At 64.4% G+C, this 57,671-nt stretch carries 47 protein-coding genes (2 of these 47 running past the window's edge); 12 read left to right on the forward strand and 35 right to left on the reverse strand.

Annotated features, from left to right (window positions below; genetic code table 11):
* A protein-coding gene (locus A9O65_RS02415; RefSeq protein WP_064701259.1) for an ATP-binding protein crosses the window boundary here: on the forward strand, positions 1-2,256 show its 3' portion. Its footprint begins 471 nt before the window's first position; 2,256 of the gene's 2,727 nt are visible here — the last part of the coding sequence; the start codon falls outside the window, past its left edge; it ends in the stop codon at positions 2,254-2,256.
* Here the strand turns inward: A9O65_RS02415 and acpS are convergent.
* The 11 genes from acpS to rpoE all read right to left on the reverse strand — a co-directional run bounded on the left by acpS (position 2,196) and on the right by rpoE (position 12,912).
* The gene (gene acpS, locus A9O65_RS02420; RefSeq protein WP_064698184.1) at positions 2,196-2,573 is read right to left on the reverse strand and encodes a holo-ACP synthase; all 378 of its coding nucleotides are present in this window, start codon (positions 2,571-2,573) and stop codon (positions 2,196-2,198) included. The genes A9O65_RS02415 and acpS overlap by 61 nt on opposite strands.
* Positions 2,570-3,370, reverse strand: coding sequence for a pyridoxine 5'-phosphate synthase (gene pdxJ, locus A9O65_RS02425; RefSeq protein ID WP_064698183.1), 801 nt, complete (start codon positions 3,368-3,370; stop codon positions 2,570-2,572). The genes acpS and pdxJ overlap by 4 nt, the downstream gene beginning before the upstream one ends.
* A gap of 118 nt (positions 3,371-3,488) precedes the next feature.
* Positions 3,489-4,190 carry a DNA repair protein RecO gene (gene recO, locus A9O65_RS02430; protein ID WP_064698182.1) on the reverse strand — a complete coding sequence of 234 codons (702 nt, stop codon included), beginning with the start codon at positions 4,188-4,190 and terminating at the stop codon, positions 3,489-3,491.
* Positions 4,191-4,312: 122 nt separating this feature from the next.
* Positions 4,313-5,212 (reverse strand): GTPase Era, encoded by a 900-nt coding sequence (gene era, locus A9O65_RS02435; RefSeq protein ID WP_064701260.1) that lies wholly within the window; start codon positions 5,210-5,212, stop codon positions 4,313-4,315.
* Entirely contained in the window at positions 5,209-5,898 is a 690-nt protein-coding gene (rnc, locus tag A9O65_RS02440; RefSeq protein WP_064701261.1) for a ribonuclease III, read from the reverse strand. The genes era and rnc overlap by 4 nt, the downstream gene beginning before the upstream one ends.
* Positions 5,899-5,941: 43 nt before the next feature.
* Positions 5,942-6,748, reverse strand: coding sequence for a signal peptidase I (lepB, locus tag A9O65_RS02445; protein ID WP_064698179.1), 807 nt, complete (start codon positions 6,746-6,748; stop codon positions 5,942-5,944).
* Between the two features lie 15 nt (positions 6,749-6,763).
* Positions 6,764-8,581, reverse strand: a complete 1,818-nt coding sequence (lepA, locus tag A9O65_RS02450) for a translation elongation factor 4 (RefSeq protein ID WP_064701262.1) — start codon at positions 8,579-8,581, stop codon at positions 6,764-6,766.
* Positions 8,582-8,757: 176 nt separating this feature from the next.
* Positions 8,758-10,194 (reverse strand): DegQ family serine endoprotease, encoded by a 1,437-nt coding sequence (locus A9O65_RS02455; RefSeq protein WP_064701263.1) that lies wholly within the window; start codon positions 10,192-10,194, stop codon positions 8,758-8,760.
* A 157-nt stretch (positions 10,195-10,351) separates the two neighbouring features.
* Positions 10,352-11,371 (reverse strand): MucB/RseB C-terminal domain-containing protein, encoded by a 1,020-nt coding sequence (locus A9O65_RS02460; protein ID WP_064701264.1) that lies wholly within the window; start codon positions 11,369-11,371, stop codon positions 10,352-10,354.
* The gene (locus A9O65_RS02465) at positions 11,371-12,114 is read right to left on the reverse strand and encodes a sigma-E factor negative regulatory protein (protein ID WP_064701265.1); all 744 of its coding nucleotides are present in this window, start codon (positions 12,112-12,114) and stop codon (positions 11,371-11,373) included. Before A9O65_RS02465 ends, A9O65_RS02460 begins: the two co-directional genes overlap by 1 nt.
* Before the next feature lie 189 nt (positions 12,115-12,303).
* Positions 12,304-12,912, reverse strand: a complete 609-nt coding sequence (rpoE, locus tag A9O65_RS02470) for an RNA polymerase sigma factor RpoE (protein ID WP_064698174.1) — start codon at positions 12,910-12,912, stop codon at positions 12,304-12,306.
* Positions 12,913-13,239: 327 nt separating this feature from the next.
* Between rpoE and A9O65_RS02475 the strand changes: the two genes are divergently transcribed.
* Positions 13,240-14,319: a 3-deoxy-7-phosphoheptulonate synthase gene (locus A9O65_RS02475; protein WP_064698173.1), complete on the forward strand. Its 1,080-nt coding sequence runs from the start codon at positions 13,240-13,242 to the stop codon at positions 14,317-14,319.
* Between the two features lie 55 nt (positions 14,320-14,374).
* On the opposite strand, the gene A9O65_RS02480 is transcribed toward A9O65_RS02475, so the two are convergent.
* The 3 genes from A9O65_RS02480 to rhlB all read right to left on the reverse strand — a co-directional run bounded on the left by A9O65_RS02480 (position 14,375) and on the right by rhlB (position 18,901).
* Positions 14,375-15,232, reverse strand: coding sequence for an Nmad3 family putative nucleotide modification protein (locus A9O65_RS02480; RefSeq protein ID WP_064701266.1), 858 nt, complete (start codon positions 15,230-15,232; stop codon positions 14,375-14,377).
* Between the two features lie 29 nt (positions 15,233-15,261).
* The gene (gene dinG, locus A9O65_RS02485) at positions 15,262-17,403 is read right to left on the reverse strand and encodes an ATP-dependent DNA helicase DinG (protein ID WP_064698171.1); all 2,142 of its coding nucleotides are present in this window, start codon (positions 17,401-17,403) and stop codon (positions 15,262-15,264) included.
* 223 nt (positions 17,404-17,626) lie between these two features.
* On the reverse strand, positions 17,627-18,901 hold the full coding sequence (rhlB, locus tag A9O65_RS02490; protein ID WP_064701267.1) for an ATP-dependent RNA helicase RhlB: 1,275 nt from the start codon (positions 18,899-18,901) through the stop codon (positions 17,627-17,629).
* 148 nt (positions 18,902-19,049) lie between these two features.
* On the opposite strand from rhlB, the gene A9O65_RS02495 reads away from it, so the two are divergent.
* The gene (locus tag A9O65_RS02495) at positions 19,050-19,286 is read left to right on the forward strand and encodes a hypothetical protein (protein ID WP_064698169.1); all 237 of its coding nucleotides are present in this window, start codon (positions 19,050-19,052) and stop codon (positions 19,284-19,286) included.
* Between the two features lie 2 nt (positions 19,287-19,288).
* Positions 19,289-20,122, forward strand: coding sequence for an exodeoxyribonuclease III (gene xthA, locus A9O65_RS02500; RefSeq protein ID WP_064698168.1), 834 nt, complete (start codon positions 19,289-19,291; stop codon positions 20,120-20,122).
* Positions 20,123-20,176: 54 nt separating this feature from the next.
* Here xthA and A9O65_RS02505 read toward each other — a convergent pair whose 3' ends face one another.
* From A9O65_RS02505 to A9O65_RS02540, 8 genes are all read right to left on the reverse strand, one after another.
* Positions 20,177-21,319, reverse strand: coding sequence for a tetratricopeptide repeat protein (locus A9O65_RS02505; RefSeq protein WP_064701268.1), 1,143 nt, complete (start codon positions 21,317-21,319; stop codon positions 20,177-20,179).
* Positions 21,320-21,323: 4 nt separating this feature from the next.
* A complete protein-coding gene (locus A9O65_RS02510) occupies positions 21,324-22,118 on the reverse strand; it encodes an energy transducer TonB (protein WP_064698166.1) in 795 nt (264 codons plus the stop codon).
* On the reverse strand, positions 22,118-22,522 hold the full coding sequence (locus tag A9O65_RS02515) for an ExbD/TolR family protein (RefSeq protein WP_064698165.1): 405 nt from the start codon (positions 22,520-22,522) through the stop codon (positions 22,118-22,120). Before A9O65_RS02515 ends, A9O65_RS02510 begins: the two co-directional genes overlap by 1 nt.
* The gene (locus A9O65_RS02520; RefSeq protein ID WP_064698164.1) at positions 22,515-23,051 is read right to left on the reverse strand and encodes a MotA/TolQ/ExbB proton channel family protein; all 537 of its coding nucleotides are present in this window, start codon (positions 23,049-23,051) and stop codon (positions 22,515-22,517) included. The genes A9O65_RS02515 and A9O65_RS02520 overlap by 8 nt, the downstream gene beginning before the upstream one ends.
* Positions 23,032-24,420, reverse strand: coding sequence for a MotA/TolQ/ExbB proton channel family protein (locus A9O65_RS02525; protein WP_064701269.1), 1,389 nt, complete (start codon positions 24,418-24,420; stop codon positions 23,032-23,034). Before A9O65_RS02525 ends, A9O65_RS02520 begins: the two co-directional genes overlap by 20 nt.
* Positions 24,417-25,184 (reverse strand): DUF3450 domain-containing protein, encoded by a 768-nt coding sequence (locus A9O65_RS02530; protein WP_064698162.1) that lies wholly within the window; start codon positions 25,182-25,184, stop codon positions 24,417-24,419. Before A9O65_RS02530 ends, A9O65_RS02525 begins: the two co-directional genes overlap by 4 nt.
* Before the next feature lie 159 nt (positions 25,185-25,343).
* Positions 25,344-26,270: an electron transfer flavoprotein subunit alpha/FixB family protein gene (locus A9O65_RS02535; RefSeq protein ID WP_064701270.1), complete on the reverse strand. Its 927-nt coding sequence runs from the start codon at positions 26,268-26,270 to the stop codon at positions 25,344-25,346.
* A complete protein-coding gene (locus tag A9O65_RS02540) occupies positions 26,267-27,019 on the reverse strand; it encodes an electron transfer flavoprotein subunit beta/FixA family protein (RefSeq protein WP_064701271.1) in 753 nt (250 codons plus the stop codon). The genes A9O65_RS02535 and A9O65_RS02540 overlap by 4 nt, the downstream gene beginning before the upstream one ends.
* A 384-nt stretch (positions 27,020-27,403) precedes the next feature.
* Here A9O65_RS02540 and A9O65_RS02545 point away from each other — a divergent pair, with 384 nt between their 5' ends.
* Entirely contained in the window at positions 27,404-29,074 is a 1,671-nt protein-coding gene (locus tag A9O65_RS02545; protein WP_064698159.1) for an electron transfer flavoprotein-ubiquinone oxidoreductase, read from the forward strand.
* 61 nt (positions 29,075-29,135) lie between these two features.
* On the opposite strand, the gene A9O65_RS02550 is transcribed toward A9O65_RS02545, so the two are convergent.
* Both A9O65_RS02550 and rlmKL read right to left on the reverse strand, forming a co-directional pair.
* Positions 29,136-29,507: a glutaredoxin family protein gene (locus A9O65_RS02550; RefSeq protein WP_244534399.1), complete on the reverse strand. Its 372-nt coding sequence runs from the start codon at positions 29,505-29,507 to the stop codon at positions 29,136-29,138.
* The gene (gene rlmKL, locus A9O65_RS02555; protein ID WP_064701272.1) at positions 29,504-31,705 is read right to left on the reverse strand and encodes a bifunctional 23S rRNA (guanine(2069)-N(7))-methyltransferase RlmK/23S rRNA (guanine(2445)-N(2))-methyltransferase RlmL; all 2,202 of its coding nucleotides are present in this window, start codon (positions 31,703-31,705) and stop codon (positions 29,504-29,506) included. The genes A9O65_RS02550 and rlmKL overlap by 4 nt, the downstream gene beginning before the upstream one ends.
* 259 nt (positions 31,706-31,964) lie before the next feature.
* Here rlmKL and rmf point away from each other — a divergent pair, with 259 nt between their 5' ends.
* On the forward strand, positions 31,965-32,171 hold the full coding sequence (gene rmf / locus A9O65_RS16865) for a ribosome modulation factor (protein WP_073292025.1): 207 nt from the start codon (positions 31,965-31,967) through the stop codon (positions 32,169-32,171).
* A gap of 68 nt (positions 32,172-32,239) precedes the next feature.
* Here the strand turns inward: rmf and A9O65_RS02560 are convergent, their stop codons facing one another.
* Positions 32,240-33,277, reverse strand: coding sequence for a quinone-dependent dihydroorotate dehydrogenase (locus A9O65_RS02560; protein ID WP_064701273.1), 1,038 nt, complete (start codon positions 33,275-33,277; stop codon positions 32,240-32,242).
* A 180-nt stretch (positions 33,278-33,457) separates the two neighbouring features.
* On the opposite strand from A9O65_RS02560, the gene mgtE reads away from it, so the two are divergent.
* Positions 33,458-34,810: a magnesium transporter gene (gene mgtE / locus A9O65_RS02565; RefSeq protein ID WP_064698156.1), complete on the forward strand. Its 1,353-nt coding sequence runs from the start codon at positions 33,458-33,460 to the stop codon at positions 34,808-34,810.
* An 82-nt stretch (positions 34,811-34,892) separates the two neighbouring features.
* On the opposite strand, the gene A9O65_RS02570 is transcribed toward mgtE, so the two are convergent.
* From A9O65_RS02570 to A9O65_RS02585, 4 genes are all read right to left on the reverse strand, one after another.
* Positions 34,893-39,734 carry an NAD-glutamate dehydrogenase gene (locus A9O65_RS02570; RefSeq protein WP_064698155.1) on the reverse strand — a complete coding sequence of 1,614 codons (4,842 nt, stop codon included), beginning with the start codon at positions 39,732-39,734 and terminating at the stop codon, positions 34,893-34,895.
* 193 nt (positions 39,735-39,927) lie between these two features.
* Positions 39,928-41,034 (reverse strand): tRNA (uridine(54)-C5)-methyltransferase TrmA, encoded by a 1,107-nt coding sequence (gene trmA / locus A9O65_RS02575; protein ID WP_064698154.1) that lies wholly within the window; start codon positions 41,032-41,034, stop codon positions 39,928-39,930.
* 82 nt (positions 41,035-41,116) lie between these two features.
* Positions 41,117-41,893 carry a glutamate racemase gene (murI, locus tag A9O65_RS02580; protein WP_064701274.1) on the reverse strand — a complete coding sequence of 259 codons (777 nt, stop codon included), beginning with the start codon at positions 41,891-41,893 and terminating at the stop codon, positions 41,117-41,119.
* A gap of 152 nt (positions 41,894-42,045) precedes the next feature.
* The gene (locus tag A9O65_RS02585) at positions 42,046-42,591 is read right to left on the reverse strand and encodes a hemerythrin domain-containing protein (RefSeq protein WP_064698620.1); all 546 of its coding nucleotides are present in this window, start codon (positions 42,589-42,591) and stop codon (positions 42,046-42,048) included.
* A gap of 179 nt (positions 42,592-42,770) precedes the next feature.
* Between A9O65_RS02585 and A9O65_RS02590 the strand changes: the two genes are divergently transcribed.
* A complete protein-coding gene (locus tag A9O65_RS02590; protein WP_064701275.1) occupies positions 42,771-44,111 on the forward strand; it encodes a replication-associated recombination protein A in 1,341 nt (446 codons plus the stop codon).
* A gap of 1 nt (position 44,112) precedes the next feature.
* Here the strand turns inward: A9O65_RS02590 and A9O65_RS02595 are convergent, their stop codons facing one another.
* Positions 44,113-45,495, reverse strand: coding sequence for an aminotransferase-like domain-containing protein (locus A9O65_RS02595; RefSeq protein WP_064701276.1), 1,383 nt, complete (start codon positions 45,493-45,495; stop codon positions 44,113-44,115).
* A 130-nt stretch (positions 45,496-45,625) separates the two neighbouring features.
* On the opposite strand from A9O65_RS02595, the gene A9O65_RS02600 reads away from it, so the two are divergent.
* Positions 45,626-46,783, forward strand: a complete 1,158-nt coding sequence (locus A9O65_RS02600; protein ID WP_064701277.1) for an MFS transporter — start codon at positions 45,626-45,628, stop codon at positions 46,781-46,783.
* An 87-nt stretch (positions 46,784-46,870) separates the two neighbouring features.
* Here A9O65_RS02600 and lolA read toward each other — a convergent pair whose 3' ends face one another.
* Both lolA and A9O65_RS02610 read right to left on the reverse strand, forming a co-directional pair.
* The gene (lolA, locus tag A9O65_RS02605; RefSeq protein ID WP_064698149.1) at positions 46,871-47,500 is read right to left on the reverse strand and encodes an outer membrane lipoprotein periplasmic chaperone LolA; all 630 of its coding nucleotides are present in this window, start codon (positions 47,498-47,500) and stop codon (positions 46,871-46,873) included.
* A gap of 111 nt (positions 47,501-47,611) precedes the next feature.
* Positions 47,612-50,815, reverse strand: a complete 3,204-nt coding sequence (locus tag A9O65_RS02610) for a DNA translocase FtsK (protein ID WP_064701337.1) — start codon at positions 50,813-50,815, stop codon at positions 47,612-47,614.
* Between the two features lie 151 nt (positions 50,816-50,966).
* Between A9O65_RS02610 and aat the strand changes: the two genes are divergently transcribed.
* The 3 genes from aat (at position 50,967) to infA (ending at position 52,821) form a co-directional block, all read left to right on the forward strand.
* A complete protein-coding gene (gene aat, locus A9O65_RS02615; RefSeq protein ID WP_064701278.1) occupies positions 50,967-51,746 on the forward strand; it encodes a leucyl/phenylalanyl-tRNA--protein transferase in 780 nt (259 codons plus the stop codon).
* On the forward strand, positions 51,736-52,473 hold the full coding sequence (locus tag A9O65_RS02620) for an arginyltransferase (RefSeq protein WP_064698147.1): 738 nt from the start codon (positions 51,736-51,738) through the stop codon (positions 52,471-52,473). The genes aat and A9O65_RS02620 overlap by 11 nt, the downstream gene beginning before the upstream one ends.
* A gap of 129 nt (positions 52,474-52,602) precedes the next feature.
* Entirely contained in the window at positions 52,603-52,821 is a 219-nt protein-coding gene (gene infA, locus A9O65_RS02625) for a translation initiation factor IF-1 (RefSeq protein ID WP_013332816.1), read from the forward strand.
* A 117-nt stretch (positions 52,822-52,938) separates the two neighbouring features.
* On the opposite strand, the gene clpA is transcribed toward infA, so the two are convergent.
* The 3 genes from clpA to A9O65_RS02640 form a co-directional block, all read right to left on the reverse strand.
* The gene (gene clpA / locus A9O65_RS02630; RefSeq protein WP_064698146.1) at positions 52,939-55,218 is read right to left on the reverse strand and encodes an ATP-dependent Clp protease ATP-binding subunit ClpA; all 2,280 of its coding nucleotides are present in this window, start codon (positions 55,216-55,218) and stop codon (positions 52,939-52,941) included.
* A 138-nt stretch (positions 55,219-55,356) separates the two neighbouring features.
* Positions 55,357-55,722, reverse strand: coding sequence for an ATP-dependent Clp protease adapter ClpS (clpS, locus tag A9O65_RS02635; protein WP_064698145.1), 366 nt, complete (start codon positions 55,720-55,722; stop codon positions 55,357-55,359).
* Between the two features lie 206 nt (positions 55,723-55,928).
* Positions 55,929-57,671: the 3' portion of an NADP-dependent isocitrate dehydrogenase gene (locus tag A9O65_RS02640; protein WP_064701338.1), read on the reverse strand. The gene runs 492 nt beyond the window's last position; only the last 1,743 of its 2,235 coding nucleotides appear in the window; its start codon lies off the right edge, out of view; its stop codon occupies positions 55,929-55,931.

Below are 57,671 nucleotides of genomic sequence, written 5' to 3' on the forward strand. Positions count from 1 at the left end.
GCCGGGCTGCTGCTGTTCCTGGTCGCCTACTCGACGGTCCGTCGTCTCAGCCAACCTCTCGAGGAAGCCAGCGAGAGCCTGTCGCGCCTGGCTGCCGGCATGACCCCTGAACCCCTTCCCTTGCCTGGCGAGGCGGAACTCGCCCAGCTCGTGCAACGCCTCAACACGCTTCGCGATCACCTGGCCTGCGCCCACGACGACCTGCAGACCCAGGTCGAGCAGGCGACCCAGGAGCTCCAGGAATCCATGGAAACCATCGAGGTCCAGAACATCGAACTCGATCTGGCTCACCGACGCGCCCTGGAGGCCAACCGCGCCAAGTCCGAATTCCTGGCCAACATGAGCCACGAGATCCGCACGCCGCTCAACGGCATCATCGGTTTCTGCCGGCTGCTGCACCGTTCGGAACTGAGCATGCGACAGCGAGAATGGCTGGACCATGTCCAGCGCGCCTGCGACAACCTCCTGATGCTGGTCAACGATGTCCTCGATTTCTCCAAGATCGAGGCCGGCCGGCTGGAACTGGAGCATCGCCCGCTGGACATGGTCGCCCTGGTCGATGAAGTCCTGGGCCTCCAGGCGCCACAAGCGCAGCAGAAGGATCTGCAACTGCTCGGACTGGTGTATGACGACGTGCCCATGGAGCTGGTCGGCGACCCCCTGCGAATCCGCCAGGTCATGACCAACCTGGTCCACAACGCCGTCAAGTTCACCGATCGCGGCGAGGTCATCGTGCGCGTCTCGGTGGAAGACACCGCCCAGAACCAGACCACGCTGCGCATCTCGGTCAGCGACACCGGGATCGGGCTGTCAAAGGCGTGCCAGCAGCAACTCTTCGACGCCTTCCGCCAGGGAACCGTCAGCCATCAACGCCACTTCGGCGGCACTGGGCTGGGTCTGGCCATCTGCCGCCAGCTCGTCGAGCAGATGGGCGGCGAGATCGAGGTCGACAGCGTCCCCGACCAGGGCTCGACCTTCTCCTTTACGTTGCCCTTGAGCAATAACGGCAACCTAGAGCGGCCTCGAGAGGTCGATCTGGACGGTGCCGGCGTGGTGATTCTGGAACCGCATGTCACGACACGCCACGCCCTGCGCCATCTCGTGTCGCGCTGGGGCGGCCATCCCCTCGAGATCGACGATGTCGAGGTCGGCAGCGCGGAACTGGCGTTGATCGGCCTGTCCGCCGAGGAACTGCACGACGACGCCTCGAGCGGCTGGCGGGCACGACTGGCACGGCTCGGCTACCCAGCGCTGCTGATGGTCAACGCCAGCCCTCCCGACCTTCCCGACGAGCCACCGCTGCCCCATGGCGGTGAGATCCTGAGCAAGCCACTGGCCCGCCATAACCTGGCCGAGGCCATCCGGCGCATTCGACAGTCGAGGCTATCTGCCCCCCGGAAGACGAGCGCCGCCGGCACGCCCCACGACGACGCATCGCGCCCCTGGCACATCCTCTGCGTGGACGATACCGAATCCAATCGGCTGCTGCTCAAGGAACTGGTCCAGAGCACCGGGATCGAGGTCAGCCTGGCCGCTAGCGGCGAGGAAGCCCTTACCCTGGCCCGGCATACCACCTTCGACATGATCCTGATGGACATTCGCCTGCAGGGCATGGACGGCGTGGAAACCACCCGGGCACTGCGGCGTCTCGGAGGGCACTGGCGCCACATCCCCGTGATAGCCGTCACCGCTCACGTTCAGGATAATCAGCGCCGGGACCTGCTGGACAGCGGCCTGGACGACATGCTGGAAAAGCCGATCGATACCGCTCAGTTGTCCCAGTTGCTGCGACATCACCTCGGCGCCGGCCTCGAGACGGAGAACCCCGAGCCGACCCTCGCGCCACGCACCATCCGCAACGAGGATACCGAACTGGCCGAGATCGACCTGGCACTTGGCACTCGCCTCGCCGGGGGGCGCGAGGGAGTGGCCCGTCAGCTGCTCGAACAGCTGATCGCGTCGCTCGAGGAAACCGAGGCGGACATTCGCGACGCGGCCGAGCGAGGCGATGACGAGGCCCTCCTCGATGCCATTCATGGCCTCAACGGAGCCTGCCGCTACTGCGGCGTGCCGCGCCTGGCCCTGCTGGTGGAGACGCTCGAGACTCGCCTCAGGTCGCGCGGCAGCGACGCTGTGGCACCGTTGCTGCCGGACCTTTATGCCGCCATGGCAAGCCTGCGTTCACAGGGCAGCCATCAGCTCTCCAATACCACGAAGGCCATCGCAAAGGCCGCTTCATCCGACAATGACACATGAAGACTGCGGACACCCGCCGCCCTGGCCAACTCATCGGCGCGCCCCGATAGCCGCAGCGCGGGGCGGCCGAGCGTATCGTTGACCACCTGGATCTCGGTCCAGCGCATGCCGTGACGCAAGCCCGTTCCCAGCGCCTTGACAAAGGCCTCCTTGGCGGCAAAACGCTTGGCCAGATAATTCGCCGACCGTCCCCGGTCGCGGAAGTCCACCCGCTCATCCTCGCCCAGCAACCGCTCGACGAAACGTTCCCCATGTCGCGCGATGGCGCGCTCGAAACGCGCCACCCGGGCGATATCGGTCCCGACTCCGATGATCATGCGCCGCAACAACTCTCGTCGCCGTGCTCGTGGTCATGCTCGTCCAGCGCGGCCAGCAGGCCCGCTTCCTGGCCGGCAATGGCAAGCCGCTTCATCTCCGCCACCGCTTCCTTGAGGCCGACGAAGAGCGCGCGCGCGATCACGGCATGGCCGATGTTGAGTTCGTGCAGACCGGGAATCGCCGCGATGGCCTCGACATTATGATAGTTCAGGCCATGGCCAGCATTGACGACCAGCCCGAGTTCAGCGGCCATCTCCGCCGCCGCCACCAGCCGGACATGCTCCTGCCGGGCCACCTCACCGGTCGCCTCGGCATAGGCGCCGGTGTGCAACTCTACCGTCGGCGCCCCCGCCCTCGCGGCCGCCTCGACCTGCTCCGGCACCGGATCGATGAACAGCGAAACGTCACAGCCGACCGCCGCCAACCGACGGCAGGCCTCACTCACGGCATCCAGGCTGCCGGCCACATCAAGGCCGCCTTCGGTGGTCACCTCTTCCCGCTTCTCGGGTACCAGACAGACATGCGCCGGACGGATTTCCTCGGCGAACGCCAGCATCTCCTCGGTAACGGCCATCTCCAGATTCATGCGCGTGTTGAGCACCTCCGCCAGCAGGCGCACATCGCGCTCCTGGATATGGCGCCGATCCTCCCGCAGGTGAACGGTGATGCCATCGGCACCGGCCTCCTCGGCCAGCAAGGCCGCCTGGACCGGATCGGGATAGCGCGTGCCACGAGCCTGACGCAAGGTGGCGACATGATCGATGTTGACGCCTAACAGGATGCGGGGAGGATGCATGAAACTCTCCTTGTAAATGGAAGACGGAAGACGGAAGACGGACACAGGATATGGGATTTTCCGCTTTCTGACAGGTACGCAGCGCCGTTCTTGCCTCGTCAAGTGGCGAAACCGCGTCTCACGATTCTCGACGAAGCCGGGCGGAGGCAAGCTGATGCATCAACTCCCGTGAACGCAGTGGCCGGCTACCCAGCAAGGGCGCCAGGGCGGCGCGCATTACCGCCTTGGCCGGCCCGGCCAGGCCGGGGGCACTCCAGTCTCCCGTCGCAAGCAGCTTGAGGGTACGTCCATCGATGCCTCGCTCACCGAGAACAAAAGCCCGCGAGTCAGTATCGAAGACGTAGCGTGTTTGCGGGTCAAGTTGCTGGCCATCGGGCCCCACAAAGCGAGGTTCGGCATCCAGGGCCTCGAGCAGGGCAAATTCCAGGCGTCGCAACGCCCCGGCCCGCCCCTCCGGATGCGGCAGGGCATCGAGGGCGGCGGCATAGAAGGCGAAGACATCGTCCACCGACAACTCGACCGGCAATAGGCGAGCCAGCAACTCGTTCGCATATAACCCGCAGAGCAGGCCCTCGCCGGCCAGCATGGCAGCCGTTCCCTGGCTTTCCATCAGCGCCAGGCGCTTGAGGTCTCCACTACCGCTCCAGGTGACATGCAGGGGTGCGAACGGCTGAAGCACGCCACGCAGCCGACTGCCCGGGCGCTGTACCCCTCGTGCCACGGCCCGTACGCGCCCATGGTGAAATGTCAGCAATTCCACCAGGGCGCTGGTTTCGCGATAGGGCCGCTTGTGAAGCAGGTAAGCCGGTTCAGGAGTCATGGGACGCCGTGCATGAGAAGCCACCCCGAGCCAGGCCCGAAGCTGAAGAAATGCGCACTGCTGGATACGAGACCCGCCGCATACGCGCTGCGCGCCTCGAAAATCGGACGCCCAAAACGGCGTCAGTCTAAATCATAGCCGAGGCTCTTCAAGGCTCGGTCATCATCGGACCAGCCCCGCTTGACCTTGACCCAGAGGTTGAGCATGACCTTGGTGCCGACCAAGCGTTCCAGCTCGAGCCGGGCATCGCGCCCGATCTGCTTGATGCGCTCACCACGATCACCGATCAGGATCTTCTTCTGGCCCTGCCGCTCCACCATGATCAGTGCGCTGATGTGCGTGACGCGTCCTTCTTCTCGAAATTCCTCGATCTCGACGGTCATCTGATAGGGAAGCTCATCGCCGAGCTGCCGCATGATCTTCTCACGCACCAGCTCCGCCGCCAAAAAGCGCAGGCTGCGATCGGTGACCTGGTCATCGGGGAAATAGTGCACGCTCTCGGGCAGGTGCCTGGCGACCTCGGCCTCGAGTTCGGCCACGTTGGTGCCGTGCTTGGCGGCAACGGGCACGATGGCGGCGAAATGGCGACGCCCACGCACCTCGTCGAGCCAGGGCAGCAATGTCGACTTGTCGTTGAGCCGATCGACCTTGTTCACGGCCAGGATCACCGGCGCCTCGACCGTGGCCAGTCGCTCCAGAACCACCTGATCCTCGGCGGTCCAGCGGGTGCGATCAATGATGAAGATCACGCAGTCCACGTCACGCAGGGCCTGAGTGGCCGCCTGGTTCATGAAACGGTTGATCGCCTTGTTGCGATCCTTCTCGAGCAGATGAATGCCCGGCGTGTCGACATAGATGAACTGGGTGTCACCCTCGGTCTTGATCCCCATCACCTGATGGCGCGTCGTCTGCGGGCGCCGCGAGGTGATCGAGATCTTCTGACCGAGGATATGATTCATCAATGTCGACTTGCCGACATTCGGCCGACCGACGATGGCCACGAAACCACAGGTCTGGGTCATGCTCGCGCTCCCTTTTTCTCGAGCTGCGTCAGGGCCTGTTCGGCGGCCTGCTGCTCGGCGTGTCGACGACTGGAGCCGATACCCAGGGTGTGCTCTTCGAGCATTTCCACATGGCATTCGACAGTGAAGGTCTGCGCATGGGCCTCGCCTTCCACGGAGATCACCTCATAACGCGGCAACGCGACCTGGCGGGATTGCAGGAACTCCTGCAGGCGAGTCTTGGGGTCCTTCTGGGTATCCTGGAGGTTGATGGTTTCCAGCCGCTCGGCAAACCAGGAGAGCACCCGGGTCCGCGCGGTATCCATGCCGGCATCCAGGTAAATGGCGCCGATCACCGCCTCCACGGCATCGGCCAGTATGGAATCGCGACGATGACCACCGCTTTTCATTTCGCCCGACCCCAGACGCAGGCACTCGCCGAAATCCATTTCCCGGGCCAGCTCGGCCAGGGTCTGCCCCTTGACCAGTCGGGCACGCAGACGCGACAACTGCCCTTCCCGCGCCTGAGGGAAACGCTGGAAGAGGTCCTCGGCGATGACGAAGTTGACGATGGAATCGCCGAGGAACTCCAGGCGTTCATTGTTGCGACCACCATAACTGCGGTGGGTCATGGCCAGCTCAAGCAGCTCGGGCTGAGAAAAGCGGTGCCCGATGCGGCGGCTGAAAATATCGAGGGAATTGCTCACGAAGCTCCTGCTATATCATGACAACGATGCCGTTCCCGGCATCTCAATGAATACCACGCACATCGGTAAAGCTCGGCAGACCACCATCCCAGTGCATCCACACGGCGAAGGCCTTGCCCACGACGTTCTCCTCCGGGACGAACCCCCAGTAGCGGCTGTCGTTGGAGTGGTCGCGGTTGTCGCCCATGGCGAAGTAATGGCCTTCCGGCACTACGAGCTCACGCACCTGCGGTCCCGGATCACGAGGATTATTGTAGATATCATGCGCCACCTCGCCCAGTTGCTCTTCCAGCAGCAACTCATCGGGCTCTCCGGGAGGGCCAGCTTCCAGCAGGCGCTTGGGCACCGGCTCGCCATTGACGTAGAGTTGCTTGTCCTCGTAGCGGATATGATCGCCCGGCAGGCCGATCACGCGCTTGATGAAGTTCACCGAGGGATCTTCCGGAAAGCGGAATACCATCACATCGCCACGCTCCGGCTCACCGAGATCGACGACCTTGGTATTGGTCACCGGTAGCCGCAGTCCATAGGCAAACTTGTTGACGAGGATGAAATCCCCGACCTCCAGGGTCGGGCGCATCGACCCCGAAGGTATCTGGAATGGCTCGACCAGAAAGCTGCGCAGCAGCAGAACCACCAGCAACACGGGAAAGAACGAGCGGGCATAATCTACCGGCCAGGGGTCCTTGAGCGCCTTCTCGCGCGCTGCCGGGTCGATGCCCTCGGTGGTGCCGGCCTCGGTGCTGGCGGTCAGTCGCGCGCGCCGCGCCGGACGCCACCAGATCAGGTCGAGCAGCCAGATCAGCCCGGTGATCGCCACCGCCACCACCAGCAGAAGTGCAAAATCCATTGTCTTCGTCCTTCCCTAGTCGTTCACCTTGAGCACGGCGAGGAAGGCATCCTGGGGTATCTCGACCCGGCCGACCTGCTTCATGCGTTTCTTGCCCGCCTTCTGCTTCTCGAGCAGTTTCTTCTTGCGCGTCGTGTCGCCGCCGTAACACTTGGCGGTCACATTCTTGCGCAGCGCCTTGACGGTGGAACGCGCCACGATCTGGCCACCGATCGCGGCCTGGATGGCGACATCGAACATCTGGCGGGGAATCAGTTCCTTCATCTTCTCGACCAGGGCCCGTCCTCGTGAGTGGGCATGGTCGCGATGAATGATCACCGCCAGGGCATCGACGCGGTCACCATTGATCAGCACGTCCAGACGCGACAGATTGGCGGCTTCGAAGCGCTCGAAGTTGTATTCGAGCGAGGCATATCCCTTGGAGATGGACTTCAGGCGATCGAAGAAGTCCATCACTACCTCGGACATGGGCAGCTCATAGGTCAACTGAATCTGGCTGCCCAGAAACAGCATGTCCAGTTGGGTGCCACGCCGTTGCTCGCATTCGGCGATGACATTGCCGACGAAGTCCTGCGGTACCAGGATGCTGGCACGCACGACGGGCTCGCGCATTTCCTCCACATCCGCCATGTCGGGCAGCTTGGAAGGGTTGGAGACATAGCGCGTCTCGCCATTCTTCATGGCGAGCTCGTAGACCACGGTCGGTGCCGTGGTCAGCAAGTCCAGGTCATACTCGCGCTCGAGTCGTTCCTGGATGATCTCCATGTGCAGGGTCCCGAGGAAACCAACCCGGAAACCGAAGCCCATGGCATCGGAGTTTTCCGGCTCGTAATCCAGGGAGGCGTCGTTGAGCGCCAGCTTCTCCAGGGCGTCGCGGAAGTCCTCGTAATCATCGGAGCTGACCGGGAACATACCGGCGTAGACCTGGGGCTTGACCTTCTGGAAGCCCGGCAGCCGCTTCACGTCCGGTGTCTTGGTATGGATGATGGTGTCGCCTACCGGGGCGCCATGGATGTCCTTGATGCCGGCGACCACGAAGCCCACTTCGCCGGCACGCAGCACATCGGTCTGGCGACGCTGCGGCGTGAAGATGCCGACCTCGGAAGCCTGCCAGTCACGCCCGGTCGAGCTGATGCGAATCTTGTCGCCCTTCTTCAGGGTGCCGTCGAAGATGCGCACCAGCGACACCACCCCCAGGTAGTTATCGAACCAGGAATCGATGATCAGCGCTTGCAGAGGCTTTTCGGGATCGCCCTTGGGCGGCGGAATGTCACGCACCAAGCGCTCCAGAAGCTCATTGATGCCCAGGCCGCTCTTGGCGGACACCTGGCAGGCATCGGTGGCGTCCAGGCCGATGATCTCCTCGATCTCCTCGCCCACCTTGGCCGGATCGGCCTGGGGCAGGTCCATCTTGTTGAGCACCGGCAGAACCTCGAGCCCCTGCTCGATGGCCGTGTAGCAGTTGGCCACCGACTGCGCCTCGACCCCCTGGGCAGCATCCACTACCAGCAGGGCGCCCTCGCAGGCATACAGCGAACGCGACACTTCATAGGAGAAATCGACGTGCCCGGGCGTATCGATGAAATTGAGCTGGTAGACGTTGCCATCCTGAGCGTGATAATCGAGCGTCACCGACTGCGCCTTGATGGTGATGCCCCGTTCACGCTCGAGATCCATCGAATCGAGAACCTGTTCCTTGAGCTCGCGTTCGGTGAGGCCGCCGCAGGTCTGGATCAGACGATCGGCCAGGGTCGACTTGCCGTGGTCGATGTGGGCAATGATCGAAAAGTTTCGTATCCCGTTGATTATCTTGCGATTATCAGTGTCTGTCATTCAATAAGGTCCGCTTCGTGTACGCGCTCCGTACAGGCTTGGCCAGTGCCGCCGTTCGAGCGAGCGCGGCGAGAAAGATGCGCGCATTGTAGCGGCATGCGCCTGACAGATACAGCGACCCGACGGCCTTGGCCGTCGGGTCGCTGTTCAGGATTGGTCATGGAGCGAAGGTTTCATCACTCCTGCGCCAGCCGCAGGGCCACGTAGTAGGAATGGCCGTTACGATACAGACGCACCGGTACCGAGCGATCCTCGGGCAGTTCACCGATCAGTTCCCGGAGCTGCTCCGGGCTCTCCACTGCATGTTCACCGATGCTGACCAGGATATCGCCGGCCCGAATTCCCGCCTCGGCGGCAATGCCCGTGGGATCGACCTCGACCACGCGCACGCCATGGTCGATAGCCTGGTCGTGCTGGCCACTCTCCAGCGGCCGGACGACGATCCCCAGGCGCGCCGGCGACGCATCCCCATCCTGTCCGCTGCCGTTCTGCTGGGCATCCGGCCAGTCACCGACGGACACGGTCACGGTCTGGTGTTCGCCATTGCGCAGCACTTCGAGATCGACATCCTCTCCTGGTGCCACGCGACCGATCAGGCGCGGCAGGGTGCTGGAGCGATCCACGGCCTGGCCATCCACTTCGAGGATGACATCGCCGGCCTTCAGCCCATCCCGCGCGGCCGGCCCCTCGGGATCGAGATCGGCGATCAGCGCGCCCTGGGGCTTATCCATGCCGAAGGAATCGGCCAGATCACGGGACACCGGCTGGATCATCACGCCGAGCCATCCCCGGCTCACCGAGCCGTCGTTACGCAGTTGATCCGCCACATCCATCGCCACATCGATCGGAATGGCGAAGGAAAGGCCCATGTAGCCACCGCTGCGGGTGAATATCTGCGAATTGATGCCGATCACCTCGCCATCCAGGTTGAACAGCGGCCCGCCGGAGTTGCCCGGGTTGATCGCTACGTCCGTCTGGATGAAGGGGACATAGACATCCCGCGGCAGCGTCCGGTTGATGGCACTGATGATCCCGGAGGTCACTGAATGATCCAGGCCGAAGGGCGAGCCGATGGCGGCAACCCACTGCCCCACTTTCAGATCCTCGGACTTGCCGAGGGTCAGTGTCGGCAGGTTGTCGGCATCGACCTTGAGCACGGCAACGTCGGTCTTGGTATCGGCGCCAACCAGTTCGGCCTTGAGTTCGCGGCTATCGTTGAGGCGCACGAGGATCTCATCGGCTCCCTTGACCACATGGGCATTGGTCATGATGTAGCCATCCTCGCTGATGATGAAGCCCGAGCCCAGCGAACGACGCTCTTCACTGTGGCCATGGGCCCCGGGCGGCATCGGCATCCCTTCGCCAAAACGCTCACCGAAGCGTTCACCGAAAAAGTGCCTGAAGATCTCTGGCAGTTCCTGACCGCCAAACTGGTCGAACGGCATGCTGCGGGTTTCCACCTCACGCGAGGTGGAGATGTTGACGACCGCCGGGGCAGCGTCTTCCACCAGGCCGGTGAAGTCCGGCAACTCCTGCGCCATGGCGGACTGGCTGGCGAGCACCGCCAGGCTGAGAAGCATCCACAGGGCTAGGTGTCGCGTCATGCGTGTCATGAAAGACTCCTGTGACAGGGTTGGGTTGGATGAGGATCTTGCATTCCTCTAAACCACAGTGGTGCGAAAAGGTTCAGAAGCCTGAGATATTCCCGGGGAACACGGATACATGGCTGTCAGCTCGGTCGACGACGCCTGCATCAGAAGACATGTCGGGTCACGGGGAAGAAGCGCTATCCGAGGAAGACGCAGCAGTGCTCTGCCCTCCGTGCCACTCGATGGACTCGGCCACTCGCTTCAGGACAGCAGGTGGCAGCTCGCCCATGACCACCACCTGGCGCGGGCGCCCACCCAGCTCGCTGTGCCGCACGGCTGCATGGGATACGCCAAGGCGATGCACGCCGGGCTTGAGCAGCTTCTGCCCGGACACGACCTCGACGAACAAGCTGAGAGTGGCAAGCCCATCGCCGTAGATCCGTTGCTCCACACCGGGGCGCGAACTCTCGGATGTCCCGGCAGCCTGCAACGCGAAACCGTCAGGCAACCAGCCAGGACGCCAGGCGCGCTCGTCCTGGTCGACGTCCCGTGACAGCCGTTCGATCCCCCCTTGATACAATCGGGGATTACGCAACTCGGTAATCTGGAAGGTTTCGACGGCACGACCGCGCTCGTCGAGCAGGACTTGCTTGAGCGGCAAGGCCGTGGTCGCATCCAGCCACAGGTGGCGCCCGTAACGCTGGTCATCCAGCGGCTCGATCTCGAGACGGACCGCGTGTCGACTGGCGATGCGCGACTCGCCGGCCAGGCGAAGACGATAGAAGTCCTCGAGATGCCTGGTCCTGGCACCGAGACGCTCCGGGCTCCCTTCGCCACCGAGACCACCGAGCCGAGCGGCGCCGCCGCGTCGCTCATGGACCGCCGGAGGGCCATCCAGAAAACGGGCCACCTCGCGCTCGACACCATCCTCGATGTCGTGGGACAGCGCCAGTGTCCGGACGCCATCGACACCGATGCGTACCGCACTGGCCTGAAAGGCATAACAATGACTCGCCCAGCGACTGCGGACGAACCAGGCCTCGGCCGAACTCGGCGTCTCTTGCTCGTCAAGGGCGACGCAATCGAGGGCCTCGCTGGCAGATGCTGTCGTCGACGCCTCCCGGGCCATCGCCGGTAAGGCAACACAACCTGCCAGCAGGACACAGGCAATGCGGCCCGAGCGTTTCCGCCGATGCCACATCAACGTTGCCCCAGCGGCTCGCTTCCGGTGGAACGCAGCAGCGGCATCCAGACATCGGCGCCATTGGCGGCGGCACCCTCGGCATGCCGGTTCAGGTAGGACTGCAGCAAGCGGGCCTGTTGTTGATCCATGCTCATCGACTGCCGCTGGCTCGGTGACATCATCATCGGATAGGCATCAGCGCCCACAGTCATCAGGCCGCTGTTGCCCGAAGACGACTGGAACATCGGCAAGTCGGCCAGCGAGGGGCCCTGACTCGCCCGCATCGCGCCACTGTTGGCGGACGATGCAGCCGGGGCAGCAACGTTGGTCGCCATGGCACCGCCGGAACCGGAAACACCGACAGAGGCCGGGGCATCGGCACTGGACGCCAGCGACGACGCCTCATCCCCCTGGAGCGGCGAGGCTCCGTTGTAGAACTGCACCCCGGTGATGACCATCAGCGATACCGCAGCGGCAACACCAGCGCTGCGCGCCAGCGGCAGGGAACGCCGCCCCTGGGACGCCGATTCGGCGAGCGGCAACGGCTCGTCCTCCAGGCGTGCCATCACGCCCACCGAAAGATCGATGCTCGTGTCGACGTCGCTCTCGCGACGCAGCATGCTGCGCATCAAATGGTAGCGGCGCCAGGTGTCCGCCGCATCGGGTTCATCGTCCAGCGATTTCAATACACGACGCAACTCGAGCTCATCGCCCTCGTTGTCCATCAGTGCAGAAAGCGATTCCCGTGCGTTCTGACTCATTTCTTCACACCCTCACACTCATCAAGGCTGGCCCGCCTTGCATCCATTGGAAGCCCGGTAGTCCGGCATGGCCTGCCATGCCGATCGCGCCGAGGAGCCACTACCTCACCGCAAGCAGGCCGGTCACCGCATATGACGTCACAACAGCGCGACAGTTCAGCCAATCGACAAAAACCATGCAAATTCGCCTCATTCGGTCATCGTCTCCTGATTGCGGGACGTGGTGACCAGTGGTCGAATATGTTGATCCACGGCCTCTCGCGCACGGAATATCCGCGAACGCACCGTCCCTACCGGACATTCCATGATATTGGCGATATCCTCATAGGAGAGGCCGTCGAGTTCACGCAGCGTGATCGCCGTGCGCAGATCCTCCGGCAGCCCCTCGATGGCCTCGAATACCGCCGCCTGGAGCTGGTCCCGGGCAATCGACGCCTCCGGCGTCTCGATATCGGCCAGCCGACCGCTGTGGTCGACGATCTCGGCATCCACGATATCCATGTCGCTGCCCGGCGGGCGTCGTCCCTTGGATACCAGGTGATTCTTGGCGGTATTGATGGCGATCCGATACATCCAGGTGTAGAAGGCGCTCTCGGCCCGAAATTTCCCCAGCGCTCGGTAAGCCTTGATGAAAGCCTCCTGCGCCACGTCCTGGACTTCGGCGTGATCATGCACATAACGGCCGATCAATCCGATGATCTTGTGCTGATACTTCTTGACCAGCAGATCGAACGCCCGGGTATCCCCCTTCTGGGCACGCTCGACGAGTTGCTGATCGGTCTCCCGAGTCGTGCCCATTCAAGGCCTCCCCGGGATGGGAGAATGACGAAACGCCGGCTGGCGGCATCGCAATGAAACGGGTGTCGCTGTCATAAATGTCAACCTGAAGCCCTGGCCGCTAGGCACAATGTCATGGTGCGCCCGTGAAAGTCGTGCTCAAGTGTTCCTGTTTCTCGAGCATCCATCAAGCCGGCGGCTCCGGACCGCCCTGCCGGCGCTGTGACAATCGACACGCTTCACGGTTCCCAGATGATTGAATTTGCTCGACTCGCGGGCGATAGTAGGCGCCATTCGACATGGGAAGCCCATTTCCCTCATCAGCGCTGACACGACACAGGTAGCAACATGTCCGAACAACAGGTCAACAACCTCAACGTCCTCGGCGAGGACGTGCTCATCACGCCCGTGGAGCTCAAGCAGCATATCCCCTTGAGCGAGCAGGCGGAACGCACGGTGATCGAAGGGCGCGAAACCATCCAGAACATCCTCGAAGGCCGCGATCCCCGACTGCTGATGGTGGTCGGCCCCTGCTCGATCCACGATGTGGATGCCGCCATGGACTATGCGCGTCGTCTGCGCAAGCTGGCCGACGAGGTGAAGGACACGCTGTATATCGTGATGCGCGTCTACTTCGAGAAGCCTCGCACCACGGTGGGCTGGAAAGGCCTGATCAACGACCCGCACCTCAATGGGTCCTTCGAGATCGAGCAAGGCCTGCACACCGCCCGTCAGCTGCTGGTGGAACTCGCCGAGCTGGGCCTGCCGCTGGCCACCGAGGCCCTGGACCCGATTTCGCCACAGTATCTGCAGGACTGCATCAGCTGGTCGGCGATCGGCGCCCGTACTACCGAGTCCCAGACCCATCGCGAGATGGCCTCCGGCCTGTCTTCTCCGGTGGGCTTCAAGAACGGCACCGATGGCAGCCTCGACGTGGCCGTCAACGCCCTGCAGTCGGTGGCCCACCCCCACAATTTCCTCGGCATCGACCAGTCCGGCAAGGTCGCGATCATTCGCACTCGCGGCAACCGTTACGGACATGTCGTGCTGCGGGGCGGCAACGGCAAGCCCAACTACGACAGCGTCAGCGTGGCACTCGCCGAGCAGGAACTTCGCAAGGCCGGCGTCACGCCCAATATCATGATCGACTGCTCCCACGCCAACTCCAACAAGGATCCCGGCCTGCAGCCGCTGGTACTGGAGAACGTGACCAACCAGTTGCTCGAGGGCAACCGCTCCATCATCGGCCTGATGGTCGAATCCAACATCGGCTGGGGCAACCAGAAGATTCCCGATGACATCAGCCAGCTCACCTACGGGGTCTCCATCACCGATGCCTGCATCGACTGGGAGACCACCGAGAAGGCCTTCAAGGAAATGAACGACAAGCTGGCGGCCACCCTGGCCTCGCGTCGCGACGGCGCCTGAGACCTCGGGCACCTCGCTCGCCCGCCCGCACCAGCGAGCGGGCGAATACCGCCCCTCAGTTCGCTTGGCGCCGTATCAATTCACGCGCCCAGGGCAGCGCCTCGGGATATTGCTCGGTATCCAGCACGAATTCCTGACCTCGCGCCACGGCGCGCAACGCGGTTCGCCCTGCTGCGCGACGCCAACGCCGCAGATCGCCGTGATAACTCAAGGGGGCACGCCCCTCGCCGGGATACCACCAGTCCGGTAGATCCCAATCGGACACCCGAGGCGCATCCACTGCCGTCAGTCGACGCCTGGCCGCGTAGCGAGCGAAGATGCCTGCTCCGGGCAGGTCATCGTCGTCGCTTCCCACGCACAGATGGCGCCGGGCAAGATAAAGGGCATTTGCAGCCTGCCCTTGCCGCTGACAGTGCGGATGATAGCCGGCCCACGCATACGACGCCGGCAACGCCTCCCTCAGCGACAGAGTCTCCGCCACCTGCATCCAGCCCCACAGCACATGACAGGGGGCGGCGTCGCCGACCCACCGCCAACGCCCTCCGACCCGCTCGACGCGGCGGAAGAGACCAAAGAAAAGAAACAGATCCCCCGGCCCGACGCCCTGGTTGCGCAAGTGGCCAAGCGCCTGGCCCATCTGCCCGAACACGGGCCGCCAACCGGGCTGGCGCGGCAGGCTCTCCCGGGTCAGGTCGGGATCCAGATGCGCCCCGGTATCTGCCGTGATCCGTCCTCGCGTCAGGTCGGCGACAAGCGGCCCCAGGGGCTCGCCGGCATGAGAGATGGCGCCGTAGGGTATCGAGGATTGCGCATCCGGAATGGGCAGGACGACCAGGCGACCATCGGGCAATATCGGGCTTGGCACGCCACCCGCGGAGGAATCGAAGCCCTTGCGGCTCAGGATCAGTTTCATGAGGCTTTCTCTCCTGCCCGATCCCCTGCTCAGCCCTGCACCTGGCCGTCGATCTCGCGCGTGAACGGTGGCAGCGCATCGAGCAGGGCACGGCCGTAACGACGCGTGAGAACCCGCCGATCGAGCAAGGTGATGCGCCCGACATCGGCCTCCTTGCGGATCAGCCGGCCACAAGCCTGGACCAGCTTGATGGACGCATCCGGCACACTGATGCGCATGAAGGGATTGCCGCCCTGGCTCTCGATCCATTCGGCCAGGGTCGCGCCTACCGGGTCGTCAGGCACGGCGAAGGGAAGCCGGGTGATGACCACATGGGTCAGGTACTCACCCGGCAGATCGATCCCCTCGGCGAAGCTCGCCAGCCCGAACAGGATGCTGCCCTCGCCCTTGTCGACCCGCTCGCGATGACGTTCCACCAGCTCACGCTTGGGCAAACGGTCCTGTGCCAGCACCCTGTCCCGCCGCTCCCGACTGAGCGCCCGTTCCACGCCGCGCAACTGGGCGCGGGAGGAAAACAGCATCAGCACCGCCTCCTTTTCGTCGAGCGCCTCGACGAAATCGACGATGGCACGCTCGTGTCCTTCCCTGTCGGCGGGATCCACCGCCTCGCGGGGCACGCTGAGCACCGCCCGGGAATAATCGAAGGGACTCGGCAGGCGCTGATAGCGGTAACGATTGGCCAGCCCGGCCCGTTCCTGCAAGCGCTCGAAACGCCCCAGCGCCGTCAGGGTCGCGGATGTGACCACGGCGCCATGGCATCGCCCCCAGAGCGACCTGGCCAGGGTATGCGCGGCGGAGACCGGGCTGGCCGAGAAGGTCAGCTCCGGCTCGCCACCGAAGCGTTCCAGGGTTAGCCAGCGCGCCCGGGGTGGCTCGTCCGCGACATCCGGCTCAGCGAAGGCCTGCCACAAGGCATGAGCCTCCAGCGCCCGGCCATGCAACAACGCCACCAGCGGCAGCCAGGGTTCGGCCTGTTCGCGTGGCAGGCCGGTGGATTTCTCGGGGTCCAGGCTCTCGCGCAGGATGTCGCTCATGGATTCCAGCGTGCGCGAGAGCTCAGCGAAGATCGTCACCAGGGCACCGGATGCCTCGCGCATGGCGTCGGGAACACGCCCCATCTCGAAGCGATGCTGGGCGCCCTCCTCGGACTCACCGAGCCCTTCCGGCCGGCCGGCAAGCTGATGTCCCAGCGAGAAGACCTCGCCGAGGTGCGGCTCGAGCGCCTCGATGGCCTGAGGTAGTCCGGACAGCAAGCGCGCCAGCGTCGGCTGCACGCCGAGCTGCTGGTTCAGCTCAGTAAGCGATTTCTTGAGAGTACGCAGCCAGCGCAACCCGCCGCCCACGGCAAAACGGTGGGTGAAGTGGTTGAGCGCCTTGTCCGGCAGGTGATGTCCCTCGTCAAAGACATAGAGGCAGTCGCCGGGGTCCGGCAACACCACGCCGCCGCCCAGGGCGAGATCGGCCAGCACCAGGTCATGATTGGCGACGATGATATCGGCACTGTCCAGGTCGCGGCGTGCGCGGAAAAAGGCACAGGCACCGAAGTGCCCGCACCGTCGGTTGGTGCACTGGCGGTGATCGACGGTGAGCTTGCGCCAATGGGCATCATCGATGGCCTCCGGCCAGCTGTCCCGGTCTCCCTGCCAGCGGCCATTGCCGTAGGCCTCGCCGAGGGACTGCACCAGCTTCTGGAAGTCATCGCCACCGCTGTCCAGCGACTGCTCGAAAAGCGACAGGGTCGGATTGTCCTCGCCGCCATCCATCGCCTGGTCGAGCCGCGCCACGCAGACATAGCGCCCGCGTCCCTTGGCCAGGGCATAGTCGAAGTCCAGACCACTGTGCGCCTTGAGCGACGGCAGATCCTGGTGCAGCACCTGCTCCTGGAGCGCCACGGTCGCGGTGGCCACCACCAACCGCTTGCCACGGGCCTTGGCCACCGGCAAGGCGGCAAGCAGGTAGGCCAGGGTCTTGCCCGTGCCGGTCCCGGCCTCGAGCACGCAGACATGCTCATCGCTGGTCCGCCGCCCGGCATCGTCGGTCTCGATGCCAGCCAGGGTGCGGGCGATTTCGGCAATCATCAGCCGCTGGCCATAGCGCGGCGTGAGTTCGAGGCCCTCGAGCACGCGGCGATAGGCGGTCTGAATCTCGTCCTTCAGGACCTCGTCAAGCATGATGCATCCATAGAGAAGCGCGGCTTGCGCGGTGACAGGCCGACGCGGAGGCGCTGTAACCCCTTCCCTGGGCGCTACCGATTCCTTCCCTTGAATCGGACCTCCGCTCTGGCTTGTCCTCGTCTCCGCTCACCAAGGGGCCAACGCAGCCCGGGCAGTCATTCTTCAAGCGGCGTAGCCGCTGTCTTCCATCTTCCAGGCGCGCAGCACCGCTCTTCAAGCTTCAGAGCAGTCCTTCCGGCGGGTGCTCGCAGGGCAGCTTGTCATTGATGAAGCGTTCGATTTCCGGCAACGAGAAGGCATCTTCCTCGCCCACGAAGCTGATCGACACACCCTTGGCACCGGCCCGGCCGGTACGACCGATACGATGGACATAGTCCTCCGGATCCTCGGGCAGGGTGTAGTTGATCACGTGGCTGACGTCCTCGATATGAATGCCACGCCCGGCCACATCGGTGGCCACCAGCACCTGGACCTCGCCCTCGCGGAATTGCTCGAGAGTACGAATGCGCTGGTTCTGGGGCACATCGCCGGAGAGCATGGCGACATTGATGCCTGCCTTGCGCAGCAGGCCATCGAGCTTGCGCACCAGGTCACGGCGATTGCCGAACACCATCACCCGGTCGAAACTTTCCTGCTGCAGCAGCTTGACCAGCAGGCGCTCCTTGTCGTCATCGCCGACCAGGTAGACGCGCTGGTCAATATCGGCGGCGTTGTCGACGGTCACCTCGATATCCACGTGGGCCGGCTCATGGGTCCACTGCGCGGCCAGGTTGAGGATATCCTCGGTGAAGGTCGCCGAGAACAGGAAGGTCTGACGCTCCTCGGTCTTCGGCGTATAGCGGATGATCCGCTTGACGTCCGGGATGAAGCCCATCGACAGCATCCGATCCGCCTCGTCGAGCACCAGCACCTCGACCTGGGTGAGATCGACATCGCGCTTCTGGTGAAAGTCCAGCAGCCGGCCGGGCGTGGCGACCAGAATATCCAGCTTCTTGCCCAGGCCATCGCGTTGCTTCTGGTAATCCATGCCGCCGACGACGCTGGCGACATTGAGATTGGTGAAGCGCGCCAGTGCCTTGGCATCCTTCTCGATCTGCAGCGCCAGCTCACGGGTCGGCGCGATGATCAGCGCACGGGGCGCGCCCGGCTTCTGTCCATCGGGTGCCTCTTCTTCCAGGAAGTAGGCCAGGATGGAGATCAAAAAGGCGGCCGTCTTGCCGGTGCCGGTCTGCGCCTTGCCAACCACATCGCCACCGAGCAGGGTATGGGTCAACGCCTCGGCCTGGATCGGCGTGCAATACTCGAACCCCTGGGCGTGGATGGCCCGCATCAGCGGCAGCGGCAGATCGAAGTCGTGAAAACGCCACTTGCCCGCCACCGCGGGCACCTGGAACTGGCGAAGGTCCCAGTTCGACTGGCGGCGGCGCGGCTTGCGGCGGCGACGCTTGGGCTTGCGGTTCTGGGCCGGTGCTGTGGTCTGTTCCGACTCGCTCATAGGCTGTGCTGTCTCGTCCGTGTTGTGGATGGATGCGTGACACAAACCGCCATTGTACCAGTTCTCGCGCTTTGAGGGCGCACCCATCGCTGTCGACGGTACGCCCGGGCCTGCTAGAATGCCGGCATTATTCAAGGAGCCATGCGTCATGACACGCCGAAAGAAGACCCGCTCGCTTTCCGACAAGGTGACGATTCGCACCGGGCGACGCAAGGATTACAAGCAGTGGCGCCACGACAACCCCGACCAGGTCGGTCCGTCACGCCGTTTCAGTCAGAAGAAACGCCAGCAACGCAAGCTTCAGGCTGCCCGCAAGCAGGAACGCCAGGAGGCCGGCCAACCGATCGAGATTCATCCCGATAACTCCCGCGACAAGGACGACTGACGATGCGCCTGGTGTCATTCAACATCAACGGTATTCGAGCCCGCCTTCACCAGCTCGAGGCGCTGGTCGACCGCCACCGTCCGGCGGTGATCGGCCTGCAGGAAACCAAGGTCCAGGACAGCGAGTTCCCGGTCGCGGCGGTGGAAGCGCTGGGCTATCGCGTCTATTACCACGGGCAGAAGGGGCACTATGGCGTGGCCCTGATGTGCTGCCGCGAGCAATGCCCGGAGGAACCCGAGCTCGTCCAGCGCGGCTTTCCCGATGACGACGAGGACGCCCAGCGCCGCATGATCGGCGTGCGCCTGCGTGGTGCCGACGGGGAACCGCTGACCGTCTGGAACGGCTACTTCCCCCAGGGCGAGAACATCGAGCATCCGGTGAAGTTTCCTCACAAGCGTCGCTTCTACGCCCAGCTCATGTCACTGTTGAATGACCACCATCGCCCGGATGAACGCCTGGCGATCATGGGCGACTTCAATATCTCCCCGGCGGATATCGACATCGGTATCGGCGAATCCAACCGCAAGCGCTGGCTGCGCGAAGGCAAGACCAGTTTCCAGCCGGAAGAGCGCGAGTGGCTGGAGACACTCAAGGCCTGGGGACTCTCGGATAGCTATCGCCACCGCTACCCCGAGGTCGACGACCGCTTCAGCTGGTTCGATTATCGCTCCAGGGGCTTCGATCGCGACCCGAAGCGCGGCCTGCGGATCGACTACATCCTGACCACCGCCCCGCTGGTAACGCACATTGCCGACGCTGGCATCGACTACGACCTGCGTGGCATGGAAAAGCCTTCAGATCATGCGCCGGTGTGGACCGAGCTCGACCTGAGCTGAGCTGTCCCGAGCCAATGCGGCGTTAGCCGTGTCCTCGCTCGAGGCGCGGCATCGTCAACCGTTGCCCTCTACGCCCTCTCCGTCGTCGCCCGAGGCACCGTCAGGCACTTCTTCTTCGGGCAACGACGCCAGCCAGTCGCTCGCCTCGGCAGCCCCACCCTGACGGGCGCGGCGCAGGGCTTCACGGGCCAGCTCGAGGCGATCCCACTCGGCAGCCAGCTGCCCCAGCCGCAGCCAATCCTCGGCGGCAGCGCCCTGCTCGGCCACCTCGCGCCAGGCCGTCAGGGCTTGGTCGCGATCCCGAGCCGCCTGCCAGGCTTCGGCCAGCAGACGACGATTCTCCAGGGAATCCTCCAGGTTGCCCGCGCTCAGCGCTCGCTCCAGAATCTCCGCCGCACGCGCCGGTGTCCCCGCCGCCAGGTGCAGCCGGATGCGTTGCATCAGGTCGTCCGCACCGCTCAGCACGCCTCGCCGCCAGGCCGTCTCCCACAACGCCGCGGCCCGCTCCGGATCGCCCATGCGCTGTGCCAGGCCCGCCGCACGGCGCCAAGCATCGGGATCACCCTCGGCCCCCGCCAGTTGGCGCTCCAGCACCGCCAAGGCGGCATCCTCCCGACCGGCGCGTTGCAAGGCCGTGGCCGCCAGCCCCAGGCGCTGCCGCGTGGGCGACGCATCGCTTTCCAGGGCCCGCTGGGCCCAATCGGCAGCCTGCCCCCAATGGGCGGCCTCGGCCTGCAGTTGCGCCATCAGCCAGTACGCATCGGTGTCACCACCGTGACGCTCGAGCCAATCGCCCAACAGTTGCCTGGCCCGCTCAGACTCGCCAAGGCGCGCACGCAGCCCGGCCTCCTGCCTCAGCCAACGATCCGCCTGGTCGCGTTCGACGCCCTCGATGCCACGCGCGGTCGCCAGGTGTTCGACGGCCGCCTGCACATTGCCACGATGCACCTCAGCATTGGCGGCGAGCTGCAGGTAGAGTGCGCGAGCCCATCGATCCGAGGCATTGCCCCCCGCGAGCCGCTCGGCCTGCTGGGACGCCTCTGCCTCGACGGCCGCATATTCGCCGGACTCGAGACGCGCCTCGAGCCCCTTGAGATCGTCGATGATGCCACCGGGCAGTGCTGGTGCCGCCCAGGACGGCGAGGCCACCAACCAGACGCCGGCGACCAGGATGCAAGCATAAAAGACATGGCGCATGCGGCTACCTCAACTTGAACTCGAAACGCTGCTGCGTCCGCCGGCGCTGGTCCGATGGCTGAAACTGCCAATCGGTGATCGACTGCCTGGCAGCACGATCGAACACCCTAGGCGGGTTCGCTTCCAGCACCTCAATACTGCCCGGATCCACACTGCCATCCCGGCGGATGATGAACTGCACCACCACATACCCCTCGATGCCCCGACGCTGGGCTCGCGAAGGATATGTCGGATCGTCCCGTCGCGTCGGCTTGGCCGACGTCCCCACATCCACGGGCTCCTGTGATGCTGCCGAGCCGCCCGCCGCACCGGACGACTCGCTCGACTGCGACTCACTGGCGGCTGGCGAGGGCTGAGCGGCCGGTTCAGGCGCGGGCGTTGGAGACGGCTCAGGGGTTGGCTCCGGCGCCGGTTCGGGGTCCGGCTGGGGCTGAGGCTCGGGTTTCGGCTGAGGCTCGGGCGGCGTTTCCTGAAGCTCCGGCAACGACGCCTCCATCGGCACATCGGGTGCCTCCATCGGTTCCAGCTCAGGCTCCGGCAAGGCAATCTCGCTGTTGATGCTCGGCGCCGGGGCAGGCTGAGGCGGCGGAGGCGTTGCAGCCGGCGGCGATGGGGCACTGGCCGTGGAGGTCGGACTCGGCTCGGACTCCTCGGCCGTAGCCTCGGCCATGCTCAGGGTCATGGTCTCCAGGCGCTTCTCGGGCTCGGCCTTCGGCGGCACCACCAGAAGCGCCAGCAGAATGAACAGCACCAGCGCCAGGGCCGCGCCGGCAACCAGGGCGAAGGCACGACGCAACATCAGGCGCCGCTCCGTTGCGCCGCCACCGCGACCTGCTCGACATCGGCCTCGCGCAGGCGATCCATCACTTCGATCAGCACGCCGGTCGTGGCATCACGATCGGCTTGAATCACCACCGATCCCTCGTCGCTGACCATGTCGGCCACCGCTGGCCCGACGCGATGGATGTCCACGGGCTCGCCGTCGACCCAGACGGCCCCTTCGGGAGTGATCGCCACCAGGACCTGGGCATCGGGACGCGGCGAGGCCGCACTCGATTCGGGGCGCTCGATCTCGACGCCGCTTTCCTTGATGAAGCTGGTGGTGACGATGAAAAAGATCAGCATGATGAACACCACATCCAGCATCGGCGTCAGGTTGACCTCGCTGGACTCATCGGCGGTACCGAGTCGACGTCTACGCATGTGCGTCCTCCGCGGCGCGGGCAAGGCGGTCATGCAACCGCTGATCCTCGCGCCGGATGATGTGTTCCAGGCGGGTGATGAAGAGCAGGCCCACCACCGACACCGCCATCCCGCTCAGGGTGGGCAGCGTGGCGCGTGCCACGCCGTCGGCCATGGCACGCGCCTGGTTGACCTCACTGACCGACAGGCTATCGAAGACCGTGATCATCCCGGTGACCGTGCCCAGCAGGCCCAGCAGCGGACAGATAACCACCAGCAGCTTGAGCCAGGGCAAGGGACCGCGCAGCGAGGCGATCAACTCGCGCACCCAGACCTCGCGCAGGGTCAGGGCACTCCAGCTCGCTCGATCGCGCCGCGCCACCCAGCGATTCACCAGCTGCCGGCGTGCCGGGCGATACTGGAAGCGGAAGAACCACCAGCGCTCGAGGGCTACCGAGAACAGCAGCATGGCCACCCCGGCGATGACCACCAGCACCGGGCCACCGGCATCGACCAATCGAGTGAGTGGATCAAGCCAGAGCATCGGCATGGCGCTTCGTCGCCGCGGTGGCGGAGGCGGCGGCTTGATCAGCCTCCAGGCGATCCGCCAGAACCGCGCTGGCACGCCCCTCCATGATGCCGATCAACGAGCGGCTACGGCTGGATAGTGCCGTGTGGGCAAACAGCAAGGGCACAGCAGTGATCAGCCCCAGCACCGTGGTCACCAGCGCCTGGCTGATGCCACCCGCCATCAGTTGCGGGTCGCCGGTACCGAACACGGTGATCGACTGGAAGGTCACGATCATGCCCGTCACGGTGCCCAGCAGCCCGAGCAGCGGCGCGACCGCCGCCAGCATCTTGACCAACGACTGGCCTCGCTCGAGGCGCGGCTGTTCGGCCAGCATGGCCTCATCGAGTCGTGCTTCCAGCGCCTCGGGGGCATGTCCCGCGCCCAGGGCATGGAACCGCTGGAGAACCCGTCCCAGCGGGTTGTCCTCGCGCAGATGCTCCAGATCGCCGAGCTGACGCTTGAGCGTGACCGTGACGCGCAACAGGTAAAGGTACTGGAACAGGGCCATCAGCAGGCCGATCGCGCCGAGCACGACCACCACATACCCCACGGCGCCGCCCTGGCGGAAACGCTCCAGCAACGTCGGCTGCTGGGCCAGGGCCTCGAGCACCTGCCCATCGGAAGGATCCAGCGAGATCACATCGCCCTGCCCCGCCTGGAAGTCGCTCAGGCGTTCACTGACCCCAGCTGGCGTATGCTCGAGCACCGAAAGCGCGCCCTCGTCGCCGGTCCGTTGCAACAGTTGGCCATCACTGAAGGCCAGCAAGTCGCCAACCCGCGTCACCGACCGCTCGCTGCGGCTCCCATCCTGACCGGCCACCGGTGCCGTCAGGTTCACGATCCACGCAGTCTCACGCGTCAGTCCCATGAGGCTGTCCGCCAGCGTCTCGACCTGGCGGGAACGCAGCACACCATCGTCGTCCAGGCGTGGCGGCAACGACACCTCGGCGCCGAGCGTCAACCAGCTCTGGCCCAGGTCATCGCGAAGTTCGCCACTCACGCCGGCCACTTCATCGAAGACGGCACCGAGATCGCCGCCCTGCTCATCGATCTGGCCATCCAGCTCCTGAAGCTCGGCCTGTTGCGACTGCTGTTGCGCTTCCAGTTCCTGGCGCCGTTCGCGAGCCGCCGCAAGCGAGGCGCGAGCCTTTTCGAGCGCATTCTCGAGCGCCTGCCGATCGTCCACCAGTTCGGCGAGTCGGGCGCGATCGCGGGCCTCGGCTGCCTCACGCTCGGCCTGAAATGTCTGCAGCGGATCCTCGCTGGATTGCGCCAGGGTGGCAGCCGACGGCAAGGCCGCCAGAACGGCGATGCCCAGACAACGAATCACGGAATGGCGACCGATCATGAGGCATCCTCCACCGGTTGGGAGACGGGAAGATCGAGTATCTCCGGCGCACGCTGCTCACGCACGATGCGCAACCCCTTGCGGACTTCCGCCAGGGCCGACTCATCGAGGGGCTGCCAGTCACCGGATTCGGCCTTCCAGACGCCGCCACTGTGGCCATCAGGGGTCAGGTAATACCAACCGACCCGACCGACGCGCAGAAAATCCACTTCCCGAGGCGTATCGCCCGTCAGGTCGCCCCGCCAGGCATCCAGTTCGCGACCGTAATCGAGCTCGGTGCGCCACGCCGCCAGTACGCGCTCCAGCTTCTCGGCACTGCTCAGATCCGACGCCGAAAGCGTGGATTCCAGAGATGTGACCCGCGCCAGGCGCTCATCGCGCAGAAACGGCATGTCGCGCTCGACCCAGGCTCTCAAGCGCTCGACCATGTCGCGCATCAGGCCCGGCAACGCCTCGCGGGTCTCGGTCAAGGTCTCGACGCCAGACCGACGCTCCTCGAGTGTCTCAGCCTGCCGCTCCACGACCGGTGCCAGCTCCTCGTTGTAGCTCTGCAGGCGACGGGCCTCTTCTCGTGCCTGACGCAGTTCACGCAACTGCTCGCGGACCGCCTCATCGGCATTGTCGATGCGTTCCTGCAATTCGGCCTGGGTACGCTGGGCGTCGAGTGCCTCGTCACGAAGCGATGACTGAGCCGATGCGGAGGTCGCCAGGGTCAAGGCAAGCCCCGCCAGGCCCCAGCGGAGCCATGGTTGTCTATACTGCACGCTCGTCTCCCGAAAGGTGCGCTGAACGCTGCTACGCTACCCCAAACAAGAATTATTATCAATATCCTGCGGTGTTCATGGGGGCACAAAAAAGCCGGCCTCCCTGGCGGAAAGACCGGCTCCGAGCGCGACGGCAATCATCGCGCGACTGGCGCTGTCTTACAGCTTCTGCTCCAGCTCGGGCAGCGCCTCGAACAAGTCAGCGACCAATCCATAATCGGCCACCTGGAAGATCGGCGCCTCCTCGTCCTTGTTGATCGCCACGATCACCTTGGAGTCCTTCATGCCCGCCAGGTGCTGGATAGCACCGCTGATGCCCACGGCGATGTACAACTCGGGGGCGACGATCTTGCCGGTCTGGCCGACCTGCATGTCGTTGGGCACGAAGCCGGCATCCACGGCGGCCCGAGAGGCACCGATGGCCGCACCGAGCTTGTCGGCGATGCCATCGAGCAGTTTGAAGTTCTCGCCGTTGCCCATGCCGCGCCCGCCGGAGATGACCACCTTGGCCGCCCCCAGCTCGGGACGGTCGCTCTGCGCCAGCTCCTCGCCAACGAAGGACGACAAGGCGTTGTCAACCACGGTGTCGACGGCCTCGACGTCGGCACTCGCCCCGGTGCTGACGGCATCGAAGGCGGTAGCGCGCACGGTGATCACTTTCAGCGCGTCCTCGCTCTGCACGGTGGCGATGGCGTTACCGGCGTAGATCGGCCGCTTGAAGGTGTCGGCGCTTTCGACGGCGATGATCTCGGAGATCTGCGAGACGTCCTTCAGCGCCGCGAGGCGCGGCATGACATTCTTGCCGGTGGTCGAGGCCGCGGCCAGCACATGAGTATAGTCGTCGGCCAGCGCCACCAGCAGCTCGCCCAGGGGTTCGGCCAACTGATGAGCGTAGACGGCATGGTCGGCCACGCGCACCCTGGCCACGCCCTCGAGACCGGCGGTGGCCTCGGCGACGGCCCCGACGTTTTCCCCGGCCACCAGCACGTCGATGTCACCGCCGATGGCCCGGCCCGCGGCCACGACATGGGCCGTGGCTTCGGCCAGTTGACCATCGTGATGTTCGGCGAGTACCAGAATGCTCATGAGATCACCTTGGCTTCGTTCTTGAGTTTGTCCACGAGCTCGTCCACGGAGCCCACCTTGACGCCGCCCTGGCGCTCGGCCGGCGGCTCGACCCCGACCAGCTTGAGCTTGCCGGCGATCTCGACACCCAGTTCCTCCGGCGTCTTGGTGTCCAGCGGCTTCTTCTTGGCCTTCATGATGTCGGGCAGCTTGGCATAGCGCGGCTCGTTCAAGCGCAGATCGGTGGTGACGACAGCCGGCAAGGCCAGCGAGAGGGTCTGCAGGCCGCCGTCGATCTCGCGGGTGACCGTCAGCTTGCCATCCTCGACCTTGAGCTCGGAGGCGAAGGTGCCCTGGGCACGCCCGGTCAGGGCGGCGAGCATCTGCCCGGTCTGGTTGTTGTCGCTGTCGATGGCCTGCTTGCCGAGGATCACCAGGTCCGGCTGTTCTTCCTCGACCACCTTGGCCAGGACCTTGGCGGCACCCAGCGACTCGACGCGCTCGTCGGTCTGCACGTGGATGGCCCGGTCAGCCCCCAATGCCAGGGCCGTCCGCAGCTGTTCCTGGGCGGCCTTGGGACCGACGGTGACCGCGACCACCTCGGTCGCCGTTCCGGCCTCCTTCAGGCGCACCGCCTCTTCCACGGCAATTTCGCAGAAGGGGTTCATGGCCATCTTGACATTGGTGAGATCGACGTCGCTGTGATCCGGCTTGACCCGAATCTTGACGTTGTAGTCGATGACGCGTTTGACCGCGACGAGTACCTTCATATTGTCCTCGCTAGGTTCAGTCTCGGAACCGGGTTATGAAGAAGGCGAAGCGCCCCTTAGAACCGATCGGCATGCTTTTAGACGTTTCATGCAAGCGTTTGATAGGCGCTACGCCAAAAAACCCCTTCAATGTGCCACAGCCTCGGTGACGGCAACAATCCCGCCACGCCAGTCGAGAGGTCTTCTCGTGACATCCCCATCGTAAGGGGTGCCCCTTTCCGGCTATTATGCCTATCATGGAGCACCCCTAGAAGCAAACGACCGTTTTAATTTGGATCGACGTCAGAGGGTGGCGCCGCTGGCCAACCACGTCCATCGACCGACACTCTCTTGGCGGCCCGCAAAGAGGCACTGACGTCGTCACCATGGGAGGAGAGATCAACAATGACAGAACACGTAGAGCGCGACAGCATGGAGGTCGACGTGGTGATCGTCGGCGCCGGCCCCTCCGGGCTCGCCGCGGCCTGCCGGCTGATGCAGCAGGCCAACGAGGCCGAACGGGAACTGACGGTGTGCGTCGTCGAGAAGGGCTCCGAGGTCGGTGCCCACATTCTCTCCGGTGCCGTCTTCGAGCCCCGTGCCCTGGATGAACTCTTCCCCGATTGGGCCGAGCGCGGCGCGCCCTTGACCACCCCCGCCGTGCGAGACGAGCTCTACCTGCTCCGCGATGCCGAGAAGGCCCAGAAGCTGCCCAATGCCCTGGTGCCCAGGACCATGCACAACACCGGCGGTGATATCACCCGTTACGTGATCAGCGCCGGCAACCTGTGCCGCTGGCTCGCCGAGCAGGCCGAAGAACTCGGCGTCGAGATATTCCCCGGCTTTGCCGCCCAGGAGGTGATCGTCGACGAGGACGAGACGGTTCGCGGGATCATCGTCGGTGACATGGGCGTGGCGGCTGACGGCACCCCCAAGGACAGCCATATGCCGGGCATGGAGCTACGCGCCAGCTACACGCTGTTCGCCGAAGGTTCACGAGGCCATCTCGGCAAGCGCCTGATCGAACGCTACAGACTCGATGAAGGCAAGGACCCGCAGCACTACGGCATCGGCCTCAAGGAACTCTGGGATGTGCCCGCCGAACGGCACGAACCGGGGCTGGTGCTGCACGGTTCCGGCTGGCCGCTGGACAAGCACACCCACGGCGGCTGGTTCCTCTATCATGCCGAGAACCAGCAGGTAGTGGTCGGCCTGATCATGGATCTGGCCTATCAGAACCCCTGGCTGTCGCCCTTCGACGAGTTTCAGCGCATGAAGCATCACCCGGTGCTCAAGCCTTACCTCGAGGGCGGTTCGCGCGTCGCCTATGGCGCCCGCGCCATCACCAAGGGCGGCATCAACTGCCTGCCGAAGATGACCTTTCCCGGTGGCCTGCTGATCGGTTGCGATGCCGGCACCCTGAACTTCGCCAAGATCAAGGGGCTGCACACCGCCATGAAATCCGGCATGGTAGCCGCCGAGACGGTCTTCGAGGCGCTGGCAAACGGCGACGAAGGTGGCGCCGAGCTGACCGCCTTCAGCGACAAATGGCAGGCCAGCTGGGCCTTCAAGGAACTCGAGGAAAGCGCCAGCTTCGGCCCGGCGATCCACAAGTACGGCACCGTCGGTGGTGGTGCCTACAACTTCCTCGACCAGCTCCTCGGCGGCAAGCTGCCGACGGTGCATGACACCACACCGGACCACGCGGCACTGAAGAAGGCCGCCGAGTGCGAGAAGATCGAGTATCCCAAGCCTGACGGCAAGCTGTCCTTCGACAAGGCGTCCTCGGTGTTTCTCTCCAACACCAATCACGAGGAAGACCAGCCCTGCCATCTCAAGCTCGACGATCCGGATCTGCCGATTCGCGACAACCTTCCCGAATACGCCGAGCCGGCAAGCCGCTACTGCCCGGCGGGTGTCTATGAGGTGGTCGAAGGCGACGACGGCAAGCCGCAGTTCCAGATCAACTTCCAGAACTGCGTGCACTGCAAGACCTGCGACATCAAGGACCCGGCCCAGAACATCACCTGGGTCGCACCGGAAGGGGGAGGCGGTCCCAACTATCCGAACATGTAACGCACTTGCAGGCGCGTGATCGCATGCGCAAGGGCCCCGCTCGATGCGGGGCCCTTTCATGTCATGGGCCGCCTCCGAGATAGCGACGCCCTTGGCGCATGACCGCGCCATGCCCTCGCGGCCCGTCATCGTCCGACGGTTGCGCGACCTCCTGCCAGGCGGCCGTGTCCAGCCAGCCTCGATCGGCCAGCCAGGCGGCCAGGCATTCGGGTTCGTGGCCGCCATCCAGCTCGGTACCCGCGGCATCTTTCAGCACTGGGAGTCGCGTTGCGTAAGTCGCCATCAAGGCCGCATCGTCGGCGACTTCCACCCGCTCCAGCCGCACAGGCTCACTGGCCAGACGACCCAGCCAGGCTTCCAGCGCCTCGCAAAGATGGCAGCCCGTCGTGGTATACAGGGTCAGATGGATCACTTCCTCGCTTTCCGCTGTCACGCTCCCTCCCCGTCGCGGTGACGAATCAGAAAACAGTGATGCAGGTCCGGACGACGCTGGAAATCCGGATCGAAGGTCTTCGCCGAGATATCTTCCACGGCGAAGGCTTCGGCCAGCTCGTCGTCCAACTTGAAGCGCCGTTGGTTGTTGGAGAATACCAGGGTGCCGCCCGGCGCCAACCTCGCCATGGCCAATCGCACCAGCCGTCCGTGATCGCGCTGCACATCGAGAGTATCGGCCATCTTCTTGGAATTGGAGAAGGTCGGCGGATCAAGAAAGATCACGTCGAAGCGGCCACCGGCGGTTTCCAGCCAGTGAAAGCAATCGTCGCGCACCACCCGGTGCCGGGACGGATCCAGACGGTTCAGGCGGAAGTTTTCCCGGGCCCAGTCGAGGTAGGTATTGGACAGATCGACACTGACGCTGTCGCTTGCTCCCCGCCCTTCGTCCTTGCCGAGCGCCGCCTGAACGGTGGCAGCGGCGGTATAGCAGAACAGGTTGAGAAAGCGCTTGCCTTCGGCCAGTTCTGCCAGCAGACGCCGCACGGGACGATGATCGAGAAAGAGTCCGGTATCCAGATAATCCCGCAGATTGACCCATAGCCGCGCCCTGCCCTCGCGGACCTCGAAGCGCTCGCCACTGGCATCTTGCTTCTGATACTGGGCCCGGCCGCTCTGGCGCTGACGACGCTTGATCACCACCTGAGCGGGGTCCACCCCGAGCACCTCGGGTATCACACCGAGGGCCTCATGCAGGCGCTTCTGCGCCTGGCCCGGGTCCACGGAACGCGGCGGGGCGTATTCCTGAACATGCACGCGATCGCCGTAGACATCGATGGCCAGGGCATATTCGGGCATGTCGGCATCATAGAGCCGGTAGCAACTTTCGCCGGAACGCTTCAGCCACTTGTTCAACCGCTTGCGATTCTTCATCAGGCGGTTGGCGAACATCTGGGCGCCCTCGCTGCGCGTCGGCTTGTTCGGCGCTGTCTCGGCCGCCATCTCCGTCTCTCCGGGGATGTCCATCAACAACAGGCGAGCATCCAAGGGGCCATTCTTCAGCGAATAGTGCTTATGGGCACGCAAGCCCGTGCGATGGCCCAGGTCGGGGTTCGCGGTGAACAATGCCAATCGCCAGCCGGGGAAGGCGCCACGGGCCCGCTCGCCCAACTGAGCGTACAACTCGACGAGCTCCGGCAATTCGCCCAGGCGCTCGCCATACGGCGGATTGGTGATGAGCAGGCCGGGGCATTCCTCGTCCAGTCCGGCCGGACGATCGAGCTCGCCGAGCGAGCCTCCACTCAATTCGATCAACGCCGGAATCCCTGCGCGCATGGCGTTGGCCTTGGCCGCCGCCAGTGCCGGCGGACTGCGATCGATACCGAACAATCGATTGCGACAACGCTTGCGGCCAATGCTGGCTCGCGCATCGGCCTCGCGCTTGAGCTCACGCCAGCACGCTTCGTCATGGCCGGCCCAGCCATGGAAACCGAAGCGCTCTCGGTACAGGTTGGGCGCCATGTCGGCGGCCATCATCGCGGCTTCGATCAACAAGGTACCGGCACCGCACAGCGGGTCGACGAGAGGCGCGCCTTGTCGGGCCATCGATGGCCAGCCAGCACGTATCAACAGGGCCGCCGCCAGGTTCTCCTTCAGCGGCGCGTGTCCCGTGCCTCGACGGTAGCCACGCCGATGCAGACTCTCGCCCGACAGGTCGATGCCCAGCGTCAACCGACCACGGTGCAGGTTCGCATAGAGGCGCAGGTCCGGCTCGCGGGGATCGACCCGTGGACGTGCTCGGCCATCGGCCTGGAGGCGATCCACCACGCCATCCTTGACGGTCTGGGCGCCGAACCGTGTATGGCGGATGGCATCGCTGCGTCCGTGGAAGTCCACCGCCAGGGTCGAACCCGCGGCCAGGTGAGACTGCCAGTCGATCTCTGCACTGACCTCTCGCAGCCGCTCAGGCGTCTCCACGCCCTCCTCCCGGACCAGACAGTGCACCACGCGGTTGGCCAGCCGCGACCACAGGCAAACGCGATAGGCATCGGCCAGGGCGCCCTGGAAGAACACGCCGGCCACCGTTGTCTTGGTCGGCTCGGCGCCAAGCGCGGTGAGCTCATCGGACAGCAGCGCTTCGAGCCCCTTGGGGCAGGTGGCCAGATACGCCCCGGGGGCGGTGGATTGTCTATCGGTCATGGGATATCCATCGACGTGGCCGGAACTCCGGCGCGTTCATGTCAGGCGTATGAGAGCCTTGTTACAAATCATCGGTCGACAGAGGCGACCAAATTGGGCTATGTATTACTCAGTAGCTACTCGATTGTAAACGCATGCGTTCCTGTCTATGGGGTCCGCACCCTCTCGACTCCGGTCGAGGGGTGCCTCGACCCCTTTTCAAGGGACCGGTGACGTACGCACCGGCTCCCGATCGGCACCTTCACCAAGAGGTAGTCCAATGAAACGACAGAAACGTGATCGCTTCCAGCGCGCCTATGTGCATGGGTACAAGGCAGGTCTCTCAGGTCGTTCCCGTGACGACTGTCCCAGTCAAGACATCAATCTACGCGAATACTGGATGAGCGGTTGGCGTGAAGGTCGTGGGGATCAGTGGTCCGGCATGACGGGTGTTTCCGGTATCCACAAGAACCCCATGGTGGTCTGACTTTCGACCATCGTTTCGTCAGACACGATGACGACCCGTCAAGCCCATGGCATGGCCATGGGCTTTTTTCACGCCTCGCCACCCTTCTCCGAGGGCCGAGCCTGCAGCGCCCGAGCGCATTCCCCGACCAGGCCAGGCCCCCGATAGACGAACCCCGAATAGAGCTGCACCAGATCGGCGCCCGCCTCCTGCTTGGCCCGGGCCGCCGCGGCGCTATCGACGCCGCCCACGCCAATGATCGGCAGCTCCGGCAGCCGGCGTCGCAACGCTCGGATCACCACGTTGGAAGGCTCGAACACCGGTCGACCGGAAAGCCCGCCCTGCTCCTCGGCGCCCGGCAATCCTGCCACCGCCTCCCGCGACACGGTGGTATTGGTGGCGATCACGGCATCGATCTCATTGGACGCCAGGCTATGCGCCACCAGGGCCACCTCCTCGTCGCTCATGTCCGGGGCGATCTTCACCGCCAGAGGAACCCGCCGTCCGGCATCGCGATCGAGCGTGCGACTCTCCTTGCGCAGAGTGCCCAGTAACTGGTCGAGATGTTCGCCGAACTGCAGGTCGCGCAGGCCAGGAGTATTGGGCGAAGAAATGTTCACCGTCACGTAGTGGGCATGCGCATGTACCTTGCGCAGGCAGTGCAGGTAATCGTCTACCGCCCGCTCGACCGGCGTCGTCAGATTCTTGCCGATATTGATGCCGATGATTCCGTCGTAACGTGTGCGGCGCACCCGCTCGACCAGGTGGTCCACCCCGGCGTTGTTGAACCCCATGCGATTGATGATCGCTTCCCCCTCCGGCAAACGAAACAGCCGAGGCCGGGGATTGCCATCCTGAGGCTTGGGAGTCACGGTGCCCACCTCGACGAAGCCGAATCCCAGCGCCCCCAGGGCATCCAGGTGGTCGGCATTCTTGTCGAGTCCCGCTGCCAGACCGATCCGATTGGGAAAGCGCAGGCCCATCAACGTCACGGGGTCGTCCACGCTGCCCGAGCCGAGATGCGTCGCCAGGCCGAGACGATGCGCCAGGTCCAGCGCCGAAAGCGCCATGCCATGGGCTTTCTCGGCATCGAGACGAAACAACAGCGAACGGGCGAGGGAATACATGGCGGCTCCAGGCAAGCGACGGACAAGGCGGGCGCGAGTATAGCGCAGCCGACCCGGAACGACGAAACCCACGGCCGACTAGCCCCGAGATCGTCTGCCATGCCATACGCCTTTTATGGTCTACTTGAAGCGTGGGCAAGCACGCCCCCGCCGTGATGACGCGCCGCCAGGGAGAAGGACATGACCGATACGACCGAGACACTGGAACACCGCCTGTCGCGCATTCATCTGGCACTCGAGCAGGAAAGGCTGGAATGGGTCGATGATGTCATCGACGACCTCGAACCCGCCGAGGTTGCGCTGCTGCTGGAGTCGCTTCCACCCAACGAGCGGTTCCGGCTATGGGAAAGGGTCCCTCAGGAAGTCGACGGGGAAGTGTTGCTGCACGTTCACGACGAGGTCCGTGCGACCCTGCTCGAGGACATGGACCACGCCGAAATCGTCGCCGCCACGGCAGGACTGGACACCACCGACCTGGCCGAGCTGTTCGAGGACCTGCCCCGCCAGGTTGCCGAAGACATGTTGCGCTCCATGGACGAGCTGCAGCGGGCGCGCCTGCAGGAGACGCTGGCCTTCGAGGAGGACAGCATCGGCCGCTTGATGCGTACCGATACCATCGCCGTGCGCGCGGATGTCAGCCTGGAGACGGTACAACGCTTTCTGCGCTGGAAGGAAATGGTTCCCGACAACACCGATGCCCTGATGGTGGTCGACCGTGACGGCCGCTTCGCGGGCGTGCTGTCGCTGGCCCGGCTGGTGGCCAATGATCCGGACATGGCCGTGGCCGACCTGATGGACAGCGAGGTGGACAGCATTCAGGTGACCATGAAGTCCCGCGACGTCGCCACCCTCTTCCAGACCCACGATCTGGTCTCGGCGCCGGTGGTGGATAATCGCGGGATGCTTCTGGGCCGCGTCGTCATCGACGACATCGTCGACGTCATCCGCGAAGACTCCGAACAGGCGCTGATGAACATGGCCGGCCTCGACGAGGAAGAGGACCTCTTCGCACCGGTGCTGCCCAGCGCACGGCGTCGCGCCGTATGGCTCGGCATCAACCTACTGACGGCGTTCCTGGCCGCCGGGGTCATCGGCCTGTTCGAGGATGCCCTGGAAGAGATCGTGGCGCTGGCGGTCCTGATGCCCATCGTCGCCAGCATGGGCGGTATCGCCGGCAGTCAGACGCTGACCCTGGCCATCCGCGGACTGGCACTCGGCCAGATCAGCCGCACCAACAGCAACTGGCTCTTGCGCAAGGAAGTCGGCATCGCCGCCTTGAATGGCCTGCTCTGGGCGCTGGTCGTGGCCTCGCTCGCAGTCCTGTGGTTCAACAGCCTGGCCATCGGCGCCATCATCGCCGCGGCGCTGGTCATCAACATGCTGGCCGCCGGCGTGTCGGGCATCGCCATTCCATTACTGCTCCGCCGGCTCGGCATCGACCCGGCACTGTCCGGCTCGGTGGTACTGACCACGGTGACCGATGTGGTCGGCTTCATGGCCTTTCTCGGCCTGGCCACCATCTTCTTGCTGTAGGACACCACGCCAGCTTGCCGGCGGTAACGCAAGGAGGGCGCCGAATGGCGCCCTCCTTGTGTCGTACCTCGCGACGGGGAACTCAGGCCTCGCTGTTGCTTTCGGCAAGATCCACCAGTTCCCGCACCGCCACGGCGAACAGCGGGAAGCCACCCTGGCTGCCACTTCCCACTTCCTCGAGCAGATGACGCCAGCGCTGGTGCATGCCTTCATGCTGGCTCAGCCAGCGCTCGACACGCTCGGTGCTGTCGCGCGGACCGCCTTCCATGCCCAGCACACTGGCGGTCAAGGCCAATTGCTGACGATCGATGTCGTCACGGAAGGTGTCCCGCGCCTTGGCCTGCCAGCCATCGCGAACCTCGAGCCGGGTCACCTGCTGGATGAGCCAGGGCAGCTCCAGGCGAGCCCCGACCTCGTAGAAGACTTCGGCGACCCTCTGTGGCTTGTCATCGGTCTGGCGTGCCGTCTGAATGATGCCGAGGGCAGCATAGAGGCTGCCCGCCGCCGCCACGGTGGACGCCAGGGCCTCGGGAACCCCCGCCTTCACCAGTTCCTGCTGGCGAGCCGACCACTGCTCCTTCTCTTCGCCACGCAGCCGCTTGCCGATGTTCTCCTGCAGCTGTGCCAGGCGTGGCGCAAAGTAGTCGATGGTATCCCGGGTGTTCAGGCCGGTGCGCTGACGCAGGAACCAGCGCGTGGAGCGGCGCAGCATGCGCATCAGGTCGAGCATCATCGAATACTGCACCTGGCTCGGCACCTTGTTGTCCAGTGCCTCGATCTGCTCCCACAGGCGCGGCAACTGGAAGCTGTCGCGGGCAATGACATAGGCACGGGCGATGTCGGCACGCTCGGCACCGGTGGAATCCATCAGGCGCCGTACGAAGACCACGCCCATATGGTCGACCAGGTCGTTGGCCACCTGGGTGGCGACGATCTCGCGCTTCAGGCGATGCTCGTACATCTCGTCGCGATACCGCTCGGCCAGCATCGACGGGAAGACACGTTCCACGAAGCGCATGATGGTCGGGTCGTCGGGCACGTCCGAGGCGATCAGGTCGCCCTTGAGCACGCTCTTGGCATACGAGATCAGCACCGACAATTCCGGCAGGGTCATGCCCTGTTCGTGCTGGGAACGCTCGAGCAGCTCCTCGTCGGAGGGCAAGAACTCGAGCTCGCGGTCGATCTGGCCGGCCGCTTCCAGCTCGCTGATGAAACGCCGGTACGGGCCGACACCCTGGCGCGACAGCAACTCGGCGAGATCCAGCGCCTGGGTCTGGCGATAGTTGTCCAGCAGCACCAGTTCGCTGACTTCATCGGTCATGTCGGCAAGCAACTGATTGCGCTGCTTCTCCGTCATGTCGCCCCGGGATACCACTTCGTCGATGAGGATCTTGATGTTGACCTCATGGTCGGAGCAGTTCACGCCACCGGCGTTGTCGATGAAGTCGGTATAAACGCGCACGCCCTTGGCGGCGGCCTCCATGCGTCCACGCTGGGTCAAGCCGAGGTTGCCGCCCTCGCCGACCACGCGGCAGTTGAGCTCCCGGCCATCGATGCGCAGGGCATCGTTGGCCTTGTCGCCCACCTCGGCGTCGGTCTCTGCACTGCCCTTGACATAGGTACCGATACCGCCATTCCAGAGCAGATCGACCTTGGACACCAGCATGGCGCGGATCAGCTCGTTGGGGGACAGCTTGTTCTCGCGAATGCCGAAGACCTTCTTCATCTGCGGCGTGATGGTGATCGACTTGGCGCTACGGGGGAAGATGCCGCCACCCTCGGAGATCAGCTCGGCATTGTAGTCCTCCCAGCTGGAACGCGGCATGTCGAACAGGCGCTGACGCTCAGCGAAGCTCGATGCTGCATCGGGCGTCGGGTCGACGAAGATATGCAGGTGGTTGAAGGCCCCCACCAGGCGAATCTTGTCGGAGAGCAGCATGCCATTGCCGAAGACGTCGCCGGCCATGTCGCCGATGCCGACCACGCTGAACTCGTCTTCCTGGGTATTGATGCCCAGGCCGCGGAAATGACGCTTGACCGACTCCCAGGCACCCTTGGCGGTGATCGCCATCTTCTTGTGGTCATAGCCGTTGGCGCCCCCGGAGGCGAAGGCATCGCCCAGCCAGTGGCCGTACTCGATGGAGATCTCGTTGGCGATGTCGGAGAAGGTCGCCGTGCCCTTGTCGGCGGCCACCACCAGATAGGGATCGTTGTCGTCGTGGCGTATCACGTCACGCGGTGGCACGACCTCGCCACCGGCCAGGTTGTCAGTGATATCCAGCAGCGCACGGATGAAGATCTGGTAACAGGCGATACCTTCCTTCTGGACCGTCTCGCGATCCGCGCCCTCCGGCATGCGCTTGCAGACGAAACCGCCCTTGGCGCCCATCGGCACGATCACCGCGTTCTTGACCTGCTGGGCCTTGACCAGGCCGAGCACCTCGGTGCGGAAGTCCTCGTGGCGATCGGACCAGCGCAGCCCGCCCCGGGCGACCTTGCCGCCACGCAGGTGTACCCCTTCGACGCGCGGCGAGCAGACGAAGATCTCGTAGGCCGGACGCGGCTTGGGCATGCCGGAAACCCGGGAGGGTTCCAGCTTGAAGGAAAGGTAATCCTTGTAGCCGCCATCCTCGGTGCGCTGGTAATAATTGGTTCGCAGGGTCGCCTTGATCAACTCCATGTAACGACGCAGCAGTTGATCGTCGTTGAGGCTCGGCACTTCGTCGAGCAGCGCCAGGATGCGTGATTCGCACTCCTCGATCTCTTCCTCGCCGGGCCGCTCGGCCGGGTCGAAGCGCAGCTCGAACAGCGTCACCAGCTCGCGGGTGATCTCGGGATGGCTACCCAGGGTGGTGGCAATGTAGTCCTGGGACATGCCGAAGCGAATCTGCTTCAGGTAGCGCGCGTAGGCACGCAGCATCGCCACTTCGCGCCAATCCAGGTTGGCACCGATGATCAGTCGATTGAAGGCGTCGTTGTCGGCTTCTCCTGCCCAGATCCGCTGGAAGGCATCGATGAAGGGGCCACGCATCTCCTGAAGATTCATCTCCACGCTGGTGTGATGCTCCAGGGTGAAGTCATGAATCCAATAGGATGCATCGCTGGCCTGTACCTCGTAGGGACGCTCGCCGATCACTCGCAGGCCCAGATTCTCCATCATCGGCAGCACATCGGAGAGCGGGATCGGCGCGTCCTGATGGAACAGCTTGAGATTGACGCCGCTGCCCTCTTCCTCGATCAGCCGATACAGCGACAGCGACAGCGGCGCTCCCTCGTCGAGCTCGCCGATATGCTGCAGGTCGTAGACCGCGGTACGCGCGCTGAAATCCTCGCGATAGCTGGCCGGAAAGGCATCGCGAAAGCGGCTCATCAGCAGGTTGGCATTCTCCTCCCCGAAGCCCTCGATGGAAGCGTTGAGCAGGTCGTCGCGCCAGTTGCGGGCCAGCTTGACCAGTTTCTCCTCGAGGCGCTTGATATCGTATTCCACCGGCTGGTCGCCGTTGAAGCGCAGGATGAACTGGATGCGGGCCAGCACCGACTCGGAGAGATAGGTATTGAAATCCCCGAAGGTGGCATCGAGTTCTTCGCAGAGCAGCTCCTGGAGCCGCACCCGCAGCTCGGTGGAAAAGACGTCGCGCGGCACGAACACCAGGCAGGAGTAGAACTTGCCGAAGGTATCCTCGCGGATGAACAACCGCACGCGGCGACGTTCACGGATATCGAGGATTCCCAGCGCCGTCTGCGCCAGCTCGTCGATATCGATCTGGAAGAGGTCGTCACGCGGGTAGACCTCGAGGATCTGCAGCAATTGCTTGCCGTTGTGTCCCTTGGGGCTGAAGCCGGCGATATCCATCACCGCCTGGAGCTTGCGACGCAGGATCGGCACGTTGCGCGGCGACTCATTGTAGACCGTGGCGGTGAACATGCCGAGAAAACGCCGCTCGCCGATCACGCGTCCCTGGTCATCATAACGATCGATGGAGATATAGTCGGGATAGGTGGGCCGGTGAATCCTGGCGTGATGGGCGCTCTTGGCAAACGACATCAACTGCGGCATCGGCACGTAATGGTCGCCCTCGACACCGAGATCGGTGCGAATGCGTTCGCGATAGCGCGGCTGATCCAGCCGGAAGACGCCGAGTTCGCTGCCCTCGACCTTGTCGAGACGCTGCCGGCCCTGCTCCTCACGTACCTCGTACTCGTCGTAGCCCAGGAACGTGAAGTTGTCCTGGAGCAGCCACTTCAGGAATTCGATGGCTTCTCGGTGATCCGCCGCATCGACCTGCTCCGGCCGCCTTGCCTCGAGCTCCTCGATGGCCGCCTGGGCACGCTCGCGCATGGGATCGAAATCGCCCACCGCAGTCCGCACCTCGCGCAGCACCTCCTGCAGGCTGGATTCGATCTCCTCGAGCTCGGTCAGGTTGGAATGACGATCCACCTCGATGGCGATCAGCGATTCACGAGCGTCGGGCGCGTCGGCCTCTTCCGGTGACGCGACACGCTGCAGGCGATGCTCGTCGTCACGGGCCACCGCCAGCACAGCATTGTGGATGGCATGAACGGTCATGCCCCGGCGATTCAATTCCACGCGGACCGAGTCGACGAGAAACGGCATGTCCTCGTGCAGCACGGCGATGAAGGTATGGGTGGACTGCCAGCCGTGTTCCTCGAAGTCCGGGTTGAGCACCCGAACCTTGGGGGCGTCGGGATCGAACTGCTGGATGAAATGCCACACCGAAAGCGTCGCGCCATAGAGGTCGTCCAGACGCCGATCAGCCAGATCCTCCAGGGGCACGGCAGCGTAGAAGAGGTGAGCGAAGGCGTCGACCGCAGCGGCCTTGTCCTTGTCCAGACGGCTTTGCAACCGTTCCTTGAGTTGCTTGAGAAGATCCAGGCGGGTCTCCTCCTGTGCGACGTGTAGCATCAATCACCTCGACTGCCAGGGGCCGCCGGCGGCGGCCGAAAAACAATGTGAGTTGCGGGGCGTTGCCTTCCCTTGGACCGGGAGGTTACGCCAATCGACGCCTCATCCCCAGCAACATGCCCCTTTGCTCATGGTGCATGTCGGTTGCGCATCGGCCTTGACAACGTCACGACATTTCCTACCAAGGTCGCATTCAGGCTCGTCGCTCCAGCAGCACCCCGCACTCGCAATGATGGGTCCAGGGAAACTGATCGAAGAGCGCGAAGCGGGTGACATCGTGTGTCTGCGTCAATGTCTCCAGGTTCTGTGCCAGCGTATCCGGATTGCATGAAATATAGACGATACGCTCGTACTCGCTCAGTTGACGACAGCTCGCCTCATCGAGCCCCGCACGAGGGGGGTCCACCAGTACCGTGGAGAAATCGTACTCGCCGAGCGCCCAGGCCTCCACGCGTCGACCACCCTTTTCTCCCTTGAGCGCTTCGGTGAATTCCTCGGCGGACATGCGCCCCACTGTCACGTTGTCGATGGCATTGGCCTCGAGATTCTCCCTGGCACTGGCCACCGAGGTCCGCGAGATCTCAGTGGCCAGGACACGGCGAAAATTGTCGGCCAGCGCTACCGTGAAATTGGCATTACCGCAATACAGCTCGACCAGATCGCGCTGCTGGCTGCCGGCAGTGACGTCCCGCGCCCAGGCCAGCATGGCGCGACATATCTCGGCGTTGGGTTGGGTGAAGCTGTTCTCGACCTGCTGGTAATGCAGGCGACGGCCATCGACCTCCAGACATTCCCAGACATGATCCCGGGTCAGAACTCGCCGCTGCTTGCGGGCACGCCCGATGATCATGATGTCGAGCGTCCGCTCGAGCTCACGCGCGGCCGCGTCCCAGTCCTCGTCGAGCTGGCGATGATAGATCAGGGTCACCAGCGCCTCGCCGGTCAAGGTGGTGAGAAACTCCACCTGAAACAGTTTGTGCCGCAACACCGGGCGGTCTCGTATCTCATCGAGCAACTTCGGCATCAGGTCGTTGATGCGTCGGCTCGCGACCGGATAGTCGTCCAGACGCACCACTCGCTTCTTGCCGGGCTCGTCGGGGTCGATCTCGAACATGGCGTAATAGAGGTCATCGCCCTCGTGCCAGAGGCGGAATTCGCAACGCTGGCGATAGTGGCTGGGCGGCGAGGGATAGACGTCGAGCGCCGGGGGGGCGAATGGCGCGAAGGTCTCGACGAGACGCTTGCGCTTGGCTTCGAGCTGTTCGTCATAGCGGGAAGGATCGACTACGGGAATGGCCACGGCGGCTCCTGATGATCGGGAAGGGACAGCGTGAATGGTAAGACGCAACAATAAAAGGGCGACACGCTCGGGGACGGACCCGTCAGCCCAGTGACAGCAAGCGGGTCTCGGTGAAACCGAAGCCGGAAAGCCCTCGGGACAGGGCCTCGGAAGGCGCGGTGACCCAGCCTGTCTCGCGCCCTTGTCGACAATCACGATCGGTCATCACCTGACCGGCGCGACGGGCAATGGCGTCCCCCGAATCGACCCACCGCACGCGTCGGGGGGCGGCCGCGACGAGCCAGTCGCGCAACAGCGGAAAATGGGTACAACCCAGCACCATGGTATCCAGGTTCACCATCTCCGCCATCGGGGACAGCGTGCGGCGCAGCACGTCAGGGTCGGGGCGCTCGCCCGCCACCCAGCGCTCGGCCTCGACCACCAGGGGGTCGGCGGCAATACGCGTCACCTGGCAATCGCCGGCGAACTCCCGGATCAGGCGCAGGGTATAGGGGCGCGCCACGGTGGCGCTGGTTGCCAACAGGCCAATGTGGCGGGTCTCGCTCATTCCGGCCGCCGGCTTGATCGCCGGCACGGTGCCGACCACCGGCACCGCCAGGTGCTCGCGCAACGCCTCGAGGGCCAGGGTACTGGCCGTGTTGCAGGCCACCACCAGGCCGACGCAACCACTCGCCACCACCGCCGCTTCACAGACCGCGAGGATACGCTCCACCAGCCAGTCATCGTCGCGCACGCCATAGGGCAGCATGGCGTTGTCGCAGGCATAGGCCAGCGCCGCATCGGGCAATTGCCGCCGCAGCGAGGCCACCACCGACAAGCCACCTACCCCGGAGTCGAACACCAGAATCGGCCCTGCCATCAGCGCACGCCTCTGTTGCCCCCGGTCCTTGCCGGACCGGGGAACGAAAGGGAGGCTGGGCCTGTGGGTCGCAGGTGATGATGCATTGGCGTCGCACCTTGTCATGAAGTGCGACGCATTCTACCTCAAGGCGAGGCGGACGCTGAAGGTACTCAGGTCACCGGCTCCGGCGCATCGCGCAGCTCGGCGTAGAGTTCCGGATAGGCCGCCTGGAGACGCTCCAGCTCGGCGGCTGCGCCATCCGGCAGGGCCTTGGCGAGGTTATCGAGGTCGGTATCATTGAAATGTTCGCGGATCAGCGGAAAGAGCTGTTCGCGCTCCTCTCGCAGATAGTTGCGATGGGCTTCGAGATATTCCTTGAGGTCGTCGGCAAAGCAATCCATGGGCACCACCGCATCCATCAGGATCATGTCGAGATCATTGGACAAGCGCTTGAGACGCGCCCTGAGCGCGCGATAATCCCTGGACAGGCGCTCGGTGACCTCACCACATTGCGGGTCGCGCTCACGCAGGCGTTCCGAGCAGATTTCCTCCAGCGGCGAGGTGAAACCATCCATGTAATCGAGAATGTAATCCACGACTTCGCGCACCAGCTGGAAGTTCGGACGTTCGCCGTCGGCCAGGGTCTTCTGCTTGAGCTGCAGAACGTGCAACATGCGCGCCATGTTGGCATGATCCTGGCGCAGTTGGTTCAGCATGGGCATGGCGAAGGCCTCCTCTGTATCGGGCATGGATGGAAGGCACCTAGAATTGGACGCGCCTTCTCGGCAAGGGTTCCCCAAGTCGGGACGACGGAGTTATCAAGCTAGACCCTGGATGCCATCTTTGCCTATCCCGTTCATCATGTCTTTCATTCGGCACCCCCAAGGAGCTCGACATGGACTTGTTCCAGCAAGCCACCTCCGACCAGAACGCGCCCCTGGCCTGGCGCATAAGGCCTCGCCGTCTCGCCGACTATGTGGGCCAGCAGGCACTGGTCGGTCCGGACAAGCCAGTGCGGCGCATGGTCGAGACCGGCACGGTACGCTCGATGATCCTGTGGGGACCGCCCGGCACCGGCAAGACCACCCTAGCGGAGATCCTGGCCGAGGAGTCCGGCGCCCATCTCGAGCGACTCTCGGCGGTGATGGCTGGCGTCAAGGACATTCGGGAAGCCGTGGATCGCGCCAGGGTGGCCCAGGGTCAGGATCGCAGCACCCTGCTGTTTCTCGACGAGATCCACCGGCTCAACAAGAGCCAGCAGGATGCCCTGCTGCCCCACGTGGAATCCGGCCTGCTGACGCTGATCGGCGCCACCACCGAGAACCCCTCCTTCGAGGTCAATTCGGCCTTGCTGTCCCGGGCTCGGGTGCATGTCCTGAAGGCGCTCACCGATGACGACGTAGTCGAGGTACTGCAGCGCGCCCTCGCCGACGAGACACGAGGCCTGGGCGCCCGACGCATCGCCGTAGATGACGAGGTCCTGCACGTGCTGGCCCGTGCCGCGGCCGGCGATGCCCGTCGCGCCCTGGGGCTGCTGGAAACCGCCTGCGACTTCACCGAGCCGGAAGGCGATGGCGAGCGGCTACCCCGTGCCGCCCTGGAGGATGTCATCGGCCACCAGGCCAGCGCCTTCGACAAACAAGGCGATCACTACTACGACCTGCTCTCGGCGATCCACAAGTCGGTACGCTCCTCGCGACCGGATGCGGCCCTGCTCTATATCGCACGTTTCATGCAGGGAGGCGGCGACCCCCTGGACGTGATTCGCCGCCTTGCCGCCATCGCCTCGGAAGACGTCGGCAATGCCGACCCCCGAGCCCTGCCGCTGGCCATGGCCGCCTGGGATGCCTATCTGCGCCTGGGCGACTATGAAGGCCAACGCGCCATCGCCCATGCCGCCATTCATCTGGCAGTGGCACCCAAGAGCAATGCCATCGACCAGGCATGGAAGCGTGCCAAGCAGTTCGTTGCCGCCCAGCCACGCCTGGAAGTGCCCACCTATCTGCGCAATGCGCCGACCCAATTGATGGAGTCCCTCGGCCATGGCGAGGGATATCGTTACGCTCACAACGAACCCAACGGCTACCCTGCGGGCCGTCAACATGATTGCTGGCCGGAGGACGTGCCCTACGAGCGCTTCTTCGCGCCAAGCGAATACGGCCAGGAAAAACGCTTCCAGCAGATGCAGGCCTGGCGGGCCAGCCTCGACGACGCGGCCGATCGAGGAGACGGCTGAGTCAAACCGGCTCGGTCAAGAATTCCACTGCACGGGGATCATTGGTATAGGCCACATTGATCCGCAGCCAGGGCGAATCGGCGGCATCGGGCAAGAAGACCTGGCCCGGCGACAGGCGTATGTCTTTCCCGTGCGCCCGTGCCACCAGTTCGCCGGACGACTCGACCATCGGGTGCCGCAACCACAGGAACATGCCACCCTGGGGCATGGCATACATGTCCCAGCCGCCCTCCTTCACCAGCGCCATGGCGGTGGCCATCTGCCCTGAAAGCCTGATCCTCAACCGCTCCATCAGCTTGCGATAGGCACCATTGCGCAACAAGGCCGCCACGACCTGCTCGGCGAACGGAGAGGTCGCGATGTTGCTCAGCATCTTCACGTCGACCAGGGGCTTGATCAACGCCGGTGGGGCGGCGATGAAACCGACGCGCAGCGAACAGGAAAGGCTCTTGGAAAAACTGCCCACATAGATCACCCGACGCATGCCATCCAGCGAGGCCAGCCGAGGCGAGGGCGATGACTGAAAATCGGCGTAGATGTCGTCCTCGACGATTCGCATGTCGTACCACTCGGCCAGTTGCAGGACGCGATGGGCCACGGTCGGACTCAGCGTGGTGCCGGTCGGGTTGTGGAAGACACTGTTGCAGAAGAACAGCTTCGGCGAATATTGCTTGAGCAAGGCCTCGAGATGCTCGGGGTCCGGCCCTTCCGCGGTGCGTCGCACCCCGACGACCCTGACGCGGTGCAAATGCAGCAAGCCGAACAGATTGTAATACCCCGGAGACTCGACCAGGACGGTATCACCGGGCCGCAGCAGCCAGCGCACGATGATGTCGAGTGCCTGGCTAGCGCCGCCGGTCATGAGCAACTGGTTGGTGTCGGCCTCGATGGCCAGCCGCCTCAAGCGCTCCTGCAGCAGAATGCGCAGTTCCGGCGAGCCCAGCGGCGTACTGTAGTCGAAGAGCCCTTTCGACGAGTGCCGCGTCACCTGCCGCACGGCATGGGCGAACACGTCCTCCTCCCGCCAGTCGCTGGGCAGCCAGCCGCATCCCAGCCTCAGGGAATCGCCCTCTTCCTGGAACTGGTTCCACATCTCGCCCGACACATCCGCCATGCCACTGCGAGCGCCCTGCTCGTCGGCGGCGACGACACGCTCGGCCACATAGAAGCCCGAGCCCGGCCGGGAACGAATCCACCCCAGGGCAACCAGCCGTTCGTAGGCCTCGATGACGATGTTGCGACTGACGCCCAATTCACCGGCAAGACGCCGGATCGAAGGCAAGCGCACTCCCCCGGCGCCGTGCCGCTCGACCCAGTCCCGAACGCCCTCGGTCACCTGCTGAACCAGCGGCTTGTCCGCGCCCGGGTCGATCTCCAATCGCATAGCCTTTCCTCCGTCCACCGTTCCGGCAAAATCCCGAACAGTTCCCACAAAATCGTCCGTGAGTGTATCTTATCCGCGGCGGGCATCAGTGAGAGCTTGGCAGTCATCAACTCTGCCACTGGAATCTCTCATGCGCACTCTCGATGCCTTGCGACTCGCTTTTGCCCTTTTCACGATCACCACCGCCGTCAATCTCCAGGCGCCCTATTATACGGCCCTGGCCGCCCATGACGGGCTCGGTGTCACCGCCACTTCACTCGCCTTTGCCGCCTACGTGGCCGGTATCCTGCCCGTATTGATCCTGCTCGGCGGCCTTCCGGATCGCGTGGGCCGACGGGCCTTGATCGTGACCGCGCTCAGCCTGTGCGGCGCCGCCACCGCCTTGACCCTGATCGCACCGGGCGTCGTCAGCCTCGGCCTGGCTCGCCTGTTGATGGGGATCGCCGCCGCCCTGACCTCGATATCGGCACCCGCCTACATGCTGTCGCTGTTCGGCGCCACGGACAGCCGGCGCCCGACGAACTGGGTCACGGCCAGCACTTCCCTGGGCTTCGGCTGGGGCGCGGCCATGACCAGCGCCTTCCTGCTGCACGAGCCAAGCCTGACGCCTCCCAGCCTGTGGCTGTCTCTGGCCATGTCGGGCCTCGCCCTGCTCCTTTTGCTGGGCCTCGATGACCAGACAAGCGAGGCTTCCCGCAGCGTCCCGATGCTGCGCCTCCCCGCCTATCCACCGGGCAGCCTGCCGTTCGGCCTGTCGATTCTGCTGGCCTGGGCGACCGTGGGTCTGGTCATCGCCATTCTTCCCGATACCCTCGCCCGGCATGGCCTGTCCGACTGGTCCGGATTCGTGACCCTGGGTATTTGCAGCGGGGGTGTACTGTTCCAGCCACTGGCGAGACGCCTGACATCCGTGACCTCCGTTCGGCTAGGCCTGCTCATCCTGCCATCTGCCTACGCACTGATTGCCTGGGGAGCACTCGCAGGCAGCCTCGGCAGCGTTCTGGTCGGCGCCCTGGCCGCCAGCAGTGCCTGCTATGGTTTCATCTATCTGGGCGGGTTGAGCGGCGTTCTCGATGCCACCGAGAACCAGCAACCTCGTGCCAGCGCCGGGTTCTTCCTGATGGCCTATATCGGCTTCAGTCTGCCGGTCGTGGCGACCGGCGCCCTGGTGGACCGGCTCGGACATGCGTCGGCCTTGGCGTTGTTCGGCATGCTCCTGCTCGCCTCGGCACTGGCCGTTCACCGCCGCCTGGGACGTCAACGCCTTCACGCTCCTCGTCCCGCCTGAAGCCGCGTCGAGAACGACATCGCCCCCACCGGATGACCGGCGGGGGCGATGATGCCATGAGACGAACGGGGCCAGGAGGCCCTTCCCTCAGGGCGATTCGCGAATCACATCCGTTCCCGATGGCAACTCGAGCGTGAAGCGGGAATCGTCCACCTCCACGTTCTGTTGTGCATCATCGAACTCGATGGCAGTGCGCTGCCCCGTGCTATCGGTCATCTGCAAGCGACCGAGGATCTCGCCATAGAAGGTCAGCTTCAAGGACTCGAACAGGGTGTCGGCTTCGCGTGGCGTCAGCGTGAAGGTCTCCGCCGTGCCCTGCTGCGAACGGGTCACTTCGTAGCTCTCGGTCAACTCATCGGTACTGCCGGACAGCAGCAGCGCCGGCGTATGGGTCACGCGCTCGTCGAGCGCCTGTACCGTGGCCTGTTGCAGGTCAGGGTCGTAAAGCGTGACCTCCTCGCCATTCGACACCACGACCTGCTCGTAGGGTGCATCCACTTCCCAACGGAAGTGCCCCGGGCGTGCCAGCCACATCCGGCCACTGGCCTCCTGGAGGCGCTGCCCGCCACTGTCGAGAATCTCCTGGTCGAAATCGGCCACATAGGTCTTGACCGGCTCGAGCATGTGCGTCAGCCGCTCGGCTCCGTCATCGGCCATCGCCGAGAGTGGTGTCAGGGCCAGCAAGGCACCGGCGGCGAGGCTCTTCTTCACTGTCATGTCGTCATCTCCCTGAACGGGTCCGTGGTGGCGTCCTGTCTCGTTCGGACCCCAACGATCCGGGCGAGTTGCGTCCCCGCCCGAACTTGCATGGTGGTTGCACGATGGTCGTCAGTCGCCGACAGGCGGTGGTGCCAGCACCTCGCGGGCCCCATTGGTGCCCATGGTCGAGACCACGCCAGCCGACTCCATGGCCTCGACCAGCCGTGCGGCCCGGTTGTAGCCGATCTTGAAACGCCGCTGTACCGCCGAGATCGAGGCGCGCCGGCTCTCGGTGACGAACTGTACCGCCTCATCGTAGAGAGCGTCCTGCTCGGCATCGTCGCCATCGCCGCTGCCCTCGGCCTCGAGGCCGGCCAGGGCATCGGCGGACACGCCTCCGGACAGGATCTCGTCGATGTACTCCGGCTCGCCCCGCCGCTTCCAGTCTTCGACCACACGGTGCACCTCGTCATCATCGACAAAGGCACCATGCACTCGGGTCGGCATGCCGGCCCCGGCGGGCAGGTAGAGCATGTCGCCGTGCCCCAGCAGGTTCTCGGCACCGCCCTGGTCGAGGATGGTGCGCGAATCGACCCGTGAGGAGACCTGGAAGGCCATGCGGGTGGGGATGTTGGCCTTGATCAGGCCGGTTACCACATCCACCGATGGCCGCTGGGTCGCCAGGATCAGGTGAATGCCGGCAGCCCTGGCCTTCTGGGCCAGGCGGGCGATCAACTCCTCGACCTTCTTGCCGACGATCATGAACATGTCGGCGAATTCGTCGATCACCACCACGATGTAGGGCAACTTCTCGAGCACCGGCGGCGCCTGATGCATCTCCCAGGGCTGCGGCTCCCACAGCGGATCGGCGACCTGGGCCCCGGCACGCTCGGCCTCATCGAGTTTCTCGTTGAAGCCGGCGATGTTGCGCACCCCCATGGCGGCCATCAGCTTGTAGCGGCGCTCCATCTCGGCCACGCACCAGCGCAGTGCATTGGCCGCCTCTTTCATGTCGGTGACCACCGGCGCCAGCAGGTGCGGGATGCCGTCATAGACCGACAGCTCCAGCATCTTGGGATCGACCATGATCATGCGGACCTCGTCCGGCCGGGCCTTGAGCAGCATGGAGATCAACATGGCATTGACCCCCACCGACTTGCCCGACCCGGTGGTCCCGGCCACCAGCAGGTGCGGCATCTTGCCGAGATTGGCGACCACGGCAGCACCGCCGATGTCCTGTCCGAGCGCCACGGTCAGCGCCGAGGCTTCGTGCTGATAGCGGTCGGAATCGATCACTTCACGCAGGCGGATCATGGCGCGATGGGGGTTGGGAATCTCGATGCCCACGGTGGGCCGCCCCGGAATCACCTCCACCACGCGTACGCTCTTGACCATCAGCGAGCGTGCCAGGTCCTTGGCCAGGTTGCTGATCTTGGAGACCTTGACCCCTGCCGCCGGCTTGATTTCGAACCGTGTGATCACCGGTCCCGGCCAGGTATCGACCACCTCGGCCTTGACCCCATACTCACGTAGCCGGGTCTCGAGCAGTTCGGCCATCTCGGCCAGCTGCTCGTCGGTGTAGTTGGGCTGATGCGGCTCCGGTGGCGTCAGCACGCGCAAGCTCGGCAGCTCGCCATCCGGCTCGGAAAATTCCTCGAAGGAGGGTCGCTGGCTCTGCAGGTGCTCCACGGTCCAGAGGGCCGGCCCCTGCTCGTCGGCGGCCTCGCGCGCCTGGTCGGCCGTAGCGACTTGTGGCGTCTCATCGCCGCTGTCGCCGGATGACGCGGGCGGCGTGGCGCCCTCCTCCGGCATCGACATCGACGGAGCCTCGGCGGCCTCGGTCATCCGGGGCTCGCTGTTTCCGGAGGCGCGGATATCACCGCCCCCAGAGTCGCGAACATCGCTGCCTCCGCCCTCTCGGACATCACTGTCAGGCGCACCGGTCGACACGGACCCGGACGGCTCCTGCGGTGCTTCGTCCAGCGCGCTCGATGCCGTGTCATCGACGCCGGACTCGCTTTCGGACGACGGCGCGGGCGCCGATGCAGCAGACGTGCCATGGAAGGATGGCGGAATCTCGTCATCATCCGGCAGGATCGGCTCGGGAACGGTTTCCGGCACCCGGTGTGGCGTCCGAGGCTCGCGCAGCGACGGAGATTCGCTCGACGTCGAGACGTCCGAGTCCTTGGTATCCGTCGGGGTGCTTTCCCTGGCCGAGGACGGCGGCGCGACGAAGGCCGAGGCTCGGGGAGCCGAAGGTTCGCTCGACTCACGTTCGGCCGTGGGGCGCGATGGCTCGGCACTTGCCGGCGTCAGGGAGATCGTCGGCTCCTTGGGCTCCCAGGAAGCCTGAGCGGTATAGGCCGCCTCGGGGCGCTTGGCCGAAGGCGTGCGGTCGGGCACCTCCCAGGGAATCTCGGTTCTACCATCATTGCCGAAGCCGGGATCGCGACGCCCCGCCCCTTCCAGAACCGGCGACTCGCCGCTGTCGAACCCAGGCACGAGACGCCGCCACCAAGCGCCACGCAGCGGCTCGCTCTCGTCTTCCGCTTTCTTTTCCGCGCCCTTCTCTTCCGCGTCCTTCTCTGTCGCATCATCCTCGGATGACGCCGATCGCTGGCGACTGCCGTGCCGCGGCTCCGATGCAGCTTTTTCGGTATCGCTCGCCTCGCGCTGCAGGGCAAAACGGCTCGATGCCCAGCGCCACAGCGCCATGGCACGCAGCCCCAGCTCATCCATGATGGTCAGCCAGGACAGGCCCGTGAACAGGGGCACCCCGCATAGCATGGCGGCCAACGCGAGCAACGAGGTCCCGCCGCTGCCCAGCATGGGCAGCAGAGCGCCGACCAGGCCTTCGCCGAGGATACCCCCTGCTGCATAGGGCAAGGGACTGTCGGGGCGATAGAAGTGCAAGGCGCCCAGTGTGGTGGTTCCCAGCAGCAACAGCACCAGCCCGCCACACCGCACCGCCAGCAGGGTGGCATCCCATTCGAAATCCACCTGTCGCGAACGTATCAACCACCAGGCGGCAAACCCGAGCATGGCGGGCCACCACAGGGCGCTGGCCCCGAACAGCGAGTACAGCACATCGGCCAGCCAGGCGCCGAAGGCCCCCATCCAGTTGGCGACTTCCGTCTCCGGGCCACTTCGCGACCACCCGGGGTCGCCGGCATCGAAACTGAACAAGGCCAGCAGCAGAAACACGCAGGCCGCCAGCAGCAGGATCACCACACCCTCGCGGGCCGATCCCTGCAGCCGCAGGCCGAAGCGTCTGGCCGTTTCCTTGGCATTCGCCGCACGACCGTGCGGCGCGGACTTCTTCTTGGCAGTCAAGCGGCCATCCCCTTGCGCCACATGGCGTCTTCCAGATTCTACAAAGGCCAATCATACCGAGCCTGGGCGCACCGTCACAGGGGCCTCGACGACTTGAGTGCCGCCCTGCTGCCCGTCACACTATCCTCCCCGACACAAGGAAAGATTCCGCATGCTCTCCTGGCTGCCCGAGCACCCCATCCGTTTTCCGCCTGTCGATACGGCCCTGGACGACCCCGGCGGTCTGCTGGCCGCGGGTGGCGACCTGAGTCCGGCCTGGCTGCTCACCGCCTATCGACGCGGCATCTTCCCCTGGTACAGCGAGGGGCAACCCGTTCTATGGTGGAGCCCGGACCCCCGCATGGTACTCTTGCCCGGCGAGATCCGGGTACGTCGCAGCTTGGCCAAGCGTCTGCGCAACGGCGGGTTCCACGTCACCGCCGATACCGCCTTCGATGCCGTCGTCAGCGCCTGTGCCGCACCGCGCCGCGATCAACCAGGCACCTGGATCACCGATGAAATGCGCACGGCCTACGGCCGACTTCACGATCTCGGGGCGGCGCATTCGGTGGAAGTCTGGCACGATGGCGCTCTCGTCGGCGGACTCTATGGCATTGCACTGGGGCCCGTCTTCTTTGGCGAGTCGATGTTCTCGCGCGCGACCGATGCCTCCAAGATCGCCCTGGTGGCGCTGGCACGGGCCATGGCCCGCGATGGCGGACGCCTCATCGACTGCCAGATGCACACCGCCCACCTGGCCAGTCTCGGCGCCCGGGACATCGCCCGGGCCGAATTCATCGGCTATCTTGAACAGTGGCTGGGTGACATGCCGGATGGCGAGCACCTGCTGGCGTCGAATGCCATCGCCCCGCCGACCTGGTCGTTCACACGACTCGGCGAGGCTATCATGACGGAGCCACGGACGAGAGGAGACGGCAGCCTTGAGCAGTAATACTCCCCGGCAGCCGATACGCGACCTGCGGTTCTTCCTGACCGTGCCGCATTCCTGCAGCTATCTGGAGGGGCGCGAGGCGACCACCTTGTTTCTCGATCCTCAGCAGTCTCCGGGGGTGGGCGTCTATGATGCCCTGACACTGATGGGGTTCCGGCGTAGCGGCCATCACCTCTACCGCCCCCATTGCGAGGGATGCAACGCCTGTGTCTCGGTCCGCATTCCGGTAAACGACTTCTCGCCGAGTCGCACCCAGCGCAAGCTCATGCATCGCAACGCCGATCTGAGCGAACACGTGCGTCCCGCCGCCTTCGATGCCGAGCACTATTCGCTCTATGCCCACTACATTCGCACCCGGCACAGCGACGGCGACATGTATCCGCCGAGCTACGAGCAATACCGCACCTTCCTGACCCTGGACCAGGACTACGCCAAGCTGCTCGAGTTGCGGCTGGGCGATCGATTGCTCGCGGTCTCCGCCTTCGACCAGCTCGAGCACGGGCTGTCGGCGATCTATACCTTCTTCGATCCGGCCAGCCAGTTCGAACGCCGCTCGCTCGGTACCTACGCGGTCCTCAGCCTGGTCGAGCGCGCCCGACACCTGGGTCTACCCCACGTCTACCTGGGATACTGGATCCAGGAATGCCGCAAGATGTCCTACAAGCAGAACTTTCGCCCCCTGGAACGACTCGATGGTCGTCAATGGCGACGCCTGATCCTCGATTGAGCCGTCCTACCTTTTGCCTTGACGGCCGGCATGCGGCACAATATCGCGCTATCCTTATCGGCACAGACGGCTTTCCGTCGTATATCGTGCCGCTTTGTTGTTCGTCATCACCAGCGAGGAATCGCCTATATGGCACGCGAAGACCATATCGAAATGGAAGGCGTCGTCGTCGATACCCTTCCCAACACCATGTTCCGGGTCGAACTCGAGAACGGCCACGTCGTGACCGCTCATATCTCGGGCAAGATGCGCAAGAACTATATCCGCATCCTGACCGGCGACAAGGTCAAGGTCGAGCTGACTCCCTATGACCTTTCCAAGGGGCGTATCGTCTACCGTTCCCGCTAAGGAAGCACAGGTTACTGCGCTCGCGGCTCCCCGCCGGCCCTCGATGTCGTCCCGGAAACGAACGACGCCCCGTCCGAAGACAGGGCGTGGGTTCACGGGAGCGCTTGACGCGCCGCCTCAGGGCGCGTCGGCCAGCTCCGATTCCGAGGCCAGGTGCAACTCGCCGTCCTCGACGCTGACATGCACCACGCCGCCATGCTCGGCCAGTTCCCCGAACAGGATCAACTCGGCCAATGGCTTCTTGAGCTTCTCCTGGATCAGGCGAGCCATCGGACGCGCCCCCATGTCCGGATCGTAGCCGCGTTCGGCCAGCCAATCCCGAGCCGCCTCGTCCACTTCGAGCTGCACGCGCTTCTCGTCCAGCTGGGCCTGCAACTCGACCAGGAACTTGTCCACCACATTGCGCACCACCTCGGTGGGCAGGGAGTGGAACTGAATGATGCCATCCAGGCGGTTGCGGAACTCCGGCGAGAAGGTCTTGCGGATCTCCTCCATGGCATCGGTCGAGTGATCCTGGGTCTGGAAGCCGATGGAGCGGCGCGTGGCCAGCTCGACCCCGGCATTCGATGTCATGATCAGGATTACATGGCGGAAGTCCGCCTCACGGCCGTTGTTGTCGGTCAGCTTGCCATGATCCATGACCTGCAGGAGCAGGTTGAAGACCTCGGGATGCGCCTTCTCGATCTCGTCGAGCAGCAGCACGCAATGCGGCTGCTTGGTGATCGCCTCGGTCAACAGCCCACCCTGGTCGTAGCCGACGTATCCCGGCGGCGCCCCGATCAACCGCGACACCGTATGGCGCTCCATGTACTCCGACATGTCGAAACGCACGAGATCGATACCCATGATATGCGACAGCTGTCGGGCCACCTCGGTCTTGCCGACCCCGGTCGGACCGGCGAACAGGAAACTGCCCACCGGCTTGTCCGGCGACTTGAGTCCGGCACGTGACAGCTTGATCGCCGCGGACAGGCTATCGATCGCCTCGTCCTGACCGAACACCAGCATCTTGAGATCGCGGTCGAGATTCTCGAGCAGCTTGCGATCCGAGCTGGACACGCTCTTCGGCGGGATACGGGCGATGGAAGCCACCACGGCCTCGACCTGATCCACGTCGATGCAGTCGACCCTCACTTCTGGCGGCAGCAGGCGCTGATGTGCACCCGCCTCGTCGATGACATCGATGGCCTTGTCCGGCAGGAAGCGATCGTTGATGTAGCGATCCGCCAGCCTCGCGGCTGTCTCGAGCGCCTCATCGGTGTACTTGAGCTGGTGGTGTTCCTCGAAGCGCGACCGCAGCCCCTTGAGGATGCGGACGGTGTCGTCCACCGAAGGCGCCATCACATCGACCTTCTGGAAACGGCGCGCCAGCGCCCGATCCTTCTCGAAGATGCCCCGGAACTCCTGGAAGGTGGTGGAACCGATGCAACGCAGCTCTCCCGAGGAAAGCAGCGGCTTGAGCAGATTGGAGGCATCCATCACGCCACCAGAGGCCGCACCGGCGCCGATCACCGTATGAATCTCGTCGATGAACAGGATCGAGTTGGGTTGCTTGCGCAATTCGGCCAGCAGCCCCTTGAGGCGCTTCTCGAAATCGCCCCGGTACTTGGTGCCGGCGAGCAAGGCGCCCATGTCGAGGGCATACACAACGGCATCGCCGATCACGTCGGGCACGTCCTCCTCGACGATACGCTTGGCCAGCCCCTCGGCAATGGCCGTCTTGCCGACACCAGCCTCACCCACCAGCAGGGGATTGTTCTTGCGACGACGCGCCAGGATCTGCACGACTCGCTCGAGCTCATGGTCGCGACCGATCAAGGGATCGATCTTGCCGATGCGCGCCTGCTCGTTGAGGTTGGTGGCGTAGCCGGTCAGCGGATTGCTGCTCGTCTCGCCGCCAGCTTCCTCGGCCTCTTCGGCATCGGGCGACGGCGACGATGAGGCATTCTCGTCGTGACCGGAGATCTTGGAAATGCCATGGGCGATGTAGTTAACGGCATCCACCCGGGCCACATTCTGCTGCTTGAGGAAATAGACCGCCTGGCTCTCCTGCTCGGAGAAGATCGCCACCAGCACATTGGCACCGGTGACCTCGCTCTTGCCGGAGGACTGCACATGGAAGACGGCACGCTGCAGCACGCGCTGGAAGCCCAGCGTCGGCTGCGTCTCGCGATCCCCCTGGTCCTCGGGGATCAGCGGCGTAGTGGAATTGATGAAATCCTGCAGGTCGGACCGCAGCTTGTCGATATTGGCCCCACAGGCCTTGAGAACATCCGCCGCGGAGGCGTTGTCCAGCAGAGCCAGCAGCAGGTGCTCCACGGTCATGAACTCGTGACGCTTGGATCGCGCTACGGTAAAGGCCGTGTTGAGGGTCAGTTCAAGTTCTTTGCTCAGCATGGCAGTCCCCTTCTCGCCGCTTAGGGCTTGCGTCGGATCTTTCTCGGTCCGGCATCATCAACATCGGGCACAAACGGCAGCGTTGCAAGTCATCTCACCAACGCTACGTCGCCATACGCCCTTGGACCATGCCGATGCTCAATCGTCCGCCGCCTCGATGTCGCACAGCAACGGATGCTGGCACTCTCGTGCATATTGATTGACTTGGTGGCTTTTGGTTTCCGCGATATCCCGGGTAAAGATGCCACAGGTGGCCTTGCCCTGGGTATGTACCGCCAGCATGACCTGAACCGCGGTCTCGCTGTCCATGTGGAAGAAGGTTTGCAGCACCTCGACAACAAACTCCATTGGGGTGAAGTCGTCATTATGCAAGACCACCTTGTACATCGGCGGATGCGCCAGCTCCGGCTCGGACGACTGTACCGCCACATCACCGTCGCCTTCTTCATCAGGCGCCGGCGGCCGTGTCATCCCGGCACGATATGGCGCTAGACGATCCGCCATCCTTCCCTCCTCTCTTTTGAACATAAGCACCACTTTGCTTCTCGACAAGCCGTCATTGACGCCCTTCGACGAGTATTGGACGTCGTCGGCGCACGCGGGTTCATCATCGTTGTCTGCTATCGCGCCAAGCGTCCCTCAACGCAACGGCCCCGCCCTTGAACCAGACGGGGCCGGGACGCCTCGGCGCCATGGAACCGGGGAAGCACTCAGCGCTTGGCCACCAGCTCCAGAGCGGCATTGAGGGTCTGGCTGGGACGCATGACGGCATCCGCCAGCTCGCTGTCGGCATGATAGTAGCCGCCGATATCCACCGGCTGCCCCTGCACACCGTTGAGCTCTTCGACGATGACCGCTTCCTTGGCGCTCAGTTCCCCGGCGAGCTTGCCGAACAGTGCCTTGAGCTCGGCGTCCTCGTCCTGGGCGGCAAGCGCTTCGGCCCAGTACATGGCCAGGTAGAAGTGACTACCACGGTTATCCAGCTCGCCGACCTTGCGCGACGGCGACTTGTTGCTGTCGAGGAACTTGCCGTTGGCCTCGTCCAGTGCCTTGGCCATCACCCTGGCACGGGCATTGTCGAAGGTCTTGCCCAGGTGCTCCAGGGAGGCCGCCAGCGCCAGGAACTCGCCCAGGGAATCCCAACGCAGGTGGTTCTCCTCGAGGAGCTGCTGGACATGCTTGGGCGCGCTGCCGCCAGCCCCTGTCTCGAACAGGCCGCCGCCGTTCATCAGCGGCACGATGGAGAGCATCTTGGCGCTGGTGCCCAGTTCCATGATCGGGAACAGGTCGGTCAGGTAGTCCCGCAGCACGTTGCCGGTCACCGAGATGGTGTCCTCGCCCTTGCGAATGCGCTCGAGCGAGAACTGCATCGCCTCCATCGGCGCCATGATGCGAATATCCAGACCACTGGTGTCGTGATCCTGGAGATAGGTCTCGACCTTCTCGATCAACTGGGCGTCGTGGGCGCGCTGGGCATCCAGCCAGAACACCGCCGGCGTGCCGCTCTCGCGGGCGCGCGTCACGGCCAGCTTGACCCAGTCCCTGATCGGCGCGTCCTTGGTCTGGCACATGCGCCAGATATCGTCCTGCTCGACCTGGTGCTCGAACAGCACCTCACCGGCCGCATCGGTGACGCGCACGGTGCCGTCGGCAGGAATCTGGAAAGTCTTGTCGTGGGAGCCGTACTCTTCGGCCTTCTGGGCCATCAGACCGACATTGGATACGCTGCCCATGGTGGTCGGATCGAAGGCGCCATGCTGCTTGCAGTCATCGATGACGGCCTGGTAGATGCCCGCATAGCTACGGTCGGGGATCACCGCCTTGGCATCATGCAGGGCATCGTCGGCACCCCACATCTTGCCGGAATCCCGGATCATCGCCGGCATGGAGGCATCGATGATCACGTCGCTCGGCACATGCAGGTTGGTGATGCCCTTGTAGGAATCGACCATGGCCAGACGCGGCCGCTCGGCGTAGAGCGCCTCGATATCGGCCTCGATCTCGGCCTGCTTGTTGGCCGGCAGCTTGGCGATGGTGGCATAGAGATCGCCGATGCCGTTGTTGGGATCGAAGCCGACCTCATCCAGCGCCTCGGCGTGCTTCTCCAGCACGTCGCGGTAGAACTCGCTGACCACCATGCCGAACATGATCGGGTCGGAGACCTTCATCATGGTCGCCTTGAGATGCAGGGAAAACAGCACATCCTGTTCCCGGGCATCGGCAATCTGCTCGGCGACGAAGGCGCTCAACGCCTTGCGGCTCATGACCGCACCGTCGATGACCTCACCGGCCAGCACGGGGGTCTTCTCCTTGAGCACGGTGGTGCTGCCGTCCTGACCGATCAACTCGATCTTGACCGCGCCCTCGGCGGCAATGCAGGCAGACTTCTCGCTGCCGTAGAAGTCGCCCTCGCTCATGTGGGCGACGTGAGAGCGCGAGTCGGCCTGCCACTC

Source organism: Halomonas caseinilytica (assembly GCF_001662305.1).
Classification (GTDB): Bacteria; Pseudomonadota; Gammaproteobacteria; order Pseudomonadales; family Halomonadaceae; genus Halomonas; species Halomonas caseinilytica.

Coding starts and splice junctions, on each gene's coding strand:
- acpS (WP_064698184.1), bottom strand. CDS start 2,573: ATGATCATCGGAGTCGGGACCGATATCGCCCGGGTGGCGCGTTTCGAG.
- pdxJ (WP_064698183.1), bottom strand. CDS start 3,370: ATGCATCCTCCCCGCATCCTGTTAGGCGTCAACATCGATCATGTCGCC.
- recO (WP_064698182.1), bottom strand. CDS start 4,190: ATGACTCCTGAACCGGCTTACCTGCTTCACAAGCGGCCCTATCGCGAA.
- era (WP_064701260.1), bottom strand. CDS start 5,212: ATGACCCAGACCTGTGGTTTCGTGGCCATCGTCGGTCGGCCGAATGTC.
- lepB (WP_064698179.1), bottom strand. CDS start 6,748: ATGGATTTTGCACTTCTGCTGGTGGTGGCGGTGGCGATCACCGGGCTG.
- lepA (WP_064701262.1), bottom strand. CDS start 8,581: ATGACAGACACTGATAATCGCAAGATAATCAACGGGATACGAAACTTT.
- A9O65_RS02455 (WP_064701263.1), bottom strand. CDS start 10,194: ATGACACGCATGACGCGACACCTAGCCCTGTGGATGCTTCTCAGCCTG.
- A9O65_RS02460 (WP_064701264.1), bottom strand. CDS start 11,371: ATGTGGCATCGGCGGAAACGCTCGGGCCGCATTGCCTGTGTCCTGCTG.
- A9O65_RS02465 (WP_064701265.1), bottom strand. CDS start 12,114: ATGAGTCAGAACGCACGGGAATCGCTTTCTGCACTGATGGACAACGAG.
- rpoE (WP_064698174.1), bottom strand. CDS start 12,912: ATGGGCACGACTCGGGAGACCGATCAGCAACTCGTCGAGCGTGCCCAG.
- A9O65_RS02475 (WP_064698173.1), top strand. CDS start 13,240: ATGTCCGAACAACAGGTCAACAACCTCAACGTCCTCGGCGAGGACGTG.
- A9O65_RS02480 (WP_064701266.1), bottom strand. CDS start 15,232: ATGAAACTGATCCTGAGCCGCAAGGGCTTCGATTCCTCCGCGGGTGGC.
- dinG (WP_064698171.1), bottom strand. CDS start 17,403: ATGCTTGACGAGGTCCTGAAGGACGAGATTCAGACCGCCTATCGCCGC.
- rhlB (WP_064701267.1), bottom strand. CDS start 18,901: ATGAGCGAGTCGGAACAGACCACAGCACCGGCCCAGAACCGCAAGCCC.
- A9O65_RS02495 (WP_064698169.1), top strand. CDS start 19,050: ATGACACGCCGAAAGAAGACCCGCTCGCTTTCCGACAAGGTGACGATT.
- xthA (WP_064698168.1), top strand. CDS start 19,289: ATGCGCCTGGTGTCATTCAACATCAACGGTATTCGAGCCCGCCTTCAC.
- A9O65_RS02505 (WP_064701268.1), bottom strand. CDS start 21,319: ATGCGCCATGTCTTTTATGCTTGCATCCTGGTCGCCGGCGTCTGGTTG.
- A9O65_RS02510 (WP_064698166.1), bottom strand. CDS start 22,118: ATGTTGCGTCGTGCCTTCGCCCTGGTTGCCGGCGCGGCCCTGGCGCTG.
- A9O65_RS02515 (WP_064698165.1), bottom strand. CDS start 22,522: ATGCGTAGACGTCGACTCGGTACCGCCGATGAGTCCAGCGAGGTCAAC.
- A9O65_RS02520 (WP_064698164.1), bottom strand. CDS start 23,051: ATGCCGATGCTCTGGCTTGATCCACTCACTCGATTGGTCGATGCCGGT.
- A9O65_RS02525 (WP_064701269.1), bottom strand. CDS start 24,420: ATGATCGGTCGCCATTCCGTGATTCGTTGTCTGGGCATCGCCGTTCTG.
- A9O65_RS02535 (WP_064701270.1), bottom strand. CDS start 26,270: ATGAGCATTCTGGTACTCGCCGAACATCACGATGGTCAACTGGCCGAA.
- A9O65_RS02540 (WP_064701271.1), bottom strand. CDS start 27,019: ATGAAGGTACTCGTCGCGGTCAAACGCGTCATCGACTACAACGTCAAG.
- A9O65_RS02545 (WP_064698159.1), top strand. CDS start 27,404: ATGACAGAACACGTAGAGCGCGACAGCATGGAGGTCGACGTGGTGATC.
- rlmKL (WP_064701272.1), bottom strand. CDS start 31,705: ATGACCGATAGACAATCCACCGCCCCCGGGGCGTATCTGGCCACCTGC.
- rmf (WP_073292025.1), top strand. CDS start 31,965: ATGAAACGACAGAAACGTGATCGCTTCCAGCGCGCCTATGTGCATGGG.
- A9O65_RS02560 (WP_064701273.1), bottom strand. CDS start 33,277: ATGTATTCCCTCGCCCGTTCGCTGTTGTTTCGTCTCGATGCCGAGAAA.
- mgtE (WP_064698156.1), top strand. CDS start 33,458: ATGACCGATACGACCGAGACACTGGAACACCGCCTGTCGCGCATTCAT.
- A9O65_RS02570 (WP_064698155.1), bottom strand. CDS start 39,734: ATGCTACACGTCGCACAGGAGGAGACCCGCCTGGATCTTCTCAAGCAA.
- murI (WP_064701274.1), bottom strand. CDS start 41,893: ATGGCAGGGCCGATTCTGGTGTTCGACTCCGGGGTAGGTGGCTTGTCG.
- A9O65_RS02585 (WP_064698620.1), bottom strand. CDS start 42,591: ATGCTGAACCAACTGCGCCAGGATCATGCCAACATGGCGCGCATGTTG.
- A9O65_RS02590 (WP_064701275.1), top strand. CDS start 42,771: ATGGACTTGTTCCAGCAAGCCACCTCCGACCAGAACGCGCCCCTGGCC.
- A9O65_RS02595 (WP_064701276.1), bottom strand. CDS start 45,495: ATGCGATTGGAGATCGACCCGGGCGCGGACAAGCCGCTGGTTCAGCAG.
- A9O65_RS02600 (WP_064701277.1), top strand. CDS start 45,626: ATGCGCACTCTCGATGCCTTGCGACTCGCTTTTGCCCTTTTCACGATC.
- lolA (WP_064698149.1), bottom strand. CDS start 47,500: ATGACAGTGAAGAAGAGCCTCGCCGCCGGTGCCTTGCTGGCCCTGACA.
- aat (WP_064701278.1), top strand. CDS start 50,967: ATGCTCTCCTGGCTGCCCGAGCACCCCATCCGTTTTCCGCCTGTCGAT.
- infA (WP_013332816.1), top strand. CDS start 52,603: ATGGCACGCGAAGACCATATCGAAATGGAAGGCGTCGTCGTCGATACC.
- clpA (WP_064698146.1), bottom strand. CDS start 55,218: ATGCTGAGCAAAGAACTTGAACTGACCCTCAACACGGCCTTTACCGTA.
- clpS (WP_064698145.1), bottom strand. CDS start 55,722: ATGGCGGATCGTCTAGCGCCATATCGTGCCGGGATGACACGGCCGCCG.